At 71.6% G+C, this 57671-nt stretch carries 47 protein-coding genes, 1 tRNA gene and 1 pseudogene (2 of these 49 cut by a window edge); 22 read left to right on the top strand and 27 right to left on the bottom strand.

All coding sequences use genetic code 11. From position 1 onward, the window contains the following. Positions 1 to 511 carry the 3' portion of an AIM24 family protein gene (locus ACFZBU_RS31675; RefSeq protein WP_391587128.1) on the top strand. 137 nt of this gene lie to the left of the window's left edge, so only the last 511 of its 648 coding nucleotides appear in the window; its start codon lies beyond the left edge, outside the window; the stop codon is at positions 509 to 511. Continuing rightward, positions 508 to 1281, top strand: a complete 774-nt coding sequence (locus tag ACFZBU_RS31670) for an AIM24 family protein (protein WP_391587127.1) — start codon at positions 508 to 510, stop codon at positions 1279 to 1281. The genes ACFZBU_RS31675 and ACFZBU_RS31670 overlap by 4 nt, the downstream gene beginning before the upstream one ends. 229 nt (positions 1282 to 1510) lie before the next feature. On the opposite strand, the gene ACFZBU_RS31665 is transcribed toward ACFZBU_RS31670, so the two are convergent. Continuing rightward, complete coding sequence (locus ACFZBU_RS31665; RefSeq protein WP_391587126.1) at positions 1511 to 2419, bottom strand: LysR family transcriptional regulator; 909 nt, start codon at positions 2417 to 2419, stop codon at positions 1511 to 1513. Positions 2420 to 2600: 181 nt separating this feature from the next. On the opposite strand from ACFZBU_RS31665, the gene ACFZBU_RS31660 reads away from it, so the two are divergent. After that, entirely contained in the window at positions 2601 to 3815 is a 1215-nt protein-coding gene (locus ACFZBU_RS31660) for an amidohydrolase family protein (RefSeq protein WP_391587125.1), read from the top strand. 113 nt (positions 3816 to 3928) lie between these two features. Here the strand turns inward: ACFZBU_RS31660 and ACFZBU_RS31655 are convergent, their stop codons facing one another. Further along, complete coding sequence (locus ACFZBU_RS31655) at positions 3929 to 4864, bottom strand: EamA family transporter (RefSeq protein ID WP_391587124.1); 936 nt, start codon at positions 4862 to 4864, stop codon at positions 3929 to 3931. A gap of 74 nt (positions 4865 to 4938) precedes the next feature. On the opposite strand from ACFZBU_RS31655, the gene ACFZBU_RS31650 reads away from it, so the two are divergent. Further along, the gene (locus ACFZBU_RS31650; RefSeq protein ID WP_391587123.1) at positions 4939 to 5886 is read left to right on the top strand and encodes a LysR family transcriptional regulator; all 948 of its coding nucleotides are present in this window, start codon (positions 4939 to 4941) and stop codon (positions 5884 to 5886) included. Between the two features lie 63 nt (positions 5887 to 5949). Here ACFZBU_RS31650 and ACFZBU_RS31645 read toward each other — a convergent pair whose 3' ends face one another. Next, a complete protein-coding gene (locus ACFZBU_RS31645) occupies positions 5950 to 6924 on the bottom strand; it encodes a hypothetical protein (protein WP_391587122.1) in 975 nt (324 codons plus the stop codon). Between the two features lie 344 nt (positions 6925 to 7268). On the opposite strand from ACFZBU_RS31645, the gene ACFZBU_RS31640 reads away from it, so the two are divergent. The 3 genes and pseudogenes from ACFZBU_RS31640 to ACFZBU_RS31630 all read left to right on the top strand — a co-directional run. Next, positions 7269 to 8939, top strand: a complete 1671-nt coding sequence (locus ACFZBU_RS31640) for a choice-of-anchor A family protein (RefSeq protein WP_391587121.1) — start codon at positions 7269 to 7271, stop codon at positions 8937 to 8939. 328 nt (positions 8940 to 9267) lie between these two features. Beyond that, the gene (locus tag ACFZBU_RS31635) at positions 9268 to 10182 is read left to right on the top strand and encodes an SDR family oxidoreductase (RefSeq protein ID WP_391587120.1); all 915 of its coding nucleotides are present in this window, start codon (positions 9268 to 9270) and stop codon (positions 10180 to 10182) included. 62 nt (positions 10183 to 10244) lie between these two features. Beyond that, positions 10245 to 10523, top strand: a pseudogene (locus tag ACFZBU_RS31630) (PIN domain-containing protein); the annotation flags it as partial. Positions 10524 to 10644: 121 nt separating this feature from the next. Here the strand turns inward: ACFZBU_RS31630 and ACFZBU_RS31625 are convergent. The 6 genes from ACFZBU_RS31625 to ACFZBU_RS31600 all read right to left on the bottom strand — a co-directional run bounded on the left by ACFZBU_RS31625 (position 10645) and on the right by ACFZBU_RS31600 (position 17296). Continuing rightward, entirely contained in the window at positions 10645 to 11604 is a 960-nt protein-coding gene (locus ACFZBU_RS31625; protein ID WP_391587119.1) for an electron transfer flavoprotein subunit alpha/FixB family protein, read from the bottom strand. A 117-nt stretch (positions 11605 to 11721) separates the two neighbouring features. After that, complete coding sequence (locus ACFZBU_RS31620) at positions 11722 to 12483, bottom strand: electron transfer flavoprotein subunit beta/FixA family protein (RefSeq protein ID WP_391587118.1); 762 nt, start codon at positions 12481 to 12483, stop codon at positions 11722 to 11724. A 329-nt stretch (positions 12484 to 12812) separates the two neighbouring features. Then, on the bottom strand, positions 12813 to 14096 hold the full coding sequence (locus ACFZBU_RS31615; RefSeq protein WP_391587117.1) for an adenylosuccinate synthetase: 1284 nt from the start codon (positions 14094 to 14096) through the stop codon (positions 12813 to 12815). Next, positions 14093 to 15088 carry a hypothetical protein gene (locus ACFZBU_RS31610; RefSeq protein ID WP_391587116.1) on the bottom strand — a complete coding sequence of 332 codons (996 nt, stop codon included), beginning with the start codon at positions 15086 to 15088 and terminating at the stop codon, positions 14093 to 14095. Before ACFZBU_RS31610 ends, ACFZBU_RS31615 begins: the two co-directional genes overlap by 4 nt. Positions 15089 to 15212: 124 nt before the next feature. Further along, positions 15213 to 16445: a lipopolysaccharide kinase InaA family protein gene (locus ACFZBU_RS31605; RefSeq protein ID WP_391587115.1), complete on the bottom strand. Its 1233-nt coding sequence runs from the start codon at positions 16443 to 16445 to the stop codon at positions 15213 to 15215. Next, positions 16442 to 17296, bottom strand: coding sequence for an NUDIX domain-containing protein (locus ACFZBU_RS31600; protein ID WP_391587114.1), 855 nt, complete (start codon positions 17294 to 17296; stop codon positions 16442 to 16444). The genes ACFZBU_RS31605 and ACFZBU_RS31600 overlap by 4 nt, the downstream gene beginning before the upstream one ends. A gap of 288 nt (positions 17297 to 17584) precedes the next feature. Here ACFZBU_RS31600 and ACFZBU_RS31595 point away from each other — a divergent pair, with 288 nt between their 5' ends. Both ACFZBU_RS31595 and ACFZBU_RS31590 read left to right on the top strand, forming a co-directional pair. Continuing rightward, the gene (locus tag ACFZBU_RS31595) at positions 17585 to 18382 is read left to right on the top strand and encodes an STM4013/SEN3800 family hydrolase (RefSeq protein ID WP_391587158.1); all 798 of its coding nucleotides are present in this window, start codon (positions 17585 to 17587) and stop codon (positions 18380 to 18382) included. An 85-nt stretch (positions 18383 to 18467) separates the two neighbouring features. Then, positions 18468 to 18543: transfer RNA gene (locus ACFZBU_RS31590), tRNA-Thr, on the top strand. 135 nt (positions 18544 to 18678) lie between these two features. Here the strand turns inward: ACFZBU_RS31590 and ACFZBU_RS31585 are convergent. Continuing rightward, a complete protein-coding gene (locus ACFZBU_RS31585; protein ID WP_391587113.1) occupies positions 18679 to 19533 on the bottom strand; it encodes an ADP-ribosylglycohydrolase family protein in 855 nt (284 codons plus the stop codon). Between the two features lie 545 nt (positions 19534 to 20078). Here ACFZBU_RS31585 and ACFZBU_RS31580 point away from each other — a divergent pair. The 5 genes from ACFZBU_RS31580 (at position 20079) to ACFZBU_RS31560 (ending at position 26748) form a co-directional block, all read left to right on the top strand. Further along, a complete protein-coding gene (locus tag ACFZBU_RS31580) occupies positions 20079 to 22247 on the top strand; it encodes a putative bifunctional diguanylate cyclase/phosphodiesterase (RefSeq protein WP_391587112.1) in 2169 nt (722 codons plus the stop codon). A 391-nt stretch (positions 22248 to 22638) separates the two neighbouring features. After that, positions 22639 to 23895: a sensor histidine kinase gene (locus ACFZBU_RS31575; protein ID WP_391587157.1), complete on the top strand. Its 1257-nt coding sequence runs from the start codon at positions 22639 to 22641 to the stop codon at positions 23893 to 23895. Next, positions 23892 to 24560 carry a response regulator gene (locus tag ACFZBU_RS31570; protein WP_391587111.1) on the top strand — a complete coding sequence of 223 codons (669 nt, stop codon included), beginning with the start codon at positions 23892 to 23894 and terminating at the stop codon, positions 24558 to 24560. Before ACFZBU_RS31575 ends, ACFZBU_RS31570 begins: the two co-directional genes overlap by 4 nt. Positions 24561 to 24728: 168 nt before the next feature. Next, positions 24729 to 25055 (top strand): hypothetical protein, encoded by a 327-nt coding sequence (locus ACFZBU_RS31565; RefSeq protein WP_391587110.1) that lies wholly within the window; start codon positions 24729 to 24731, stop codon positions 25053 to 25055. A gap of 115 nt (positions 25056 to 25170) precedes the next feature. Continuing rightward, on the top strand, positions 25171 to 26748 hold the full coding sequence (locus ACFZBU_RS31560; protein ID WP_391587109.1) for a DUF6745 domain-containing protein: 1578 nt from the start codon (positions 25171 to 25173) through the stop codon (positions 26746 to 26748). 158 nt (positions 26749 to 26906) lie between these two features. Here ACFZBU_RS31560 and ACFZBU_RS31555 read toward each other — a convergent pair whose 3' ends face one another. The 7 genes from ACFZBU_RS31555 to ACFZBU_RS31525 all read right to left on the bottom strand — a co-directional run bounded on the left by ACFZBU_RS31555 (position 26907) and on the right by ACFZBU_RS31525 (position 38204). Then, entirely contained in the window at positions 26907 to 28469 is a 1563-nt protein-coding gene (locus ACFZBU_RS31555) for an AMP-binding protein (protein WP_391587108.1), read from the bottom strand. Positions 28470 to 28626: 157 nt separating this feature from the next. Next, on the bottom strand, positions 28627 to 29892 hold the full coding sequence (locus tag ACFZBU_RS31550; RefSeq protein ID WP_391587107.1) for an alpha/beta hydrolase: 1266 nt from the start codon (positions 29890 to 29892) through the stop codon (positions 28627 to 28629). A 248-nt stretch (positions 29893 to 30140) separates the two neighbouring features. Beyond that, positions 30141 to 31307, bottom strand: a complete 1167-nt coding sequence (locus ACFZBU_RS31545) for an acyl-CoA dehydrogenase family protein (protein ID WP_391587106.1) — start codon at positions 31305 to 31307, stop codon at positions 30141 to 30143. A gap of 3 nt (positions 31308 to 31310) precedes the next feature. Beyond that, positions 31311 to 33137 (bottom strand): acyclic terpene utilization AtuA family protein, encoded by a 1827-nt coding sequence (locus ACFZBU_RS31540; protein ID WP_391587105.1) that lies wholly within the window; start codon positions 33135 to 33137, stop codon positions 31311 to 31313. Next, on the bottom strand, positions 33134 to 35107 hold the full coding sequence (locus ACFZBU_RS31535) for an acetyl/propionyl/methylcrotonyl-CoA carboxylase subunit alpha (protein ID WP_391587104.1): 1974 nt from the start codon (positions 35105 to 35107) through the stop codon (positions 33134 to 33136). Before ACFZBU_RS31535 ends, ACFZBU_RS31540 begins: the two co-directional genes overlap by 4 nt. Before the next feature lie 217 nt (positions 35108 to 35324). Continuing rightward, the gene (locus tag ACFZBU_RS31530) at positions 35325 to 36923 is read right to left on the bottom strand and encodes an acyl-CoA carboxylase subunit beta (RefSeq protein WP_391587103.1); all 1599 of its coding nucleotides are present in this window, start codon (positions 36921 to 36923) and stop codon (positions 35325 to 35327) included. A 450-nt stretch (positions 36924 to 37373) separates the two neighbouring features. Beyond that, complete coding sequence (locus ACFZBU_RS31525; protein WP_391587102.1) at positions 37374 to 38204, bottom strand: hypothetical protein; 831 nt, start codon at positions 38202 to 38204, stop codon at positions 37374 to 37376. A gap of 425 nt (positions 38205 to 38629) precedes the next feature. On the opposite strand from ACFZBU_RS31525, the gene ACFZBU_RS31520 reads away from it, so the two are divergent. The 4 genes from ACFZBU_RS31520 (at position 38630) to ACFZBU_RS31505 (ending at position 42419) form a co-directional block, all read left to right on the top strand. Continuing rightward, on the top strand, positions 38630 to 39322 hold the full coding sequence (locus ACFZBU_RS31520; RefSeq protein ID WP_391587101.1) for a DNA polymerase beta superfamily protein: 693 nt from the start codon (positions 38630 to 38632) through the stop codon (positions 39320 to 39322). Positions 39323 to 39520: 198 nt separating this feature from the next. Then, on the top strand, positions 39521 to 40690 hold the full coding sequence (locus tag ACFZBU_RS31515; protein WP_391587100.1) for an NAD(P)/FAD-dependent oxidoreductase: 1170 nt from the start codon (positions 39521 to 39523) through the stop codon (positions 40688 to 40690). A gap of 9 nt (positions 40691 to 40699) precedes the next feature. Then, positions 40700 to 41605, top strand: a complete 906-nt coding sequence (locus tag ACFZBU_RS31510) for an RNA polymerase sigma-70 factor (RefSeq protein WP_391587099.1) — start codon at positions 40700 to 40702, stop codon at positions 41603 to 41605. Between the two features lie 214 nt (positions 41606 to 41819). Further along, positions 41820 to 42419, top strand: coding sequence for a hypothetical protein (locus ACFZBU_RS31505; RefSeq protein ID WP_391587098.1), 600 nt, complete (start codon positions 41820 to 41822; stop codon positions 42417 to 42419). Positions 42420 to 42495: 76 nt separating this feature from the next. Here ACFZBU_RS31505 and ACFZBU_RS31500 read toward each other — a convergent pair whose 3' ends face one another. Both ACFZBU_RS31500 and ACFZBU_RS31495 read right to left on the bottom strand, forming a co-directional pair. Continuing rightward, a complete protein-coding gene (locus ACFZBU_RS31500; protein ID WP_391587156.1) occupies positions 42496 to 44058 on the bottom strand; it encodes an APC family permease in 1563 nt (520 codons plus the stop codon). A gap of 61 nt (positions 44059 to 44119) precedes the next feature. After that, positions 44120 to 44812, bottom strand: a complete 693-nt coding sequence (locus ACFZBU_RS31495; protein ID WP_391587097.1) for a TetR/AcrR family transcriptional regulator — start codon at positions 44810 to 44812, stop codon at positions 44120 to 44122. Positions 44813 to 45055: 243 nt separating this feature from the next. On the opposite strand from ACFZBU_RS31495, the gene ACFZBU_RS31490 reads away from it, so the two are divergent. Further along, on the top strand, positions 45056 to 46234 hold the full coding sequence (locus ACFZBU_RS31490; protein WP_391587096.1) for an FAD-dependent monooxygenase: 1179 nt from the start codon (positions 45056 to 45058) through the stop codon (positions 46232 to 46234). A 197-nt stretch (positions 46235 to 46431) separates the two neighbouring features. Further along, entirely contained in the window at positions 46432 to 47352 is a 921-nt protein-coding gene (locus tag ACFZBU_RS31485; protein ID WP_391587095.1) for an alpha/beta hydrolase, read from the top strand. Here ACFZBU_RS31485 and ACFZBU_RS31480 read toward each other — a convergent pair. The 7 genes from ACFZBU_RS31480 to ACFZBU_RS31450 form a co-directional block, all read right to left on the bottom strand. Next, on the bottom strand, positions 47349 to 48191 hold the full coding sequence (locus ACFZBU_RS31480) for a heme ABC transporter ATP-binding protein (RefSeq protein ID WP_391587094.1): 843 nt from the start codon (positions 48189 to 48191) through the stop codon (positions 47349 to 47351). The two genes, ACFZBU_RS31485 and ACFZBU_RS31480, sit on opposite strands and share 4 nt — an antisense overlap. Further along, positions 48191 to 49309, bottom strand: a complete 1119-nt coding sequence (locus ACFZBU_RS31475) for a FecCD family ABC transporter permease (protein WP_391587093.1) — start codon at positions 49307 to 49309, stop codon at positions 48191 to 48193. The genes ACFZBU_RS31480 and ACFZBU_RS31475 overlap by 1 nt, the downstream gene beginning before the upstream one ends. 102 nt (positions 49310 to 49411) lie before the next feature. Next, the gene (locus tag ACFZBU_RS31470) at positions 49412 to 50341 is read right to left on the bottom strand and encodes a hemin ABC transporter substrate-binding protein (RefSeq protein ID WP_391587092.1); all 930 of its coding nucleotides are present in this window, start codon (positions 50339 to 50341) and stop codon (positions 49412 to 49414) included. 275 nt (positions 50342 to 50616) lie between these two features. Continuing rightward, positions 50617 to 51567: a hypothetical protein gene (locus ACFZBU_RS31465; RefSeq protein WP_391587091.1), complete on the bottom strand. Its 951-nt coding sequence runs from the start codon at positions 51565 to 51567 to the stop codon at positions 50617 to 50619. 104 nt (positions 51568 to 51671) lie between these two features. Next, positions 51672 to 54191, bottom strand: a complete 2520-nt coding sequence (gene valS / locus ACFZBU_RS31460; RefSeq protein ID WP_391587090.1) for a valine--tRNA ligase — start codon at positions 54189 to 54191, stop codon at positions 51672 to 51674. A gap of 248 nt (positions 54192 to 54439) precedes the next feature. Continuing rightward, positions 54440 to 54661 carry a DUF397 domain-containing protein gene (locus ACFZBU_RS31455; RefSeq protein ID WP_391587089.1) on the bottom strand — a complete coding sequence of 74 codons (222 nt, stop codon included), beginning with the start codon at positions 54659 to 54661 and terminating at the stop codon, positions 54440 to 54442. Between the two features lie 14 nt (positions 54662 to 54675). Then, a complete protein-coding gene (locus tag ACFZBU_RS31450) occupies positions 54676 to 55575 on the bottom strand; it encodes a helix-turn-helix domain-containing protein (protein ID WP_391587088.1) in 900 nt (299 codons plus the stop codon). Positions 55576 to 55934: 359 nt separating this feature from the next. Here ACFZBU_RS31450 and ACFZBU_RS31445 point away from each other — a divergent pair, with 359 nt between their 5' ends. Further along, the gene (locus ACFZBU_RS31445; RefSeq protein WP_391587087.1) at positions 55935 to 56426 is read left to right on the top strand and encodes a hypothetical protein; all 492 of its coding nucleotides are present in this window, start codon (positions 55935 to 55937) and stop codon (positions 56424 to 56426) included. 442 nt (positions 56427 to 56868) lie between these two features. Then, positions 56869 to 57588 carry a M50 family metallopeptidase gene (locus ACFZBU_RS31440; protein WP_391587086.1) on the top strand — a complete coding sequence of 240 codons (720 nt, stop codon included), beginning with the start codon at positions 56869 to 56871 and terminating at the stop codon, positions 57586 to 57588. 78 nt (positions 57589 to 57666) lie between these two features. Here the strand turns inward: ACFZBU_RS31440 and ACFZBU_RS31435 are convergent, their stop codons facing one another. Further along, on the bottom strand, positions 57667 to 57671 hold the final stretch of the coding sequence (locus ACFZBU_RS31435; protein WP_391587085.1) for an SRPBCC family protein. The gene runs 430 nt beyond the window's last position; the window shows 5 of its 435 coding nt (coding positions 431-435); its start codon lies off the right edge, out of view; it ends in the stop codon at positions 57667 to 57669.

Here is a 57671-nt window from a genome sequence, read left to right as displayed (position 1 = left end):
TGTCGGCGGGATGATCGGCCGGCGGCTGGCGGGCGAGTCGGTACCGCTGATGAAGGCCGAGGGCGACGGCACGGTGATGTTCGGTCACGCGGGCCGCCACGTGCACCTGATCCAGATCACCGGTGACACGCTGCACGTCGAGGCGGACCGGCTGCTCGTCTTCGAGGACTCGCTGCAGCAGGGCACCATGTTCATGGGCTCGCACGGCGGCGTCCGCGGCATGATCCGCGGCCAGGTGACCGGCCAGGGGCTGTTCACCACGACGCTGACCGGCCACGGCTGGTGCGGGGTGCTCGCGCACGGCGGCGTGATCGAGCTGCCGGTCCAGCCGGGTCGCTCGATCCACGTCGACCCGCAGGCGTACGTGGCGCATCGAGGGCAGATCGACAACCGGATCGGCGCCAACGTGGGTTGGCGCGACGTGATCGGGCGCGGTTCCGGCGAGGCGTTCCAGTTGGAGCTGTCCGGCACCGGAACCGTCTACGTCCAGGCGAGCGAGGAGAAGTTGTGACCGCCCCCGGTTCCGGCCCCGCGGTGTTCGACGCGCGAACGCTGCCGGAGGACGACAACGTCAATCCGTACACCTTCTGTGTGGCCCTCGACGGCGAGTGGTTCGTGCAGAAGGGCAAGATGATCGCCTACTACGGGCGGATCAAGTTCGAGGCCCTGGGCGTGGGCGCACTCGACCGGCTGGTCACCGCGAACTTCAACTCGCCGCTGTACATCCAGGACTGGATCGTCGCGCAGGGCAAGGGCCGACTGTTGCTCGCCGACCGCGGCTTCGACGTCAACTCGTTCGACCTGGAACAGGGCAACCTGACCATCCGGGCCGCCAACCTGCTCGCCTTCCAACCCGGCCTGGACCTCAAGCAGTCGATCGTGCCCGGGTTCGTCACGCTGATCGGCACCGGCAAGTTCGTCGCCGCCTCCAACGGCGCGGTGCACTTCGTCGAGCCGCCGATCCGGGTGGACCCCGAGGCGCTGCTCGGTTGGGCGGACTGCCCGACGCCGTGCCACCACTTCGACACCAAGTACATGCGCGGCGCGCTGGGCATGGCGCGCCGGCTGACCGGTCTCGGCGGCGCGTCCGGCGAGGAGCACCAGTACGACTTCGTCGGGGCCGGCACGGTGCTGATGCAGTCCTCGGAGATCTCGATCGACCCGAACCTGATCCCGACCCAGGCCGCGGCGGGCAATCAGCCGCCCGGTGGGCAGCAGGGCGTGCCGGGGATTCCCGGGCTGCCGAACATCCCGGGTCGGCTGGGGCGCCTGTTGCAATGAGGTCGGCCCGGCGGGAACCGGCGCCGGGGCCGCGCCGTTGACCTGGGGAGGCCCTTCACTGGGGACGGTGAGGGGCCTCGCCAATGCTTCGGGCGGGCGGGCGGCGCGCAGCGGCCGGGGTCGCTTCGCGCGCTCGGGTCGCCTCGCAGGCTCGGGCCGGTTCGGGCGTGAGGGTCGCGGGTCGCTTCCGGCGCCCGGACCGCGCGGGTCGCTTCGGTGGCCCGTGCGCTCACAGCTGGTCGGCGAGGTCGCTGGCCGCCGCCACCTCGCGCAGCAACTGGACCAGCACGCCGACCCCCTCGTGCTCCTGGTCGGCCCGCCAGAACGCGGTGACCGCGACGTCCGGCGCCCCCGTCAGCGGCACCTGGACGACCCCGCGCACCGGACGCTGCCGGGCCCACCCGCGCGGCGACAGGCCCACTCCCTGGCGGTCCACCACGCGCGCGATCACGTCGTCCACGCTGCCGTACGCCTCGACGATCTCGGTCGCGCCCGAGCGCCGCAGCGCCTCGGTGACGCGGGTGTACAGCCTGGGGTGCGGCTGGCGCGGCCACACCACGATCGGTTCACCGCATCCGACCAGTTCGGTCAGGTTCACCGACAACCGCCCGGCGAGCGCGTGTTCCTGCGGAAGCAGCGCGACGAAGGCGAACGTACCGACCCGGGCGGACTCGAAGCCCGGGCCCAGGTCCGGCAGCCAGCCCAGCCCCGCGTCCAGGACACCCTCGCGCACATCGGCCACCTGACGGGCCGTCGGCTCGCTCGTCCACTGCACGCGCAGCGCCGGGTGGCGGATGTGCAGCGCGGAGATCGCGGCCGACACGAGCGAGGGGCCCAGGCCGGAGGTATACCCCACGCGCACCTGTCCGGCGTCCCAGGTGGCCCGCCGACGCACCTCGGCGCACGCGTCGTCGAGCACCCGCAGCGACTCGTCGAGCCGACTGCGGAACACCTCGCCGAGCGGCGTGAGCGCCACCGGCAGCGAGGATCGGTCCACCAGCCGGGCGCCGAGCTGCTGTTCCAGGCGGCGCACCGCCTTGCTGACCATCGGTTGGGACAGATACAGCCGTGCCGCGGCGCGGCCGAAGTGCCGTTCCTCGGCGACGGCCAGGAAACATCTCAGGTCACGCAGTTCCATGGAAACCCACCTATGCCGTGTCGGCATAACGTTAGCAACAACAGGGGCTTGGCTGACGCCCCGTCAGCAGGTTTCCTGGGTAGCGCAGGGTCCACGCGTCGCAAGCGGGGCCACCGCCACCAGGCCCACGCAGTCGCGCCCAGTCGCGCCAGTCCCACCCGATCGCAATGAGGAGCAGGCCATGACGCTCGAGATCCCGCGCATCATCTCCGTGGACGACCACGTGGTGGAGCCCCCGGACCTGTGGACCTCGCGGCTGCCCGCCAAGTACAAGGACCGCGGCCCGCGCGTGGTGCGCGACAAGGCGAAGTTCAACTTCATCGGCGGCGTGTTCTCCTACGAGCGCGGCGTCGAGGACGGCGAGTGGTGCGACTGGTGGCTGTACGACGACCTGGTCTACCCGTTCCCCAAGCTCTCGGCCGCGGTCGGCTTCGACACGCTGGACGTGACGCCGGTCACCTTCGACGACATCCGGCCGGGTGCGTGGATCCAGTCCGAGCGGCTCAAGGACATGGACACCAACCACGTCGACGCGTCGCTGTGCTTCCCGAACATCCTGCCGCGATTCTGCGGCCAGGCGTTCTACGAGCGTGAGGACAAGGAACTCGCGCTGCTGTGCGTCCGGGCCTACAACGACTGGATGATCGACGAGTGGTGCGCGGGCGACGGCAAGGGCCGCCTGCTGCCGATGACGATCGTCCCGCTGTGGGACGCGAACCTGGCCGCCGCGGAGGTGCGCCGGTGCGCGGCGAAGGGTTCGTTCGCGGTCGCCTTCTCGGAGAACCCGGTCCCGCTGGGCCTGCCGTCGGTGCACGACAAGGACCGCTTCTGGGACCCGTTCTTCCGGGCGTGCGAGGAGACGAACACGATCGTCTGCATGCACATCGGGTCGTCCTCGAAGATGCCGTCCACGTCGCCGGACGCGCCGTTCATCGTCTCCTCGGTGCTGACCTTCCAGAACGCCATGGGTTCGATGGTCGACTACATCTTCTCCGGCGTCTTCGACCGCTTCCCGAAGATGAAGATCGCCTACGCCGAGGGCCAGGTCGGCTGGATGCCGTACGTGATGGAGCGCGCGGACAAGCTGTGGGAGGAGCGCGACGACAACGCGTTCGGCTCGTCGCTGACCCAAAAGCCCAGCTCGTACATCCAGGACCGGATCTACGGCTGCATCTTCGACGACGAGATCGGCCTGCGGAACCGCGACGTGATCGGCATCGACCAGATCTGCTTCGAGGTCGACTACCCGCACGCGGACTCGACGTTCCCGAACACCCACAAGGTCGCCCTCGACATCGCCACGAAGGCGGGCCTGACCCAGGCCGAGTGCGACAAGCTGTTCCGCACCAACGCCATCAAGGCTTTCGGCCTGGAACGCTTCGGGATCACGAAGTAACCCCCACCGACCCCCCGCCGGCCGCCCCCACTCCCCCGGGTGCGGCCGGCGGCGCCCGTTCCGGTGACGCTCACGTCAAATCGCCGGGGCCCGGGGCGTACCGGGCGCGTCGGTCAGGGCCGTGGGCCGGTCGTCGGGATCGGGAGGGGCGCGGCCGGGGCGGTGCGGGTGAGCGGTGCCGGTGCCGTGGGCGGTGTGCCGCGTTGCATGCCGGACAGGGCAATGCCGGTGAGGACGATGGCGGCGCCGAGCGTTTCGATCGGACTCGGGCGTTCGCCGAGCACGGCCCAGGCGGCGAGGATGCCGACGATCGGGACGAGCAGGCCGTACGGGGCGACCGCGGAGGCCGAGCGGCGCCCGAGCAGGGCGAACCACAGGCCGTAGCCCAGCCACGAGGACAGCACGACGGTGAAGGCCAGGCCGCCCACGCCGCTCCACGAGGCCGAGGTGAGTGCGTCCAGGTCCTGCCCCGGCCCCTCGACGGCCAGCGACAGTGCCAGCAGCGGCAGCGGCGCGACGAGGGCGGACCACACCACCAGGCCCGTGCCGCCCGGGATGCCCGCCTTCCGGGTGAGCATGTTGCCGAAGCCCCACGACGCGCCCGCGCCGATCATCAGGACGAACGGCCACAGCGACGCGCTCTGGCCCCGGCCGAACGCGATCACGCCCATTCCGAGCGCGGCCACCGCGAGCGAGATCAGCCGGGTGCGGCCCGGGATCTCGCGCAGCATCAGCACCGCGAACAGCACCGTGAACATCGCCTGGCACTGGATCACCACCGAGGACAGCCCGGCCGGCATCCCGGCGTGCATCGCGCTGAACAGGAACGCGAACTGGCCCACGTTCACCGTGAGCCCGACCCCGATGATCAGCCGCCAACTCGTCTGCGGCCGCTTGACGAACAGCACCGCCGGAAACGCGACGAGGGCGAACCGCAGCGCGGCCAGCAGCAGGGGCGGAAAGTCGTCGAGGCTCGCGTCGATCGCAACGAAGTTCACGCCCCAGATCACGCTGACGAGCGCGGCCCACAGGGAATCGGTACGGGTCATGAGGGAAAGTGTGTGGCTCGACCATCCATCGGGTCCATCTACATTTTCCGGACCTCAATCGGTAGTTTTCCTGCATGGAACTCAAGCGGCTGAACATCCTGCGCGCGCTCGACCAGCACGGCACCGTCGCCGCCGCCGCGCAGTCGCTGCACCTGACCCCGTCCGCGGTGTCCCAACAGCTCGCCGTGCTCGCCCGCGAGGCGGATGCGGCGCTGCTGGAGAAGCACGGCCGCGGGGTGCGGCTGACCGCCGCGGCGCACGTGCTGCTCGGCCATGCCGACGCGATCGCGACCCGCCTGGAGCAGGCGCGCGCCGACCTCGCCGCGCAGCGGGACGGGCGGATCGGCAGGGCTCGGATCTCCGCTTTCCCGTCCGGCATCTCGGGCCTGGTCGGGCCGGCACTGGCCCGGCTGAAGGTGAGCCACCCGGGGTGGCGGTTCGAGGTGGTCCAGTACGAGACGGAGGAGGCGCTCCCGTTGTTGCCCGCCCGGGAGTTGGACGTGGCGGTCGTGATGACGCACCCCGACATGCCCGCGCCGGACCATCCGCGGATCGAGTTGCACCCGCTGTTGGACGAGCCGTTCGAGATCGCGCTGCCGACCGGCCACCCGCTCGCCGAGCGGGCCGAGGTCTCGTTGGCCGCCGACCTCGCCGACGCCGACTGGATCATCACCGCACCGGGGACGGCGTGCCACGGACTGCTTCTGACGGCCTGTCATCAGGCCGGATTCCAGCCGCGTCTGGTGCACACGTCGACCGACTTCGGCGCGCAACTGGCCCTGGTGGCGGCCGGTCTGGGGGTGACGATCATCCCCCGACTGGCCCAGCCGGCGCTGCCGCCCGGGGTGCTGCTGCGTCCGATCGCCGCGCCCGCGCCGCGCCGGCACCTGATGGCGGCGGTCCGCCGAGGCTACGGCCCGTCCCCGCTGCTGACCACGCTGCGCGCGGTCGGTGCGCAATTGCGCGCCCGGGATGCGCGCGAGGCCGGCGCGAGCCGTGCGGTGGCCGGTCCGACCGGTTGATCCGATATCGATGCGGCCCACTACCTTTCGATGCCGACCGGCGACGCCCGATGCGGCGCCGGATCAGCCCCGGGCGGCGGCCCCGGTGCCGGTCGCCGGGTTCGCGTCCGTACCCGCGCCCGGCCCCGAGCCCGGTCCGGCGGAGGGTTCCTCCGGTTCGTGCTTGCCGAAGTAGGCGACGGCCACCGCGCCGGACACCGCGAGCACGAAGCCCATGACGGCCATCCAGGCCAGCCCGTCCCGCGAGGTGTCGCCGAGCCACAACACGCCCACCGCACCCGGCACCACCGTCTCGCCGACCACGAGCGCCGCCGTCGCGCCGTTCACCGAGCCGATCTGGAGCGCGATGGTGTGCAGGTACATGCCGCCGATGCCGCCGATCAGCACCGCGTACAGCGCCGGGTCCGCGGCCAGCTTGCCCAGGTCGAACGGGTCGACCCCGTCCAGGATCCGCACGCCGATGCCCAGCCCGCCGAAGCCGAGCCCGGAGAGCAGACCCGCGACGATCGCGCCGTTGGCGCCCAGGAAGCGGACCAGCAGTGTACCGCCGACGATCACCACGAACGTGATGATCAGCACCCACCAGTGGGTGGCCCGCGGACTGTGCCCGTCGCCCTCGGGACCGGCCGCGATGCCGAGCAGCACGAGTGCTCCGCAGACCACGCCGATCGAGGTCCAGTCGGCCCGATACAGCTTGATCCCGAGCAGCTTGATGCCGAGTACGGCGGTGATCACCAGGTTCGCGCTGATGATGGTCTGCGACAGGAACAGCGGCAGCAGCCGCGCCGCCAACGCGCCGAGCGCGAAGCCGACGAAGTCGAGCACGGTCCCGACGATGAACTCCCACGTGACCGCGGCCTTGGCCGTGGAGGACAGGCTCGGGCCGCCGTACCCGGTCACCTGAGCGCTGCCGCCGCCCCGCTCGGCCCGTTTGGCCGCCTCCTCGCGCGCGGATCGCCGCGACCCGACCGCTTGCAGCACCGACCCCACGCCGTAACACGCGGAGGCCGCGACAGCGGTGACCAGACCGACGATCACAGAAGACTCCCATTCACCCGGATTCGGATATGCCGCGAGGGCGGCTACGGACACCCTGCCGGCCTCGCGAGGGTCCGACCCGCGACCCTCGTGCCGGCCGGCCCGCGGTGGACCGGTTCGGGTCCGACCGCGGAGCCCTCCCCGCCTCGTCTCGCCACGCCAACGATCGTGTTCCGCAGCCGGTTTCCGATTCCGGCTCGTGGATCACATCCCATACCTGCGGCGTACTCGGGCCGTACGCATCTCGGTTGACGACGAGCGAAGCGCCCTGCCGGCAGGGGCATTCGGGGGAATCTCCTGCGCGCCTTGTGACGATTTGTAGACTTATGTCTGATTCTTCGTGAATGCACAGGAAACCGAACGCCCGGATCCGCGCGACGGGCCTCGCGCTGTCCGGAGTCGTCACCCTCGGCGGTGTGATCCTCGTCTGCGTGTTCGCTGTCATGGGTTTCGCCAAGCCGCTGCCCGGCGGACTCGGCCCCTGCGTTCCCGGCAGTTGCCCGACCGTGAATCTCGAACCCAACAACGGCCCGATCGCGGGTCGCGACAACGGCATCAACATGTTCGTCGGCGGCGACTGGTCCGTGAGCGGATCCGCCGCGGAGGCCGAGGGCAAGCTGGTCGCCCTCGGCAACTTCGACATGAACAAGACGTCGGGGTCCAGCATCTACAACGTGGGCATCGTGGGTGTCGGCACCCGGGTGCCCCCCGACAACGGCACCGACTTCCTCACCGTCGGCGGCAACCTCACGGTCGCGAGCGGCCAGAGCGTGATCGCCGAGGAGGGGACCGTCAGCGGCGTGGTGCGCTACGCCGGCACCCTGACCGGCACGGTGACGCCCACCGCCGTCAAGGACGGGTCCGCCGCGGCCCCGTACGCCGGCCTGCGTCCCCAGCTGACCGATTCGTCGAGCTGCTACGCCTTCCCGGACGGACGGCCGCGCGCGGCCACCGGCACCGCCACGAACGTGGGCTTCGAGACGCTGTTCACCGGTGACGGCACGTCCCCACTCCAGGTGTTCAACGTCGACTTCGACATGGTCAATCCCGTGGGAGGCGGGGACCAGGGGATCTCGTTCGTCGGGATCCCCGCGGGCGCCACGGTCCTGGTCAACCTGACCGGGCCGACCCGGGTGATCGGCACCTTCATCGGCAGCGCGGACATCCCCACCGGGCTGCGTGAGCACCTGCTGTGGAACTTCCCGGAGGCCACCTCGGTGACCATCAAGGGCAGTGCCCAGTTCCAGGGCAGCGTGCTGGTGGGCAACCCGGCGAGCACCACGACGGTGTCCGTGCCGGGGATGAACGGGCGGTTCTTCACGGCCGGTTCGCTGGTCCACCAGTCGACGTCCGGGTCCGAGTTCCATCGGTACCCGTTCGACGGCGACCTGCCGGACTGCGGTGGGTCCACGTCGGCCTCGCCGTCCGCGTCGCCTTCCGCTTCGCCGTCGGCTTCCCCGTCGGCCTCGCCTTCGGTCAGCCCGTCGGCGTCTCCGTCGGCGTCTCCGTCGGCGTCTCCGTCGGCCTCGCCGTCGGTTTCGCCCTCGGCAAGTCCGTCGGCGAGTCCCTCGGCGAGTCCGTCCGCTTCGCCGTCGATGAGCCCGAGCGCCAGCCCCTCGGCTTCACCGTCGGCGAGTCCTTCGGCCAGCCCGTCGGCTTCCCCATCGGTCAGCCCGTCGGTCAGCCCGTCCGCGTCGCCGTCGGCCTCGCCATCGGCATCCCCGTCCGGCTCCTCCTCGGCCTCGCCCTCCGCCAGCCACTCGGCGGTGTCCTCCGGTGCGCACACCAAGCCGCACGGCGGCGGCGCCGGTGGCGGGGGCGGCCACGGTGGCGGCCCGGGCGGCGGTAACGGCGGTGGCCACGGTGGTGGCATCGGCGGATCCGGCGGATCGCAGCTCGCCCACAGCGGCATGACCGGCAACGCCGCGATGTTGATCGCCGGCAGCGCGATCGCCATCGTCCTCGGCGTGATCCTGATGTTCGCCTACCGCGCGCGCAGCCGTAGCCGCGCGTAGTCCTCATCCGACCCGAATGGCCCCCGCTCTCCCCGGAGAGCGGGGGCCATTCCCACGTCCTCGCTCGCGGACGCCGGAGCCGTCGGCCAGGCGTCGGGGTCGGCCGCGGGCAGCTCGCACGCACCCGGCAGGCACGTCACGTGCGTGTCGTGTCGGCACGGCATGTTCCCCATGTTCCCCGTGTGGCACGTCCTTTCGCGCCCGCGCGGCGTGCGCGCGCCCGTCCCGCAGCATGGTCGGACAAAGGATGTACGCGGCAACGGTCTCACCATACTGTGACCCCCGTAGCGGTCGTCGGAAGCGATCGACAAGCATTCGGAGGGGCCATATGAGCGGGATCTGCGAGGGACGCGTGGTCGTCGTGACCGGTGCGGGCAACGGCATCGGCCGGGCACACGCACTGGCGTTCGCGGCCGAGGGCGCCAAGGTCGTGGTGAACGACCTCGGTGGTGCGCGCGACGGTACCGGCGCGTCGGCGGGTCCGGCGCAGGCCGTGGTGGCGGAGATCGTCGCGGCGGGCGGCGAGGCGGTGGCCAACACCTCCGACATCTCCGACTTCGCCGGCGCGGAGGCGCTGATCGGGCAGGCGATCGAGACGTTCGGCCGGCTCGACGTGCTGGTCAACAACGCGGGCATCCTGCGCGACCGGATGTTGACCAACATGTCCGAGGCGGAGTGGGACGCGGTGATCAAGGTCCATCTCAAGGGCACGTTCGCGCCCGCGCACCACGCGGCGGCGTACTGGCGCGGCCTGGCCAAGGCGGGCGAACAGGTCGACGCCCGGATCATCAACACCAGTTCGCCGTCCGGCATCTTCGGCAACGTGGGCCAGACCAACTACGGCGCGGCCAAGGCCGGCATCGCGGGCTTCACCATCATCGCGGCGCAGGAACTGGGCCGCTACGGCGTCACGGTCAACGCGATCGCCCCCACCGCCCTCACCCGGCTGACCGAGGACCTGGCCGGGTTCGCCGACGAGGCCGCCGCCGCGAAGCTCGCCGAACAGCTCGCCCCCGAGCACATCTCGCCGCTCGTGGTCTGGCTCGGCAGCCCCGCCTCCGCCGGCGTCACCGGCCGGGTCTTCTCCGTCACCGGCAGCTCGATCAGCGTCGCCGAAGGCTGGTCCAACGGCCCCACGGTCGACAAGGGCGCCCGCTGGTCCCCCGCCGAACTCACCGACGTCATCCCCGACCTGGTCGCCAAGGCGGCCGGCAACGCCGACATGAGCGGCACCCGCAAGTAGCCCCCTCACCGCCCCGATCCCGCCCCGGCCGCCGCCGACCCCCGTCAGGCGGCGGCCCTCACCACAGCGCGCGCACGGCTGCGGACCGCGCTCGGGGCATCGAGGACATGCGGCTGCTGTTCGGCCGGGTTCCGGTCGACGACCGTGCCTATGACCGCGCCTGGCAGGTGCAGGACGAACTCACCGATCGGGGACACCATCGCAGTGCCGGGGCCGTGGATCTGGTCGTCGCCGCCACGGCCGAGCTCCAGGGTCTGACGCTCCTGCACCGGGACCGGGACTGCATCGCGGCCGTCACCGGGCAGGCTCTCCAGTGGTACGGCCCCGCACTCGGCAAGTAGTCCCGGGTGGGGGTTCGTCCCGTGCCTTCTCGGTGTCGTGGCATGTGCGGCGACCCCGCGACCGGTCGTGCCGGTGCGGGGTCGTCGCGTGCGCGGGGAGGGGCCGTGGGGCCGCCCGCCGCTACTTGCGCTTGTTGATTTCCGCCTCGAGTTGCGGCATCACCTTGAACAGGTCGCCGACCACGCCGTAGTCGACCAGGTCGAAGATCGGCGCGTCCTCGTCCTTGTTGATCGCGACGATGGTCTTCGAGGTCTGCATGCCCGCGCGGTGCTGGATCGCGCCGGAGATGCCCACCGCGATGTACAGCTGCGGCGAGACCTGGGTGCCGGTCTGGCCGACCTGGTGGCTGTGCGGGTACCAACCGGCGTCGACCGCCGCGCGGGAGGCGCCCACGGCCGCGCCGAGCGCGTCCGCGACCGACTCGATCACGTGGAAGTTCTCCGCGCCGTTGACGCCGCGGCCACCCGAGACGACGATGTCGGCCTCGGTCAGCTCGGGGCGGTCGGACTTCTCGCGCGGGGCGCGCGAGACGACCCTGGTGCCGGTGGCGAGGGCGGTGAAGTCCACCGTCACGGCCTCCACGGCGGGGGTGGCCGGGGCCTCCTCCGGGGTGGCGGCGTTGGGCTTGACCGTGATGATCGGGGTGCCCTTGGTGACGTGCGCCTTGACCTGGTAGGTCGCGGCGAACACCGACTGCTCGGTGACCGGGCCGTCGGCGCCGGCCTCGATGTCCACCGCGTCGGTGATCAGGCCCGACTCCAGGCGCACCGCGACGCGCGCCGCGATCTCGCGGCCGTCGGCGGAGGAGGCGACCAGGATCGCGCCCGGCTCGCCGTTCCCGGCGATCTGGGTCAGCGCGTCGACGGCCGGGGCGACGAGGAAGTCGTCCACCTCGGGGGCGTCCACGACGTAGACCTTCTGCGCGCCGTACTTGCCCAGCGTCTCGGTGGCGCCCTCGGCGCCCTTGCCCAGGAAGACCGCGGACGGCTCACCGAGGCGGCGGGCCAGGGTCAGCAGCTCCAGGGTCGGCTTGCGGACCGCGCCGTCGGCGTGGTCGACGAGAACGAGAATCTCGGCCATGTGGGGTTCTCTCCTTGTCCGGTACAGCCCGGATTTCTCCGGCCGGGTTGCGATGCTCGGTCGCCCCGGGGGCGACCTCCACAAACGTGTCGAAACAGTCCGGTGCTGCTGACCGACTCAGATGAACTTCTTGGCGGCGAGGAACCCGGCCAGCTGCACGCCGCCCTCGCCCTCGTCCTCGACGACCTCGCCCTTGGCGCGCGGCGGGCGCTTGGTCGCGGTGTCCACGATCGACCACGCTGCGGACAGGCCGACCTGGTCCGACTCGATGCCCAGGTCGTCCAGGTCCAGCGACTCCACGTTCTTCTTCTTGGCCGCCATGATGCCCTTGAAGGACGGGTAGCGGGCTTCGCCGGTGCGGTCGGTGACCGACACGACGGCGGGCAGCGCGGCCTCGATCCGCTCGGTGGCCACGTCGCCCTCGCGACGACCCTTGACAGTGCCGTTCTCGACCGTGACCTCGTCCAGGTAGGTGACCTGCGGGACACCCAGACGCTCGGCCAGCATGGCCGGCACGACGCCCATCGAGGCGTCGGTGGAGGCCATGCCGCAGACGACCAGGTCGAAGCCGGCCCGCTCGATGGCCTTGGCCAGGATCAGCGAGGTGCCCAGTGCGTCGGTGCCCGCGATGTCGTCGTCGTTGACGTGGATGGCGTTGTCGCCGCCCATCGCCAGCGCCTTGCGCAGCGCGTCCTTGGCGTCGTCCGGACCGACCGTCAGGAACGTGATCTCGGCCTCGACGCCGGACTCCACGATCTTGAGCGCCTGCTCGATCGCGTACTCGTCCAGCTCCGACAGCAGGGAGTCGACCGACTCGCGATCGGTGGTGCCATCGTCGTTGAAGCCCCGGTCCCCGGTCGCGTCGGGTACGTACTTCACGCAGACAACGATTTTCACAACAGTTCTCCTGTGGTCGTCCGGTCACCCAGGTGCCGGTCCGAGGGTGTCATGCCCGTCGACGGGGGCGGCGACAGGCCCACGGTTCCGGCCCCAAGATCCATCAATCTCCGCGCCACGATGCCACGCCCGCGCGAAGGCGCACGCGTGACACAGGGCACATTCAGTTCTGACGGTCCGTCAACTTCTGCTTCGAGAGTACGCGGTCTTGGTAAAGCCGCTGACCACCGACCCGGCCCCGATTCCTCGACGCCTCGCGAAGCACTCCTCGGAGCGCTCCTCGAATCGCTCTTCGAGTCACCCTCGGACCGCTATGTTACCGGAGAGTAATAGGAGCCTAGTACGGGCTGCTCGCACTTGTCACCGGTGCGCGGACCGAACGAGAGCAAGGTCACCGGGGCACCCAGCTCGGCGGCGACGAATTCCGGCCACCGTGTGGGCTCCGGCGCCGGCCGCAACACCGGCCGCGCGGCGAACATGTGCCCGGTCAGCCGCTCGGCATGCGCCAGGTCGGGCGCCGGGCCCACCGAGGGCTCGACGCCCTCGTACGACCCCGCCACCGCCGCACCCGCCCGCCCGAGTACGTCCGCGTGGGTGAGCGCGAGCCCGTGCACTCCCCCGCACACCGCGACCGCGTACCGATGCGCCGGCACGTCGAAGTGTCCGACCCGGAACGCGCCCTGCCAGCGCCCGGTCCCGTTGTGCGGGTCCGGCAGCGCGGCGGTCAGCGCCGCGTCCTCGGTGGGCAGCGGCCCGGCACCGTGCCGGGTCGTGTAGGTGCGCAGCACGCCGAGCCGGTACAGCTCCTCGCCCGCCTCGGCGGCCAGCGTCTCGGCGTTCGCGAAGGTCGTGGTCGACCACGTCGTGTACGGATGGAATCCGTGCCACTCGTCCAGCAGCACGCCCTGCGCACCCTCGAAGACCACCGGTCCACCGCGCAGCAGCTCGCGCGCGTACGCGCGATCCACCATCCGCACGGCCCGTCCGAAGCCCAGGAACGCCTCCACGCAGGCCGATACGTCCGGACCCAGGGGTGTCCCGAATTCGACGCTCAGCGCGTCCCGTACGGCCGTCAACCGGCGGCGCAGCAGCCCCGGCGAGGCGCAGTCCCCCACCCGCGGCGCGTCCTGCGGGTGGGCCAGCGCGAACGCCGCCGTCTCGCCCACCCCCATCCCGCACGACCCGTGCCGCGCCGCGCCGCGCGCCAGCTCCCGGGCCCGGTTGGCCGCCGCGTGGTACGGCGTGGTCAACAGCGCCTCCCGGTCCACGGTGAGCAGCGCGAGCGGCTCGGGCACGCCGAGCGCGCGCAGGTGCTCGGCCTCGGCGGCCAGCGCGAGCGGGTCCACCAGCATGAACCTGGACAGATGGGTGCGGGTGCCCGGGGTGAAGGTGCCCGAGCCGAACTGGGCGAACGTGTGGTGCCGCCCGTCGTCGGTGACCACGTTGTGCGCGGCCTGCGCGCCACCGTTGAAGCGCACCACGGCGTGCACCGGCCGCCCCTCCTCGCGCGCTCGCGCGCACAGCCGGTCCACCGTGGTGCCCTTGCCCGCGTCGCCGAACCCCAGGTCGACGACCGCGATATGACGTGCCGTCACAGACGCGTGGTGCCCGCGTCGCCGGCGCCGTCCAGTCCGGGCAGCGAGCCGGAGACGGCCACCGCGCCGCCGGTGCGGGCGTAGGAGGCGAGCGCCTTGGACACGTTGGCGACCTGCGCCGTGGCGCCGACCTCGCGCAGGTGCTCCAGGCCCTCGTCCAGGTCGATCGCGTCCTCGGCGAGGCCGATGGTCAGCGCGATCGTCTCGCAGACGCCGTCCGGGTCGTCGAGTTCGATCACGTTCTGCCGCAGCAGGCCCTTCCACTCGCCGAGCACCTCCGTGTCGCCCACGTACGACGAGCCCGCCGGGAGGATGTAGTAGACCTCGTACATGCGCTGGAGTTCGGCCAAAATCCGCTCGATCGGGATGTCCTCGGCGAGGTCGTCGCCGATGAACTCCTTCACCTCGGCCCGGCGCACCCTGCGGTAGGGCATCTCGTCGCCGATCACGAACAGGTAGCCGCGCTTGCCGCGTTTCTCGTGACAGTCGATCGAGGTGTGCCGGGCCATGAAGTACAGGGCCAGTTCGTACGATTCGCGCTTCTGCCCGCCGCCGCCACCCTCCAGGAGGATGTTGCCGAGCTGGTCGTCCATCCGGTTGTCCGACTCGAACTGGCCTATCTGCAACGGGACTCGGTCGCAGGTGGCGTCGCCGATCGCGCCGAACATGATCTGCGGGTCCTGCACGTAGCCCTTGCGCAGCAGCAGGCCGAACAGCTCGGGCAGCTTGGTCTGCAGGGTCTGCGGGACCTGCAACATCGAACCGGTCACGTCGAACAGCACCGAGATGGCCAGCGACGTGGGGTGCTCGTCGCTGTCCCGGCTCTCCCGCACACCCGCCAGGCGCGGGTCCAGGTCGTCGTGCGCCTTCCAGGCGCTGCGCGGCGTGCTGCGCTTGGTGACGTGGTCGTAGTGGAACGCGCTGCGGCCCGAGGCCGCGTTGTAGCTCTGTGCCGCGTCGTAGACGTTGGTGGACCAGTTGCCACTGCCCATGGTGCTCACTCCCCGATCGATCAAGGCGTTGGGATCTGTGCGCGCGAGGTCGGCCGGAGGGCCGGCCGCGCGCCGTGCGGAATCGACCGGACTCCGCGCGGTGCGAAGTCGGGTCGAGTCTGCGTCATACCGAATCGACCGGCCGGTTCCGGTCGCGGCGCTGGTCGCCGGTGCGGACGGGGCCGGTGCCGGCCGCCGGGTCCTTGCTCTCGCGGCGCGTGGGCATCGCGAACGGCCGGAAGCGGCGCGGGCCGTAGAGCTTGCCGAGCAGTTCGTCCAGCTCGCCGAGCAGCTTCCAGGCGTCGTGCGGACGCCGGGCGGGAGCGGGCAGCGAGCAGCCCCGGGCGAAGCGCAGCAGCGGCTTGGGCGCGTCCGCGGCGAGCAGGTCGGTGATGCACCGGGTCGCCATGTACACGTCGGCGGCGGTCTCCGGCGGCTGCTTGCCGGGGATCTCCGGCGGATACAGGTCCGCATGCCGGTCGATCATCGCCGGCACGTGCTCGACCGCCTTGGCGCGCAGGACCGCCTCCGGCCGGTCGGCGTCGCCCGGTCCGTCGAGCAGCACCGAGTAGCACCAGTCGACCAGGACCAGGCCGTGGTCGCGCGGGTGGATCAGCACGTGGTCGGGGGTGATCGCGCCGTGCACGACGCCGGCCCGGTGCGCGTACCCGATCGCGACCAGCAGGCGACGCCACATCCAGGCCACGTCGCGCGCGTCCAGGCCGTCCGGATACGCCTCGCGCACCTCGGTCAACGAGCGGAAACCGCGCACCCGTTCGATGACGTTGGCACGCCGTTCGACGCCGCTCTCGGCGTCCCGGTGCCGAAACGTCTCGATCAGCCGGGGCACGTAGTTCGCGTACTCGGGATCGCCCTCACGGGCGATCCGCTCCAGCGCGGTGGCCTCGCGCTCCATCAGGTCGTTGTCGCTCACCGACCGCGGCAGCTTGAGCAACGCCCGCGCCTCGCCGTCGTCCTCGGCCCGGTAGCCGACCTTGTACAGCGTGGCTATGTCGCCCCGAGCGCGCTCCTCGCCGACCGAGTAGACCCGGCGCTTGGTGGTGATCACCACCTGACGGCCGGTCACGCCGGTGATGTCCTGCTGATAGCGGTTCCACAGCTCGCCCAGGTCGGTGAACGCGCGGGCGGCCTCGGCCCGGCGGTCGGCGGGCGCGGTGTCCGGGTGGAGCAGCCGGGCGAGTTGTCGATAGGTGCGGTTGCCGGCCCGCAGACAGGCCTCCGGGGTGCCGTCGTAGGGCCCGAAGACGCCTTGCGGGTCCGGCGCCTCGCTCAGCAGGTCGAGCGCGGCCGTGAAGGTCGTGGGGGTGGTCGAGGTGGTGCCGGGCGTCCTTGTCATCGGGAGTCCTCCTCCGGGGACGGGCGCAGCAGCGCCGGGTGCAGCAGACGTGCGGGGCCCGCGCGGTACAGCCGGGCGCGGCGACCGCCGCGAGCCCCGCCGCGCGCGGTGGTGGCGCCGGTGTCCTCGACGAAGCCGGGCACCGACAGCACCTTGCGGTGGAAATTGCCGGCGTGCATGGGCTGTCCCCACACCGCCTGGTAGACCTCGCGCAGTTCGGTGACGGTGAACTCCTCACCCGCGAACGCGGTGGCCAGTGGCGAGTATTCGAGTTTGGCGCGGGCGCGCTCCAGGCCGTCGGCGAGGATGCGCGCGTGGTCGAAGGCCAGCGTGTCCGGATCGACCTCGGCGACCGGCACCCACAGCGCGTGGGCGGCGTCGCCGCCGGCGGTCGGATCGGGCAGGTCCGGCGCGAAGGCCAGGTGGGCGACCGAGACGATCCGCATCCGCGGATCGCGCCCGGGCGCACCGTAGGTGCCCAGTTGTTCGAGGTGCACCCGGGCCGGCCGGGCGCCGGCGGCGAGCCCGGTCTCCTCGGCCAGTTCGCGCTCGGCGGCCTCGCCCAGGTCTTCCTCCCGTCGGGTGCCGTCCGCGCCGACCACCGGCCGCACGAAGCCGCCGGGCAGCGCGAGCCGCCCGGCGAAGGGCATCTCGCCGCGCCGCACGAGCAGCACGTGCAGCGCCTTGGCCGGATCCTCGCCGGTACCGTCCGGCTCGGCGCCCGCCCGACGGGCGCCGCCGAGCGGGCGGATCGTCAGCGCGACGATGTCGACGGTCACCGCGATCGGATCCCAGGCCCTGGGGTCGTAGGACGCGAGCCAGTCGCGTTCGGTGGTGGCGGTGTCGGCCATGTCGCACTTCCCTCCGATGTGCCCGCTGCGATGCAGGTCCGACGCAGCCCCGGCGGTTCACGTTCCCGACACCGACTCGACGGTTGTTCTCCGGTTGAGATGTTCTTACGTTGAGAACAACATACACCGCGACCCGAACACCGGCGAGGGGGTTATCCCTCGAAGAGTCGCCTCCCTCTGGTAGGCATGGGCGATCCATTCGCCGCCCGCGTGCGGGCCACCGGCGGCGGCCCCGAACACCCGAGCAGATGCGGAGAAGGTGGCATGTCCGATATGACCGGTCCCGACATGAACGCCGTCGTGGGCGAGCAGGACCTACTGCTCGTCACGCTCGACGCGCTGCGCTACGACGTGGCCGTCGAACTCGCCGCCGCCGGCCGGCTGCCCAACCTCTCCCGGGTCCTGCCCGAGGGCGGCTGGCAGCGCCGCTACACCCCGGCCAACCTCGCCTTCGCCGCGCACACCGCGTTCCTGGCGGGCTATCTGCCCACCCCGGAGGGCCCCGGCCCGCACCCGCGCCTGTTCGCCGCCCGGCTCGGCGACACCGAGTCCACGAACGCGCACACATGGCTGTTCGACACCCCGGACCTGCCCAGCGCGCTGACCAAGGCGGGTTACCACACCGCCTGCATCGGCGGGGTCGGCTGCTTCGACAAGCAGGGCGCGCTCGACTCGGTGCTGCCGGGGATGTTCGCCGAGAGCCACTGGGACCCCGAACTCGGCGTCACCTCACCGATCTCGTTCGAGGCCCAGGTCGCCCGCGCCGAACTGGTGGTCGGCGGCCTGGACCCGGACCGCCGGCTCTTCCTGCTCGTCGACGTCGCCGCCATCGGCCGGCCGAACTGGTTCCACACCCCGGGCGCCACCGCCGCCGACGGCGACAACCGCGACACCCACGCCGCCGCACTGGAGTACGTGGACCGGCACATCGGCCGGCTGTTTCGCGCGATGAGCTGCCGCAGGCCCTGCTTCGCGATCGTCACCGGCGACCACGGCACCGCCTACGACGAACGCGCGCAGGCCGCCCGCGAGGTGGAGTGGACCGTCCCGTACGCACACTTCACGATGAACCCCGGCGAGTGGTGAGCGCCGCCCGGTGAGGGCGCCCCGGAGCCGCTCGTGGATCAAGTTGGCGAACCGAACGCGGATCCGGTAAGTTTTCGCCGCGCAGGCCCCAATAGCTCAGTCGGTAGAGCGTCTCCATGGTAAGGAGAAGGTCTACGGTTCGATTCCGTATTGGGGCTCCAGGCAAAGCGAGAGGCCCCCCGGTTCGCCGGGGGGCCTCTCGTGTTTCGCCGGTCCACCCCTCGGGGCGTCCGGGCCGGATCTTTCGCCGACCTTTCACCGGCGCGCGACCGCGAAGCGGCCGCCGAACGGCGGGCTCAGCCGAACCGGGCCGTCAATCGCGCGTCCAGGCCCGCGAGATGGTCCCGCCCGTACGGGCCGTTCTCCAGGCCCGCCAGCAGGGCGGGCGGCAGGTCCTGGGTGTACTGCGCCGAGCAACTCGCCGCCGCGAGCGCGATGGTGGCCACCGTGTCCACGTCGCCGGTGTACGCCACGCATGCCTTCAGCAACGCGGCCGTGCCGGTGTGCGCGGCCAGTGCGGTGATCGCCGCGCGGGTGCTGTCCATGCCCGGCGAGCCGACCTTGCCGCGCCACGGCTGCGCCCACACGGCCGGGCCCGTCGAGGCCGGCAGCGTCGCCACCAGCCACATCGGCAGCTCGGCGACCGGGCCCAGGTCGTACCGGCAGTAGTGCACCGCGAGCGCCGCCGCGGTCGCCGAGGTCATCCCGCCGAGCGTGCGGTGGGTGATCCGGGCCTGGAGCGCGGCCGTGCGGCGCACGTCGGCGAGATCCGGCAGCAGGCCCAGCACACCCGCACGCATCGCCGCGCCGCTCTTGTCGCTCTCCGGCCGCAACACCTCCAGCAGCTCCGTGCCGTCGGCGACTTCCTCCAATACGCCCCGAAATCCCCGCGCGTATCCGGCGCGCGCGTCGCGCTTGTACGCCCGCACGAACAGGTCCGCGAGCGCCGGTATCCCGTGATCGTCACCGAGCAACCATTCGGCGACCGCGATACTCATCTGCGTGTCGTCGGTGTATCGGCCGGGCAGCACGTCACGATGACGAGGATGCTGCACATAACCGGCGAGTGTGTTGCCTCGCACGACGAACGCTCGATCCGCGTACTCGAACCCGGCTCCGTACGCGTCCGCGACCGCGAGTTCGACCAACATCGAGACCACACCCTCCCCTCGGGCGGTCCGCCGTTCACCCGCGGCGACGACGCCCCACCTCGCCGACTCAAGCCGGTAGAGCGTACCGTTGCCCGGGGGCGGCAACCTGATGGTCCGTCAGTCGTCGCGTGGGGAGCCCTGCGTGCGCCGGAGCGCGAGGGCGTACGCCACAATTCGGTACGGACCCGCGCGCACCACCTGTCCCTCTCCGGAGTGATGCTCCTCGCGCCGTGTCCAACTACAAGACGTTTCCGCGCCGCGGCGGATACCGTCAACGATGATCACGCGATCGTCGGGACACACCGGAGGTACCAACCGGCTCGTCCGAACGGGTGATAACGGGTGATGTGGCTCGTTCACACGGCCGCTGGGGATTGCGGCCGGCTCGTCCGAGCGGCGACCGCACCGACATTGCGCGGTGGCGGATCGCCCCCGAGGAGGAAAGGTGGGGCGGTGGATCGACCATCGTGGGCGCCGGGCACAGCGTGGGTCCAGGCGTGCCGGGGGGACGGCATGTGCGCCCGGACCACCGTGGGGAGCGCAGGGTGAACGGCGGTACGGACGACGCGCGGGCCGACGGGGCCGGGGCGTCGCTGAGCCGATTCGCCCGCGACTGGGCCCGCACCATCGAGGGCACCAGTTTCGTCCCGTTGAGCGGTGCCGAGATCGAGCAATACCTGCGCGAGCAGGCCTTGCGCCTGGCGCAGGCGCTGCGCACCGAGCCGTTCGACCCGGCCATCGCGCGCGAGGTCGGCGCGTCCCTCGTCGGCGAACACTTCACCGGCAGCGGCACGCTGGAGCGCACGCTGGGACTGGTCGGCCCGTGGTGGCCCATCCTGTGTCGCGAAGCGGTCGGCCGCGGCGAGGACCCCGACGCATACCTGGAGCGGATCGCCGCGCTGATGGGCGCCCTCGCCGCGGGCTACGCGGAGGCGCTGCGCCGGCGCACTCTGGACGAGCAGGAGGCCATCCACGCCGCCGTCCTGGTCGCCCGGGACAGCGCCGAGCACGCACTGCACACGAGTGAAGCGCGCTTTCGGGCGGTTTTCGATCAGGCCGCTATCGGCATCGGGATCGGCGACGTCGACGGCAACGTGATCGACGTCAACCAGGCGATGACCACGATGTTCGCGGCCAGCGTCGAGGAGATGTGCAAGCGGCAGGTCCGCGACTTCATGCACGACGGCGACACCGACCACATGTGGAAGCTCTACGACGAGTTGATCACCGGCGAACGCGACCACTTCGCCCTGGAGAAGCAGTTCGAGAAGGCCGACGGCGAGACGCTGTGGACACACCTGTCGTTGTCCCTGGTCCGCGACTCCAAGGGCAACCCCGAGTACCAGGTCTGCATGCTGGAGGACGTCACCGACCGGCATCGCCTGCACACCCGCCTGCGCCATCAGGCGATGCACGACCAGCTCACCGGGCTGCCCAACCGGGCGCTGTTCGTCGAGCGGCTGACCGCGGCGTTCGAACACCCGGGCCCCGGTGACCGGGTCGGCCTGTGCTACCTGGACCTGGACGGGTTCAAGGTGGTCAACGACAGCCTCGGGCACGACGTGGGCGACCAGTTGCTGGTCGCGGTCGCCCGACGGCTGAGCCGCTACGCGGGCCAGGCCGGGCACCTGATGGCCCGGATGGGCGGCGACGAGTTCGTCATCCTGGTCGAGCACTCCACCGGCACCGGACAGGTCGTGGCGCTGGCGGACGGCGTGTTCGCCGCACTGCGCGAGCCGTTCCGGATCCGCGGCCACGACCTGACGGTGACCGCCAGCATCGGCATCGTCGAGCGGCCGGTGGCCGGCACCAGCCCGGCGGACACGCTGCGTGCGGCCGACATAACGCTCTACTGGGCCAAATCCGACGGACGCGGGCGCTGGACGGTGTTCGACACCGACCGCAACGACCGCGAGGTGGCCCGCTACACGCTGTCCGCGGAGATGCCCGCCGCACTGCACCACGGCGAGTTCTACGTCGACTACCAGCCACTCGTCTCGCTCGCCGACGGCGGTGTGCTCGGCGTCGAGGCGCTGGTGCGCTGGCGCCATCCGCGCAACGGCCTGGTCGGCCCGGACCGCTTCATCGGCCTGGCCGAGGAGACCGGGCTGATCGTGCCGCTGGGCATGCACGTGCTGGAGCAGGCCTGCCGCGAGGCGCGCCGCTGGCAGGACCTGGAGCCGGACGGCGCGCCGTTCATCAGCGTCAACCTGGCCGAACGCCAGTGCCGCGAACCGGGCCTGGTCCGCCAGGTGGAGCGGGTGCTGGCGGAGACGGGTCTGGACCCGGGCCGGCTGCAATTCGAGCTGACCGAGAGTCAGATCATGTCCACCGACGGTGGCCCGCTGGAGCGACTGCGCGAACTGGCCGCGATGGGTATCCGGATCGCGATCGACGACTTCGGCACCGGCTACTCGAACCTGGCCTATCTGCGCCGACTGCCGGTCTGCGAGCTGAAGATCGCCGGCTCCTTCGTCGAGGGCCTGCGCCAACCCGGCGACTCCGACCCGGTGGACGGCCGGATCGTGGCCTCGCTGGTCGAACTGGCGCACGCAATCGGGCTGACGGTGACCGCCGAGGGCATCGAGACGGCGGTGCAGGCGGAGCGGCTGCGGGCGATCGGCTGCGACGCCGGGCAGGGCTGGTACTTCTCCCGGCCCGGGCCGCCGGATCGCATCGAGGGCATGTTGGCGGGGGTCAAGGAACGCAGTTGACGGTGGGGGGCACGCCGGCCGGCTCGACCGGCGGCCCCTGTCGGCGGTGCGGTGTGGGCCGGCGGGCGGGCGGTTGCCGGGCGCGGGTCGGGCTGCCCCGGGTGACGGGTGCGGGTCGGGCCGCTCCGGTGGGGCGCGCGAGTCGGGCCGCGCGGGTGAAGTGCGCCCGGTCGGGCCGCTCGGACGGGGCGGGTGCGGGTGGCGCGCGCGGGTCGGCGGCCTGATACCCGTAGTACTTCGGAGCCACGCGGCGGGTGAGCCCCCGGGCGGGACGTCGGCGGGTGGGGGCGGCGCCTAGCGTCGGTGCCGGGGGCGCGCTCGGGGCCCGCCCGGACGGCGGAGGTGCGGCGTGCCTAGGGTTGATCTTGTGCGGGGGGAGAGTGGGGGCCGGATCGGGGGCGTGGCGGGCGCGGTGGCGCGCACGCTGCGTACGGACCTGTGGACGGCCACGCCCGACCCGCTTCCGCGCGGCTGGCGGGACTGGCAGCCCGCGTCCGCGGTGTTGTTGGTCGTCCTCGCCGTCCCGGTCGGGGTGATCAACATCAACCAGTTGATCTGGCAGTACGGCCTGGGCCTCTGGGCCGGCGTACTGCTCGGCGCGATCGCGCCGGTGGCGGTCGTGGCCGCGATGTTCCGGCCGGTGCAGGCCTGGTGGGCGGTGACCGCGGCGATGGCCGTGGTCGCGTTGGTGGCGAACCCGCACAGCCCGCAGATGTTCCCGTGGACCGGAGCGGGGATCGTGCTGCACGCCGCCGCGGTGTTCCTGGTCGCGCTGCGGGCGCGGCCGCGCGTCACGGTCGAGGTGCTGGCGCTCAGCGTGCTGGTCGGGCTGCTGGTCCACGTCGCGTTCCTCTCCCCCATGCACAACCTCGACCTGTATTCGGCCGGGCTGACCCTGACCGTGGCCGCGGTGGTCGGCGCCTCGCTGCGCGGGCGGCGGCAGGCCCGGACCGAGTTGGTGGTCCAGGCCGAAATCACCGCCGAGGAACGGGCCCGGCGCACGCTGCTGGAGGAACGCACCCGGATCGCCCGCGAGTTGCACGACGTCGTCGCACACCACATGTCGGTGATCTCGATCCAGGCCCAGGTCGCGCCGCATCTGGTGGACAACCCGTCCGACGCGCTCAAGGAGAACCTGACCGGCATCCGGGCGAACGCGATCGACGCGCTCGTCGAACTGCGCCGGGTGCTGGGCGTGCTGCGCTCCGAGGACGAGCTGTCCGATGCCACGCGACACACGCCGCAGCCCACCCTGGACCGGCTGGACGAGTTGGTCGACAACGTGCGCGGCGCGGGTCTGCGGGTCGACACCCGGATCATTGGCGAGCGACGGGCACTGCCGCCCGGGGTCGAGTTGTCCGCGTTCCGGATCGTGCAGGAGGCGCTCAGCAACGTGTTGCGGCACGCGCCGGGAGCGGCGACTCGGGTGGAGCTGGGATATCAGGCGACCGGCCTGGCCATCCGGATCGCCAACACCGCGACCGAACCGGCCGGCCGGCCCGATCGGCCGACCCCGCCGGGCGGCGGACACGGGGTGCTCGGGATGCGCGAGCGAGTCGCCATGCTGGGCGGCGAGTTCGCCGACGGGCCGATTCCCGGCGGCGGTTACGAGGTAGTGGCAAGACTTCCGTTGGAGGACGATTCGTGACCATCCGGGTGTTGATCGCCGACGACCAGGTGATGGTCCGGCAGGGCTTCACCGTACTGCTCAACGCGGAGCCCGACATCGAGGTGGTCGGTCAGGCCGTGGACGGCCTCGACGCGGTCGAACAGGTGGCCGAACTGGCGCCCGACGTGGTGCTGATGGACGTCCGGATGCCTCGGCTCGGCGGCATCGAGGCCACCGGGCGGATCACCGGCTCCGCCGACGCGGTGGCCAAGGTGCTCGTGCTGACCACGTTCGACCTGGACGAATACGTGTACGAGGCGCTGCGCGCGGGCGCGTCCGGCTTCCTGCTCAAGGACGCCTCGGCCGAGGAACTCGCCCACGCGGTACGGGTGGTGGCGGCCGGCGACGCGCTGCTCGCGCCGAACCTGACCAAGCGGCTGATCGGCGAGTTCTCCCGCCTGGCCGGCGCCCCGCGGGCCCCGCTCAAGGACCGCGTCGGCGACCTCACCGAACGCGAGACCGAGGTCCTGTCCCTGATCGCCCAGGGCCTGTCCAACGCCGAGATCGCCGCCCGCCTGGTGGTGGCCGAGCAGACGGTGAAGACCCACGTCGGCCGCATCCTGGTCAAACTCGGCCTCCGCGACCGAACCCAGGCCGCGGTCTACGCCTATGAAACCGGCCTGGTGCGACCGGCGGGCTACTGAGCGTGCGACTGGAGAGGGGGCGGTGCTCGGGCCCTTCGGGGTTGCGGTGCCGACGTCGGGGGCTTGTTGGGCTTCGTGGGCGGGCGTGGGTTGTCGGTCGAGGTGGTTAGCGTGTGCGGCGGTGGAGTTGAGCCACCGTCAATTCGACTATCCCGATGGAGGTTCGCCGTGTTCCGTCAAGGCGACATCCTGTTGCAGCCGATCGGCGAGCGGGCCGTGCCGACCGGCGTCGAGGCGCTGCCGACCAAGCCCCGGGACGCGCGCGGCCGGCTGGTGCTGGCGCTCGGTGAGGCCACCGGGCACGCCCACGCGGTCGTCGGCGAGGGCACCCTCTACCTGGCCCCGGAACCGATGCTGATCGGCCACCTGCACCTGGACGAGGCCACCCGGATCGTGCACGAGGAACATGCCACGATCGACCTCCCCAAGGGCTGGTACCGCGTGGTCCGCCAACGCGAATACATCCCGGGCGCGGTCCGGATGGTCGCCGATTAGGCCGTGTTCGGCGGAACTCGGCGCGATCGTGCCGCCCGCCCGGCCGGCCGGCCCGAGCACCGGGCGTACGCATCCCGACCCGACCCGGACGCAACCGCAAGTCATGGGAGACACGATGGCCACGCCGCCCCGCAAGTTGCCCGGGATCGCGCTGCCCCGCAAGGCGCCCGCGCCGCGACCGCCGGCCCCGCCCGCCGCGCCCGCCAACCCGGCGGCCGCCGCCTGGGCGGCGCTGCGGGCCCGCGAGGCCGAGGCCGCCCGCGCGGCCGCACCGGCGCCCGCTCCCCCGCGCCCACGCGTCGCCGCCCCGACACCGGCCTCCGCTCCCGCCGGGACGGCCGCCGACTCGGCGCGGCCGGCCGCCCGAGGAGCGGCACCGATCGCCGACCGGGCGCATCGAACCCCGCTGCACGCCCCGGGCCGCGCGACCGACGAGCCCGCCCGGACGGCCTCCGAGGGCGCGCGGTCGGCCCCGGCCGGCGAGCGCAGGAGGCCCACCCCGCATCACGCCCCGGCTCCGCGGCACGCTTCCGTGCTCGGCCTGGCCGACCGGTTGGCGCTGGCCGAGGCCACCACGGACTGGGCGCACGTCGCCGCCGCCACCGGCCCCGCCGATCGACCCGCCGCCGAGGAGGCCATCCGGGCCGTGTACCGGGCCGCGGGATTGCCCGAACCGGAGCGGGTGGTCTGGTACGACTCGCCGCTCGCGGCGGCGGTGGCCGCGGCCGTGGCGGCGGGCAGTTGCAAGCCCGCCGATCTGGCCGCCACCCGGCTGTCGGTGAAGGTGCCCGGCCGCCCGGGCCGTCCCGTGCAGGAACGGCTCTGGAGCGGCCCCTGGACGGCCGCCAAGGCCGAGGCCACCGCGTTGCTGGGCCCGGCCGGCTGGGATCTGGCCTGGGCCGAGGGCGCCGATCGGCTGTGGGAGCCCACCCGGCAGCTGACCGAGCGGATCCGCGAGGCCGTGCATTCCGGCGTGGGCGCGTGGGATCCCTCCGTGCGCACCCCCGCCTCGCGCGGTCGGTGGGACGTCGCGGACAAGGTCCGCGCGACCACACACAGCGCCCTGGGCGGCCAGCACGACGCGGCCTGGCTCGCGGTCTTCGACGGGCTCAAGGAGCGCTTCCCGCAGTTCGACTTCCCGGTCCTGGCCGAACTCGGCGAGGTGGCCCGGCACATCGGCTGGTGGTGGCCGTACGAGCGGGTCGTGCTGGTCAGCGAGCGGCCCACCACGATGCACCGGGACGACCAGTCGCGGCTGCACAACGGCGACGGCCCGGCACTGACCTACGCCGACGGCTTCGCGTTGCACGCGTGGCGCGGCATGCCCGTCCCGGCCGACTTCGTCGGCGGCCTGGGCCCCGGCGGCAGCCGGCTGACCGTGCGCGCGATCCACAACGAGGACAACGCCGAACTGCGCCGGGTGATGCTGGAGATCTACGGCTACGACCGCTACCTGCGCGAGGTCGGCGCCCAGCCGCTGGACCGGGACGAGACCGGCGTGTTGTGGGAGATCGAACTCGACGACGACGAGCCGATCGTGATGGTCGAGGTGCTCAACTCCACCCCCGAACCCGACGGCAGCACCCGCACGTACTGGCTGCGCGTGCCCCCGGACACCCGAACCGCCCGCGAGGGCGTCGCCTGGACCTTCGGCCTGAGCCCGGAGAACTACCGCCCACTGCACGAGACCTGACGCCCGATCACCGCGACCGCGCCCAGCCACCGCCACCGACCCGGCACACCCGACACCACCCCCACCGGCCGCCCCTCAGTGCGGAATCGCCTGCGCGGTGAACACGCGCGGACCGTACCAAGGCGGTCACGTCGTGCGTCAAGGCGGTTTCGGGGGGCTCAGGCCGAACCCCGCGCCGCCGCCCGGTACTCGTCGACGAGCAGGCGTTTGTACAGCTTTCCGGTCGGGTGCCGCGGCAACTCGGTGCGGAAGTCCACCGAGCGGGGGCATTTGTAGTGCGCGATCCGCGCCCGGCAGTAGGCGATCAGCTCGTGTGCCAACTCCGGCCCCGCCGCGGTGCCTTCGGCCGGCTGTACGACCGCCTTGACCTGTTCGCCCAGTTCCGCGTCCGGGACACCGAACACCGCGACGTCGGCGATCGCGGGATGCAGCGCGAGCAGGTTCTCCACTTCCTGCGGATAGACGTTCACCCCGCCGCTGATGATCGTGTGTGATTGGCGGTCCGTCAGATACAGGTAGCCGTCCGCGTCCAGGTGGCCGATGTCGCCCAGGGTGGTCCACCCCCGGCCGGCCGGGTCGCGGCCGGCCTCGGTCCTGGCCGGGTCGCGGTGATACGAGAACTGCGGCCCGTCGGCGAAGTAGACGATGCCGTCCCGACCCACCGGCAGTTCGCGGCCCGCGTCGTCGCAGATGTGCGGCGTGCCCAGGATCGGCCGCCCCACCGTGCCCCGATGCGCGAGCCATTCCTCGGGGGTGCAGCCGATGTAGCCGTTGCCCTCGGTGCCGGCGTAGTACTCGTACAGCACCGGTCCCCACCAGTCCAGCATGCGTTCCTTGACCTCGGGCGGACACGGCGCGGCGGCGTGCACCGCGTAGCGCAGCGACGACAGGTCGTAGCGTTCGCGCACCTCGGCGGGCAGCTTGAGCATCCGGACGAACATCGTCGGCACCCACTGGCTGTGCGTCACCCGATGGCGTTCGATCGCGGCCAGCGCGGCCTCCGGGTCGAAGCGGTCCAGGACGACCACGGTGTGCCCGCCGCGCAGGAACTGCATGCAGTAGCGCAGCGGCGCCGCGTGGTAGAGCGGCGCGGGACACAGGTAGACGTCACCGCCCTCGCCCGAGGTGTTCATCCCGTACAGCGCACCGATCAGGTGATACAGCGTCAGGGCCGGGCCGGTGCCCAGCGGGTGGCGCGCTCGGTCGGGCAGTACGCCCTTGGGCCGGCCGGTGGTGCCGGAGGAGTAGAGCATGTCCGCGCCCTCGACCTCGGTGGCGATCGGCGTGCTCGGACAGGTGCGGACCGCCACCTCGTACGGTTCGAAACCGGGTGCCGCGCCGTCCAGCATCAGCCACCGTTCCACCCGGGGCGCCCGGTCGCGGATGGCGCTCGCCAGGGCGGCCAGCGCGGCGGAGGAGACGAACACGCGGGCTCCGCAGTTGTCCACGACGTAGGCCAGTTCGTCGGGGTGCAGCCGTACGCCCACCGGCGTGTAGATCAGCCCGGAGCGCTGCGCGGCCCACGTGAGCGCGAGGTAGAGCGGATGGTTCTCCAGCGCGATGGCGAGGTGGTCCCCCGGGCGCAGCCCGGCGTCGTACAGCAGGTGGGCGAAGCGGTTGGATTCCGCGTCCAGTTCGGCATAGCGGACGACCCGGCCGGTGCCGGCCATGATCACGGCGGGGCGGTGGGGGTGCGCGGCGGCGATGACACCGGGATGCATGGCGATCCTCGTCTCGGTGCGACGGTGTCCCGCCCCCCGAGCCGGGCGCGGGCTCCTGAGCTTCCGTTCGGATGGCGCCGCAGAAGTCTCGCACCGTACCTGCCCGTATTGAAGAGATCGACCGGGTCGGACCGGCCGCGCCGGGCGCGGCACGCCCTCAGTGCAGCGGTCGGCCGCCCGTGAAGGCCGGCCCGCGCACCTCGCCGCCCGGTGCCGTGGCCAACTCGCGCCCCAGCCACTCGAACGCGGCCGGCAGGCCCCTGGCCCAGGTGCCGAAGTTGTGCCCGCCGGACGGCTCTATCCGCACCTTCACGGTGTCCGTCGGCCGCATCTTGCGGGCGAACTCGCGCGCCTCCCGGGCCGTCTTGCCCTCACCCTTGGCCGCGAACAGGTACATCCGTACCGGCGGCCTGCGCGCGTCGTCGATGGTGTGCAGCGGGCTGTTGGCCCGGCGCAGCGCCTCGTCGCCCCGGTACAGGTCGCCGGTGGTCATGTCGGTGATCGCCTTGAAGTAGCCGGACAGGCTGGCCGCGGCGATGTAGCGGTCGGGGTGGCGCAGGGCCAGGTTCACCGAGCAGAAGCCGCCGGTGGAGTAGCCCATCAGGCCCCACCCGGCCGGCGCGGGCGCGGTGCGGAAGTTGGCCGCTATCGCGTCCGGCACGTCCTGGCCGAGATAGGTGTCGGCCCGGGCACCGCCGGGGGCGTCCACACACTCGCTGTCCCGGCCCGCGATCGGGTTCTGCGCGGCGATCACCACGATCGTCGGCGGCATCCGGCCCGATTCCATCAGCCCGGAGAGCATCTGGTGCACCTTCATCCGGCGCAGCCACGTGTCGGGGGTGCCGGGGAAGCCGGAGGTGAGCTGGATCACCGGGAAGCGGGCGCGGGCGTTCTCCTGGGTGAAGTAGGCGGCGGGCAGGTAGACGAAGGTGTCCAGCTTGTAGCCGGTGCGGGTGCCCTGGATGGTGGTGTTGACCAGCACCCCGTGTTTGGGGTCCGCGCCGCGCCGCCGCGGGTGCGGGGTCCTGGGCTGGTCGGTCAGCGGGGGCTTGGTGACCATGAACGGCAGGCCCTTGCCGTTGTCGTCGGAGAACGGGACGGCCGGCCTGGGGTCGAGGTGCTTGACCTTGACGGTGGACACCGGCACGTCCGGCACCGGCGGCCCGTCCGCGATGTGCATCAGGTCGGACAGGGTCGAGTAGAAGTACATCTGCGCGTTGACCGCGGCCAGGATGGTGAAGGTGACCATGAGCTGGGTGAACAGCAGCGTGCAGATCCGGCGGGTGCGTTGGAGCGTGGGGCGGTTCCAGAACCAGATGGTGGCGAAGGCGGTACCGGCGGTGGCCACAGCCATGCCTATGACGAACCACACGCTCGTGATGTCCACGTCCCAGAAGGGGCGCCCCGCCAATACTTGATCCACGCTCCCACTGCCTTCTTCGCCGGGCCGACCGATGGCGCCGGTCCCGGCGAGCACCCGCACAGTCGCGCCGGGAGCGGAGCAGCCTGCCTGTCTATTTTGTGCCCGGCCACATCCTGCCGCGTCGATCCCGAGTCCCGAACCGGGTCATTCACAAGTCGCACGCGAGCGGGCCGAGTCCTCCGTGGTCACAGGGGTGAGGGGTACGCGCGTAGGGGGTGACCACCGCGAACCCCCCTCATACGGGGCGATCAGTACGAACGCGGCAATCCGAGGGTGTGCTGCGCCACGTGATTGAGGATCATCTCCCGGCTCACCGGCGCGATCCGCAGTGTCCGGGCCATGCCCCACAGCGGGACCAGGCCGTAGTCGCGGCTCATGCCGTTGCCGCCGTGGGTCTGGATGGCGGCGTCCACCGCGTGGATGGCGGCCTCGGCGGCGGCGTACTTGGCCATGTTGGCGGCCTCCCCGGCGGCCTTGGCCATCGCCGCGCCCGCGTCGTGCAGCCGGGCGGCCCGGGCCGTCATCAACGCGGCCAGTTCGACCTCGATGGCGGCCTCGGCGAGCGGGTGGGCGATCGCCTGGTGGGTGCCGATCGGGCGGCCCCACACCTCGCGGGTGCGGGCGTAGTCGACGGCGCGGGCGAGCGCGTACCGGGCGATGCCCACTCCCAGTGCCGCGCCGGTCACCCGCTCCGGGTTGAGGCCGTGGAAGACCTGGCGCAGCCCGTCGCCCTCGGTGCCGATCAACCGGTCGGCGGGCACCGGTACGTCGTCGAAGAAGAGCGTGAACTGCCGCTCGGGTGCCGAGCCTTCGATCGCCAGCGGGGTTGCGCTCAGCCGCGGGTCGGCGGCGTCGACCAGGAACAGCGAGAGCCGGCCGCGACCGGAGCCGGGGTCGGTGCCGGTGCGGGCGACCACCAGGATGGCGTCGGCCTCGTCGACTCCGGAGATGAACTGCTTGGTGCCGCGCAACAACCAGCGGTCGCCGTCCCGGGTGGCCGTGGTGGCCAGGCGGTGGGTGTTGGAGCCGGCGTCCGGTTCGGTGATCGCGAACACGATCTTGCCCAGGCCCGCCGCCAGGCGCGGCAGCCAGGTGCTCTTCTGCTCGGCGGTGCCGAACCGGGTGAGCACCTCGCCGGCGATCGCGCCGGAGACCAGGAGCAGCAGCAACGGGCAGCCGTGCGCGGCCACCTCTTCGCACACGATCGCCAGTTCCACCAGGCCGCCACCGCCACCGCCGTACTCCTCGGGCAGATTGACGCCGATGTAGCCGTGTCTGCCGAGCGCCTGCCACAACTCGGTGGTGGGTGTGCGGTCGCGGCTGTGCTCGGCGAAGTAGCCGGGGCCGAATCCGTCGGTGATCGCGCCCACCGCCGCGCGCAGGGCTCGGTGTTCGTCGCTCTCCTCGAAGTGCATGGCTCACCCGTCCAACAGCGTCGTGGGGATGTCGGTGTGCCGGGACCGGATGTACTCGGCCAGGCCCTTGGCCTGCGGGTCCGGGCGGGTGGAGGCCGCGACACCCTCGCCGAGCAGGCCCACGATCACGAAGTTGAGCGCGCGCAGGTTCGCCAGCACGTACCGCTCGATCGGCAGGGCGGCCGCCTCCGGGAGCAGCTCGCGCAGCCGATCCACCGTCAGATGTCCGCGCAGCCAACGGAATCCGGCATCGTCACGGGCCCACAGGCCCAGGTTGGCGTCGCCGCCCTTGTCGCCGGAGCGGGCGCCGCAGACCAGCCCGAGCGGGACCCGGCGGGTCGGTTCCGCGGTGTGCACGGGTGGTTCGGGCGGCGGGATCGCATCGGGCAGCGGCGCGGTGTGCTCGGGCGGCGCGATCGGGCGGGAGGTGCCGTCGGGCAGCACCACGGCGTGCTCGACCTCGGTCGCCGGGATCCACGCGGCGCGAAAAACGCCGTAGGCGGTCTCGGCGGTGGGCGGGGTGGTGGTGTGAAAACCCGGGTAGCCGGCCAGCGCGAGTTCGACCACCGCGCCGGAGAAGGCCCGACCGACCTTGCCGGGATCGGGATCCTTGACGGTGACCCGCAGATGCGCGGTGGCCTGCTCGTTGGTCGGCGCGTCGGGTCGGTCGTAGCGCAGCAGCCGCACGTCGACCTCGGCGAACCGGTCCCGGCCCCCGAGCGTGTCGAAGAGCATGCGTTCGGCGTGTGCGGCCTTGGCCTCGATGTCCAGGCCGGTGAGCACCATGGTCATGGTGTTGCGGTAGCCGCCGAGTTCGTTGACGGCGACCTTGAGCGTGGGCGGCGGCGGCAGCCCGCGCACCCCGCGGATCCGCACCCGGTCGGGGCCGGCCCGGTCGAGCGTGATGGTGTCGAAGCGGGCCACCGCGTCGGGGTTGGCGTAGGCGGGTCCGGCGATCTCGTACAGGAGTTGCGCGGTGACCGTGCCGATCGACACCAGGCCGCCGGTGCCGTGGTGCTTGGTGATCACCGACGAACCGTCGGCGGCCACCTCCGCGATCGGGAAGCCGGGACGGCGGGTGTCCAGCGCGAAATCGGTGGTCCGGCCGGGGCGTTGCCGCTGCGGGGGCTCGCCGAATGGGTAGTTGCCGCCGGTGGCCTGGGGGCCGCACTCGATCACGTGGCCCGCGACGATCGCGCCGGCGAGCCGGTCGTAGTCGGTGCGCCGCCAGCCGTGCCACCATGCTGCCGGGCCGACCACCAGGGAGGCGTCGGTCACGCGCGGGCAGACCACGATGTCGGCGCCCTCGGCGAGCGCCTCGGCGATGCCCCAGCCGCCGAGGTAGGCGTTGGCGGTCACCGCCCGCGGCCCGGCGTCGATCCGGTCCAGCACGTCGTCGCCGGTCACGTGGGCGATCCGCGGGGCCAGGCCCAGGCGTTGCGCACTCGCCCGCAATCGCTCGGCCAGGCCCGCCGGGTTCAGTCCGCCGGCGTTGGAGACGATCCGGATGCCCCGGTCCAGGCAGGTACCCATGACCTCTTCCAGTTGGGCCACGAAGGTGCGCGCGTAGCCGGCGGTCGGGTCCTTGGCGCGGGCTTTCCACAGGATGGACATGGTCAGTTCGGCCAGGTAGTCGCCGGTGAGTACGTCGATCGGGCCGCCCTCGACCATCTCGCGCGCGGCGGCCCGGCGATCGCCGTAGAAGCCGGAGCAGTTCGCGATCCGGACCGGGCGGCGGGGAGTGGGCGCGTCGGGTGGGGTGTCGTTCGTCGGCTCGTGCGTCGGCCCGTCGGTGGGCTCGTTCGTCGGCTCGGCCGTCCTCTCGTTCATCCGGCCTCCTCCGCGTCGGCGGTCACGATGGCCAACACCGCTCCGGCGTCCACCGGTTCGCCGGGGCCGACCGGCAGTCGGCGAACGATGCCCGAGTGCGGTGCGGTCACCTCGTGTTCCATCTTCATCGCCTCCACGGCCAGCACGAGTTGTCCGGCCGTCACGTGTTCGCCCTCGGCCACCGCCACCCGGACCACCGTGCCGGGCATCGCGGCCAACAGCGAACCGGCGGGTTCGGCGGCGGGTTCGGCCGGTTCCGGCAGCCGTGGCAGCTCGGTGAGTTCGCTCGCGCCCAGCGGGCTGTCCAGGTGGATCGTGTCGCCGACCCGATGTACCTCGATCGTGCGCCGCACACCGTCCGCCGTCAGGTCCACCCGATCCGCGTGGGCGGCGTGAACGACCAGCCCGGGCAGCGGCTTTCCGTCGATCGCGACATGGTCGGGGAGGCGGTAGCACACGACCGTGCGGCCGCCGCCTGCGTCTGCGTAGGTCACCTCCTGGTCGGCGCTGCGGACGTTGCGCCAGCCGCTCGGGATACCGCCCAGGACCGGGGCCGCCGCGCGTCGTTCGGCCTGCCCCGCGAGCGCCGCGGCGGCGGCGTGGATCGCCGGCGCCGCCGGGTCAGCGGCGCACAGTTCGGCGGCGGGATGCCGGTCCAGGAAGCCGGTGTCCGCGTCACCGGCGACGAATTCGGGCGAGCGCAGGATGCCCACGAGCAGGTCGCGGTTGGTGCGGACGCCGTGCAGCCGGGCCCGGGAGAGCGCGTGGGCGAGCCTGCGACACGCCTCGTCACGGGTCGGCGCGTACGCGATCACCTTGGCCAGCAGTGCGTCGTAGTGCGATCCGACCAGACTGCCGTCGGCCACCCCGGCGTCCACCCGGATGCCGTCCCGCTCGGCGATGTGGAAGCGGTGCAACGTGCCGACCGAAGGCGCGTAGTCGCGGATCGGGTCCTCCGCGTACAGCCGGGCCTCGATCGCGTGGCCCGTGGCGACCGGTTCGGTGGGCAGCGGATGGCCCTGGGCGACCAGGAGTTGCAGCCGCACCAGGTCCAGGCCGGTGGTCAGTTCGGTGACCGGGTGCTCGACCTGGAGTCGGGTGTTGACCTCCAAAAGGTGGAACGCGCCGGCCGGGTCGAGCACGAACTCCACGGTGCCCGCCCCGACATAGCCGATCGCCCGACCGGCGGCCACCGCAGCCGCGCACAACCGCTCGCGCAGCGCCGGGTCGACGGCCGGCGACGGGCTCTCCTCGATCAGCTTCTGGTGCCGGCGCTGGATCGAGCAGTCCCGTTCGAAGAGCGCGAGCACCTTCCCGTGGGTGTCCCCGAAGATCTGCACCTCGACGTGCCGGGGGCGCTCCACCAGGCGCTCCAGGAAGACGGTGTCGTCGCCGAACGCGGCGCCCGCCTCGCGCCGCGCGGCGGCCACCGCCTCGGCCAGTGCGGCCGGTTCGTGTACCGCGCGCATGCCTCGGCCTCCACCGCCGAAGGCGGCCTTGACCAGGAGCGGGAAGCCTATCCGGGCGGCCAGTTCGGGTGCGTCGCCGTCCTCGCGGACGATCCCGCCGGGCAGCACCGGCACGCCGGCCGCGCCGAGCAGTTCCTTCGCGGCGAGCTTGTCGCCCATCGCGGCGACGGTCTCCGCCGCGGGTCCCACGAAGACGAGCCCGGCGGCCTCCACCCGCCGTACGAAGTCGGCGTTCTCGGAGAGGAATCCGTAGCCCGGGTGCACCCCGTCGGCGCCGGTCGTGCGGGCCGCCTCGATCAGCAGATCGCCGCGCAGGTAGGTGTCCACGGCGGCGGCGCCGGGCAGCCGGACCGCCTGATCGGCAGCCGCGACGTGTGGCGAGTCGGTGTCCGGATCGGCGTACACGGCCACGGTGTCGATGCCCATGGCGTGCGCGGTGCGGGCGATCCGGACCGCGATCTCGCCGCGGTTGGCGATCAACAGCCTGCGGATGAGCGGCATACGATCCCCTCGGGGTGCGGGTTCCGGGTCGGTGCGGGGGGCGCTTGCGCGCCGGGTCGGGTCGGGTCGGGTCGGGTCGGGTCGGGAACGGAATCGGTTTCCCGGTGGGCGGGTTGCGTGCGCTGCTGTTCGGTCGGGTCCCGAGCGGCGGGTTGCGTGCGGTGCTCTTCGGCCGGGTTCCGGGTCCTCGGGCTGCGTGCGGTGTCTTCGGGCGGCGTCACATGCGGAAGACCCCGTATCCGGTGGTGCCCGCGACCGGTGCCGAGTGGGCCGCGGACAGTGCGATGCCGAGCACGGTGCGGGTGTCGCGTGGATCGATCACACCGTCGTCGTACAGCCGCGCGGTGACGAAGAACGCGTGCGACTCGCGCTCGATCTGCGCCTCGATCGCACTCCGGCGCAGTTCGTCCACCTCCTCGTCGAAGGCGATCCCGCGCGCCGCGGCGGCCTGTCGGCCGACGATGGACAACACGCCGGCCAGTTGCGCGGCGCCCATCACCGCGAGCTTCGCGGTCGGCCAGGCGAACAGCAGCCGAGGGTCGAAGGCGCGGCCCGACATGCCGTAGTTGCCCGCGCCGAAGGACGCACCGATGTTCAGGGTCAGGTGCGGCACGGTCGAGTTGGTCACCGCGTTGATCATCTTGGCGCCGTCCTTGACGATGCCGCCCTGCTCGTACGCGGTGCCGACCATGTAGCCGGTGGTGTTCTGCAGGAACAGCAGCGGGGTGTCCGAGCGGTTGGCCAACTGGATGAACTCGGCGGCCTTCCTGGACTCCTCGCCGAACAGCACACCGCGCGCGTTGGCCAACACCCCGACCGGGAAGCCGTGCACCGACGCCCACCCGGTGACCAGGCTGGTCCCGTAGCCGGGCTTGTACTCGCCGAACCGCGAACCGTCCACCACCCGGGCCAACACCTCGCGCGGATCGAACGGGACGCGCAGGTCCGCCGAGACCAGGCCGAGCACCTCGTCGATGTCGTACAGCGGATCGTCCGCCGGCCGGCTCGGCCCTGGGCCGTGCTTGCGCCAGTTCAGCTCGGACACGATCCGCCGGCCGATCCGCAGGCAGTCGTACTCGTCCACGGCGTAGTGGTCGGCCAGACCGGACACCCGCGCGTGCATCGCGGCGCCGCCCAGTTCCTCGTCGTCGGCCTCCTCGCCCGTGGCCATCCGCACCAGCGGCGGGCCGCCCAGGAACACCTTGGCCTGCCCCGCCACGAGCACCGAGTGGTCGCACAGGCCCGGGATGTACGCACCGCCCGCCGTCGAGTTGCCGAACACCAGCGCAATGGTGGGGATGCCCAGCGCGGACAGCTCGGTCAGGTCGTGGAAGACCCGCCCGCCGGGCACGAACAGCTCGGCCTGGGTGGGCAGATCGGCCCCGCCGGACTCGACCAGGCTGATCACCGGCAGCCGGTTGCGGCGGGCGATCTCCAGCGCGCGCAGGTTCTTGCGGAGCGCGTACGGGTTGAGCGAACCGCCGCGCACCGTCGGGTCGTTGGCGATCAGCACGCACTCCGCGCCGGCAACCGGACCGATTCCGGTGACCAGGCCCGCGCCGACGGTGAACTCGGTGCCCCACGCGGCGAGCGAGGACAGTTCGAGGAAGGGCGCGTCCTGGTCGAGCAGCAGCTCGATCCGCTGACGCGCGGTCAGCCGACCCCGCGCCAGGTGCCGTTCGACGTAGCGCTCGCCGCCGCCGGCGCGGGCCAGGTCGAGCTGTTCGTGCAGCGCCGCGAGCGCGGCGAGCTGTGCCGTGCGGTTGTCCCGGTAGGTGTCCGACCGGGGATCGAGCCGGGAACGAAGAACGGGCACGAACTCGCCTCCTCGCCTGACGAAGCATGTCGACGGATCACGACGGATCGCGACGGTTCTCATGCCACTCGTGCATCTCCACGCGTGTCGACGCATCTCGACGCGTGTCCAAGGCAACTTCCGGATGTTAACGGCCGGTCACTTGGCTACGGAAGGGTCGGGCGATATGCCGCGCGCCGGGCGTCCGCGGTCCCCGGGGCGTGCCGAATGGGCGAGCCGGGCCGGGCGAACCACATGGACCGAGCGGCCCGGACGAGCCGGATGGGCCGTTCGGGTGGCGGCTCGGGCCGCTTGCGGCCGGTCGTCGGCCATGTGGGTCCTCCGGGCGGGGCGGGTCGGGCGGTGGGCATCGCTCCGGTACCCCCTGTCCGGAAAAACACGACACCGACGCGGCCCGGGAATGCCGCGGGCCGCGTCGGTGCGGAGGTCGGTATCGGTGTCGGGTCCGGATCACCCGTGGTGGTGGCCGTGGTGCCCGTGCCGGCCCGCGTGCGGGTCCGCGGCCGCGGGCTGCCCGTGTCCGGACTCGCCGGCCGTCGCGGCGGGCTTGCCGGCCTCGACGGTGAACTCGGCGGTCCGCACCACCCCGCCGTGCTTGAAGTCGAGGAAGAACCGGTACGTGCCGACGCTGGGCAGCTCGGTGTGGAAGGCGATCTCCGGGCCGGCCGGGGTCACCCCGTCGCCTGGCGCGCCGCCCGGGTGTACGTGCAGGTAGGCGAGGTCGCCCTCACGCAGCACCACGAGGTGGCCGAACGCGGCGAGGTAGGGCTCCAGGTCGGTGACGGGCCGGCCGTCCCGGGCGACCGAGAGGGTGATGTGCGCACCCTGCCCGGCGGCCGGCTCGCCGGCCAGGGTCACCGTGTAGCCGTCCACCTCGGCGGTCGGGGCGGGCGCGGGCAGCGGCACCGGACGGAAGTCGCCGGCCACGTGCACGTCCACGCCGAGGGTGAGCGGGGTCCCGGTCGCGGCCGGGGCGAAGTCGGTGAAGACCCGGTACGTGCCGGCTCGGTCGAGGGTCAGCTCCTGCGTCCAGACGCCGTCCTCGCCCAGCACCGGGTGCACGTGGCGGAAGCCGCTCAGGTCGCGGCGGACCACGATCAGATGCAGGTCCTTGTCGTGCTGCGGTAGGTATTCGCGCACCGGGGCTCCGTCGGGACCGTCGATGCGGAACGCGAAGGTCCCGGTGGGGGCGGCGACCGGGACCAGCGTGTAGCCGTCACGGGAGACCCGGAGGCCCTCGGGGGTGGTGGGGGCGGCGGCGTGGTGGGCGTGGACGGTCATGGCGATCTCCCGGGCATCGAGCGGTGCGTCCGAGCGGGTCCCGGGTCGGGCCGCTCGGTGGCCTTGGTGGCGGCCACAACCGAAATCTATACCCCCCTGGGGTATGTCGCAAGTGGTGGGAGCATGGTCGGGACCACTTGGCTGCCAACGCCGTTGGCATCATTCGGGCACCGGGGCACCGGGGCACCGGGGCACCGGGGCACCGGGGCACCGGCACCGGCCGCCTGCCCCCCGAGCACCGCACTCGCGCGGTTCGCTCTGCTCTCCCCGCCGCTGCCGCCGATCCGGGTCGCCGCCCCGGGCCGGGCACCGTCCCGGCGGTCCCGACGCGGCGACCGGGCGGGAAAACGGGATTCGCATCGCACCCGCGATGTCGGATACTGCGGACTCGGCGCCAGGACCACGGGGAAACGAGGATCGGCGAGATGCACACACTGCTGATGGGGGTGGTCGGCTCGACCGCCTACGGGCTGGCCACGGCAGAGTCGGACGAGGACCTGCTCGGCCTGTACATCGCCGACACGCGCAAGGTCCTCGGGCTGGACGGCGCCAACGTGACCAGCGGCTCGCGGGTGACCACGAAGCCCGACGTGACGATGCACGAGCTGGGCAAGTACTGCGGGCTGGCCCTCAAGTGCAACCCGACGGTGACCGAGCTGCTCTGGCTTCCCGAGTACCGGGTCGAGACCGAGGCCGGCCGCCGACTCCGGGCGCTGCGTGGTGCGTTCCTGTCCACGGAGTACGTACGGTCCGCCTACGGCGGCTACGCCGTCCAGCAGGCCAGGCGGCTGCTCGGCCGGCACGAGGCGGGCAAGGAGGGCTTCTCCGCCGACACGGCCAAGCGCACCGCCAAACACGGCCGACACTGCCTGCGGCTGCTGTTCCAGGGGCAACAGCTGCTGCGCACAGGCGAATTGCTTCTCGACGTGAGCGCCCACCGCGAAGACCTGTTCGCCGTGGGCCGCTTGGCCGCCGAGGATCCCGCGGCCTTCACGCTGCGCTTCGAACAGGAGAAGGCCGCCCTCGACGCCATCGACTCGGTCCTCCCCGACCGCCCGGACCGCGAGGCGATCGAAACCCTGGTCGTCGACCTCCGCCTGGCCGCGCTCGCGGACTGAACCCGGAAAGCCTGCTCGCGCTGCGCCCCGCGATCGCGACGTCGCGGTGTCGGCATCCTTCCCACCGGTACGCACCCGTCGACCGTCCCGACGGTGACCACCCGCCGCGTGACCCGGATCACTCTCGCTCGCATGTCACGTTCTCGTTTCCCCTCCCGTCGACGGGGGCGAAGGTTCACGACGATCGAGGGGACTGTGATGAGCGAGCGGATTTTGGTGATCGGGGCCGGCTATACCGGGATGCAGGCGGCCATCGGTACGGCGCGGGCGACCCGCGGGCGGGATGTCGAGGTGACTCTGGTCAACCCCGTCGCGCGGTTCACCGAGCGGCTGCGGCTGCACCAGACGGCTTCGGGGCAGGAGCCGGCGGACCTGCGGATCCCCGAGATGTTGGACGGCAGCGGCGTGCGGTTCGTGCTCGGCCGGGTGACCGGCATCGACCCCGACGCCCGCGAGGTCCGCGTGGACGGGACCCGGGTGCTCGGCTACGACAAGCTGGTCTATGCGCTGGGCGGCATCACCGACACCGGGACGGTGCCGGGTGTGGCCGAGCACGCGTACACCCTCGATACCGCGGCCGAGGCCCGGCGCCTGGCCGCAAGGCTCGCCGAACTCGATGCGACCGGCGGAACCGTGGTCGTCGTCGGCGGCGGTCTGACCGGTGTCGAAGCGGCCGCCGAGATCGCCGAGCGCCACCCGGAGTCGCGGGTGGTCCTGCTGAGCCGGAACGTACCCGGTTCGATGATGGGAGAGAAGGCACGCGCCTACCTGCTCGCCGCGCTGGCCCGTCTCGGCGTCGAAGTGCGGACCGGCGTGTCGATCGGCAAGGTGCTGCCGGACACGGTCGAATTGGAGGGCGGCGAGAGCGTGTTCGCCGACGCCTGCCTGTGGACGGCCGGGGTGCGGGTGTCGCCACTTGCCGAGAACGCCGGATTCACGGTGGACGACCGGGGCCGCATCGTCGTCGACGCGACCCTGCGGTCGGTGTCGCATCCGGACGTGTACGCGATCGGCGACGCCGCCGCCGTCCGGCAGACCTACGGCGTCATCCACGGCACCTGCCAGAGCGGCATCCCGACCGCGCAGCACGCCGCCGACTCGATCGCCCGGCAGGTGCGCGGCAAGGAGCCCGAGCCGTTCCGGTTCGGCTACATCCACCAGCCGGTGAGCCTGGGCCGCAACGACGCGGTGATCCAGTTCACTCGGCCGGACGACACCCCGCGCGGCTTCGTCCTGACCGGCAGGCCGGCGGTCGCCTACAAGGAGTTCGTCAGCAGCAGCCCGTGGAAGGGTCTGCGACTGAACAAGAAGTACGGTGTCCGGGCCGTGTGGTCGCACGGCGGCAAGATCACCCGCAACGCGGAATGATCCCGGCGCATGGGAAGTCACGTGGAAGCGACGAGCATTTTCGAGGAGCACCGGAGCCTGCTGTTCTCGGTGGCCTATCGGATGCTGGGCAGCGCGGCCGATGCGGAGGACGTCGTCCAGGACGCGTGGCTGCGCTGGTCCTCCGCGGACCGTGCACAGATCACCCAGCCGAAGGCGTACCTGGTACGGATCGTCACCAATCTGGCGGTCGACACGCTGCGCTCGGCACGGGTGCAGCGGGAGAGCTATGTCGGCCCCTGGCTCCCGGAGCCGATCCTGACCGGCCCGGACATCGCGGAGGATGCGGCCCGGGCCGAGTCCGTCTCGTTGGCCATGCTCGTCGTGCTCGAATCGCTGACCGAGTTGGAACGGGCGGTGTTCATCCTCAAGGAGGTCTTCGGCTTTCCCTACGGCGAGATCGCCGAGGCGATCGACCGGTCCGAGGCGACCGTCCGGCAGTTGGGACATCGGGCCCGTTCACACGTCCAGGCCAGGCGGCCCCGGTTCTCCGCCGACCGCGAATCCCGCAGAGTCGTCACCGAGAGATTCTTCGCCGCCTCGATGGGCGGCGACCTGAACGAGCTGATGCAGGTGCTCGCCCCCGATGTGACGATCTGGACCGACGGCGGCGGCAAGGTACGCGCCGCGCTCCGCCCCATCCACGGCGCCGAGAAGGTGGCGGCCTGGCTGATCGGCATCGGCAAGCGCCCCTACCAGGGGGTGGCCCTGGAGGACATGCGCGCCGAGGTGGTGCAGATCAACGGCGAGCCGGCCGTCCTGGCCCTGGGCAACGGACGGCCCATCACGGTGGTCACGGTCGAGCCGGACGCGTCGGGCCGGATCGTGGGGATCCGGGTGATCGCCAACCCCGACAAGCTCGTTCCCGTCGCCGGAGGCATCCGGCACACACTCTGACTCTGCGTCACCCCCGGAAGCGGCGTGGTGAACCCCGAAGTCTCCGCCGCGACTTCCGGTCGGCGAGTTCGCGCGGGCGCGCCGAACACGAATGCGCAACGAGGAGCGAGCGCTCGAAATCTCGGCTGCCCATGTCGTTCGAACACCTGTAGGTTGTGCGCTTCCGGCGGACAGATTCGCCAACGCTCCGTTTTCCTGGGGGATCCCGCACGTCATGACCATGCCGTTCCAGAACGAAACACAGCTGATCATCCGCCAGAACTTCCGCCCGATCGTGAACCAGTACGTGGTGCACCTGGTCGGACCGGACGGGAAGCACGGACCGGTGATCGCGTTCGCGCAGCAAAAGCGCGGCAAGCTCAAGGAAGAGGTCATCCTCTACACGGATGACACCAAGACCACCGAACTCGCCCGGTTCAAGGCGCGCCAGATGCTCGACGTCCGTGCCCAGCACGACGTGATCGGCGTCGAGGGCAGCAACCTCGGCATGTTCTCGAAGGACTTCAAGAAGTCCCTCCTGCGCTCCACCTGGAACCTGGAACGCCCGGACGCGGCCAAGGCGGTGGGCCAGGAGCGCAGCCTGTTCGGCGCGATACTGCGCCGCGTGTGGGGCTTCATACCCGTGGTCGGCGCGTGGCTGCCGGCGCCGACCTACCACTTCGACTTCGTCGACGAGGGCGGCAACGCGGTGCTGACCGTCGAGCGGCAGATGAAGCTGCGCGACCAGTACCTGGTGAAGCTGCCCGACCCGACCATGGACCGCCGCCTGGCGATCTGCGTCGCGGTCGCGATGGACGCCATCCAGAATCGCTAGTAGCCCCTGTCCGGGACCGGGCGAGGGCCGCACGGTCGCGCTACACCCCGTGGCGCGCGCGACCGACGACGATGTCTCAGCCCTCGTCCGGCACCAGTACGGGTGTGTCCCGCTTGAGGATCTCGCCCCGGAAGAACGCCGGGCTCACGATTCGACGGACCTCCATCAGTACCGCGCCGAGCAGCAACAGGCCGACGCCGATGATGAACACGCTGCCCACCCCGGCCACCCGGTTGCCGTCGCCGTAGTTCGGGTCGGCCACGTCCACCAGCGTCTTCATGAAGATCGCGCCCAGCATCAGCCCGCCGAGCGCCGGCATGACGCCCTTGACCATCAGGTCCTCGAAGCTGCGCGAGAGGTCCTTGCGGAAGTACCACACGCAGGAGAACGCGGTCAGCGAGTAGTAGAAGCAGATCATCAGGCCGAGCGCGTAGATGGTGTCGGTGAGCACGTTCTCCGACAGGATCGTCATGATCGTGTAGAACGCGCCCGTCGCGACCCCGGCCGAGATGGTCGCGAAGCCCGGTGTCTTGAAGGTGGGATGCACCCGGGAGAACACCTTGGGCACCGCCTCGTACGCGCTCATCGACAACAGCGTGCGGGCGACCGGGATGAAGGTGGTCTGCAGGCTGGCGACCGAACTGGCGAGCACCGCGACGAACATCAGGATGCCCAGACCCGAACCCATCACCGGGTCGGCCAGCTTCGCGAAGATGTTGTCGTCCTCGTCGTTGTTCAGGCCCAGCCCGGTGGTTCCGGTACCCGCGTACATCAGCGTGGCGACGCCGGTCATCAGGTAGGCCACCACGATGAACAGCACCGAGATGATCGCGGCCCGACCCGGGACCTTGGGGCCGCCGGCGGTTTCCTCGTTGATGCTCAGGGCCGTGTCCCAGCCCCAGTACATGAAGATCGACAACGACAGGCCCGCCGTCAGCGCGGTGAAGCCGCCGTCGATCCCGAACGGGTTGAACCAGTCCCACGAGAACGGGATCGAGGTGGGTACGTCGCCGGCCGTGGCCTTGCCGATCGCCATCACGACGAACAGGGCGAGCACCGCGAGTTGCAGTGCGACGAGCACGTACTGGACCCGCTTGGTCACCGTCATGCCGCGATAGCTGATCGCGGTGGCGATCGCGATGAAGACCAGACACGTGGGCACGTGCACCAGCTTGTTGTCGTCCAGCTCCTTGACCCAGTCGCTGTCGACCGCCTCGCCGAGCGCGAGATAAAAAAACGACGTGCCGATGCCGGCCAGGTTGGACAACACGATGACGGTGGCCATCACCAGGCCCCAGCCGCACATCCAGCCCACCCGCGGGCCGAACGCCTTGACCGTCCAGGTGAACGAGGTACCCGCGTCCGGCACCGCCTTGCTGAGCTCGCGGTAGGCGAAGGCGACGAGCAACATCGGGACGAAGCCGACCAGGAAGATCGCCGGGGCGTGGGTGCCGACCTTGTTGACCGTGGGCCCGAGGGCGCCGGTGAGGGTGTACACCGGCGCCACCGTGGAGATGGCGACGACCACGCTCCCCAACAGCCCGATGGAATTTCGGTTCAGCCCCTTGTCCTTGAGATCGGACTCCGGGAGGTAGTGCGACTCGCCTACCCGGTGGTGCCTATCGCCCTTTTGGCGCACGTGCTCATTACTCACAAGCGAACAGACTAAGTCAGGATGAAACGACTTTTGACCAAGGGGGTCACGAACGATCCGGTGAGTCGTTCATGTCACTCATTGGGGCTTTTCCGTCGAGCGGACCGGGAGCCGAAGGGGCCGCACCGACGAGCATCCCGGCCAGGAGTTCGGTGACTCCGACCCGGATGTCGGCCCGGGACGGCGGCGTCGCCCACCCCGCGCCGGCGATCGCGTCGAACATCACCCCTTCGCACCACGCGACCAGAAAACGGCCGTGCCGCTCGGGCGCGGGCGAGCCGAGGGCGGCGAGCATGGCCGCCGCCGCACCTCGGAACACCGCACCCGCCTCGTCGTACACCGTGCGCAGCTCGGGCCGGCGAGTCGCCTCCAGAGCCAGCTCGTAGCGGGCGATCTTCTGGTCCCGCCCGTCCCGGATCGCGGCGTCCACGATCTCCGCGACCAGGTCCGCGACGCCCGCCGGGTCGCCCGGCAGCGCGGGGGGCGACTCGCCGTCGGCCAACGCCGGGGCGAACTCGCCCGCCTCCAGGACGGTCATCCGGGCAAGCGCCACCTCCAGGAGCGCGGCGCGCGTGCGCGCGTAGTACGAGGTGGATCCGGGCGGCAGGCCCGCGCTCTCGTCGACGGCGCGATGGGTCAGACCGCGCATGCCGCGCTCGACGAGCAGGCGGATCGCGGTGTCGCCGATCAGCACGAGACGGTCCGGACGGTACGGGCTGGTGCGCTTCGCGGTGGTCACCGCGCCAGCCTGCCATGCCCGCTACGCCTGTAGAGATCCGAGCGCTACATCCGTAGAGGCAATCGCCACTACAGGTGTAGAGTCAATGTCACGACCTCTACACCTGTAGTGGGCATCGAGGCGCCGCCGTCGAAACACCGACGTCGACCTCACCACGAGGCATCGACGTCGAAACACCGCCATCGAGGCATCGGCATCGACGCCGAGACCGGTACCAACACCGGCACCGACACTGGGGGAAGCATGTCCGTCACCAAGCCCGAAGCGATCGTCGTCGGCGCCGGCCCCGGCGGGCTCACCGCCGCGACCGCCCTGCATCGCAAGGGATGGTCGGTGGTGGTCCTGGAACGCGCCGCCACCCTGGAGCCGATCGGCGCAGCCATCGCCCTCGCGCCGAACGGGCTGCGCGCGCTGGACGCCGTCGGCGCGGGCGAGCCGCTCCGCGGGTTGGCCGCGATCCGGGGCGCCGCGACGCTGCGACGACCGGACGGGCGGGTGCTCGCGCCCACCAGCGGCGAGGCATTCGTCGAGCGTTTCGGCGAACCGATGGTCCTGGCGCCGCGGGCCGAGCTGATGCGAGTGCTGCTCGCGGGCCTGCCGGCGGACGCGCTGCGCACCGGGACGGCCGTGCTGACCGCCCGGCCGGGCGGCCCCGATGAGCGGGCGTCGGTGACCACCACGACCGGCGAGACGCTGACCGCCGATCTCGTGGTCGGCGCCGACGGAATCCGCTCGCCGATCCGACACGCGCTCTTCCCGGAGCACCCCGGCCCGCGCTACGCCGGATTCACCACGTGGCGCGCGATCGTGCCGGGAATCGAGATCGTGCCGGGCGAGACGTGGGGTCGCGGCCTGGTCTTCGGCGCGATGCCGCTGGCCGACGGCCGGGTGTACTGGTACGCGACCGCAAACCGCCCGGCCGGTGTCACGCACGGCGACGAGCGGGCCGAACTGCTGCGCCTGTACCGGGACTTCCACGCGCCGATCGGCCGGTTGATCGAGGCCGCGACGCCGGAGCGGATCCTGCACCTGGACGTACACGAGATGGCCGATCCGCTGCCCGCGCACCACCGGGGACGGGTCGTGCTGATCGGCGACGCGGCACACGCGATGACACCCAACCTGGGTCAGGGCGGCAACCAGGCCTTGGAGGACGCCATCGAACTCGCCGACGTACTCACACGAGTGCCCGCCGACGGGGTGGTTCGGGCGCTCCCGGAGTACACCGAGCGCAGGTTGGCCCGGACCTCGGAGGTCGTGCGGAAGTCGCGCCGGCTGGGGGCCATGGCGCAATGGGAGGGCCGGGGCGCCGTGGCGATCCGGGACGGGCTCCTGCGGATGGCCGGGCGATTGGCGCCGGACGCGGCCCTGCGGCCGTTGGACTCGATCCTGAGTTGGCGCCCGCCGGTGGACTTCGCCTGACATGCCCCGGCCTCGAACCCGGCCGGGCCCATCGCGACTCGCCGTCGGAATCGATCCGCCCCACCCGCGCCTGCCCGCACCGGCGTCGGTGGCGTCGGGCCCTCGACGGCAATGGGTGGGCTCTGCCGGTTCCCCCGGGAAGGGATGCGTCGTACATTCCGTACCGGCCGGTATGTGGATGACGGAGAGGGAACACGGTGTCGATCGATCCGCAGCTCGTGGAGTTGTTGAGTGTCATGCCGGAGGATCTGTTCGTGGGCGACGCGGCCACCGCGCGGGCGACCATCGACGCCGGGATCGGTCTGCTTCCGGTGATGACCGAGCTGGCCCGGGTGCACGATCGCACCATCCCGGGCGCCGTCGACGCGCTGCCCGTTCGGGTGTACCGGCCCTCGACGGACCCCGATCTGCCGGTGACCGTGTTCTTCCACGGCGGCGGGTTCGTGATCGGCGGCCTGGACAGTCACGATGCGCTGGCTCGGCGGATCGCCCGGCACGCCGAGTGTGTGGTGCTCTCGGTGGACTATCGACTCGCCCCGGAACACCCGTTCCCGGCCGCGATCGAGGACGCGCTCGCCGCGTACCGATGGGTGCTCGACAACGCCGCGGAACTCGGTGTCGACCCCGACCGGATCGCGCTGGCCGGCGACAGCGCGGGCGCCACGCTGTCCGCGACCACATGCCTGCTGGCCCGCGAACACGGGCTTCGGCAACCGGCGTTGCAGATGTTGTGGTACCCGGCGACCGGCGTCGAGGGCACCGCGTCGCGGATCGAGAACGCGAACGCGCCGCTGCTCACCGCCGAGTCGATCGCGTGGTTCATGGCGCACTACCTCGGCGGGCGCGGGCTCGACGAACTGGGCCCGTACGCCTCGATCGGCACCATCGCGGACCTGTCCGGCCTGGCGCCGGCGCACGTGGTCCTGGCCGGCCACGATCCACTGCGCGACGAGGGGGCGGACTTCGCCGAGCGGCTGCGCGAGGCGGGCGGCACGGTCGAGTGCGAACTGTTCGACGACATGGTGCACGGCTTCATGAGCTTCGTGGACCTGGTGCCGCGCTGCGCGGAGTGCGCCTCGGGCTCCTTCGCCGCACTGCGCAAGGCGCTGCATCCCTAAGCCGTGGGGCCGCCTCGGCGCGACGGCAGGATCAGCAACTCGTCCGTGCCGGGTCGGCGCAGCACCTCCACCGGATGGCCGTACAACTCGGACAACACCGGTGCGGTGCAGACCTGTTCGGGCGGGCCGCAGGCGACCAGTCGGCCCTGGGCGAGCAGGGCGATGCGATCCGCGTAGGCGGCGGCCAGGTTGAGGTCGTGCAGCACGATCACCACCGCGTCGCCCCGCCGGGCCCGGTCCCGGGCCAACCGCAGCACGTCCTCGGTGTGCTTGAGGTCCAGGGCGGCGGTGGGTTCGTCGAGGAAGAGTACGGGCGCGCCCTGCGCGAGCACTCGGGCCAGCGAGACCCGGGCCCGCTCGCCGCCGGACAGCGACGGGTACGCGCGGTCGGCCAGGTGCGCCACGTCGGTCTCGGCCAGGGCCCGGGCCACGATCGTGTCCTCGGACTCCTCACTCGGCAGCCCCGCGTGCGGCGCGCGGCCCATCCGCACCACCTCGTCCACGGTGAACGGGAAGGACAGCGTGACGCTCTGCGGCAATACCCCGCGGCGCAGCGCCAGTTCGCGCTGCGAGTAGTCGGACAACGCCCGATCGGCGATCCGCACGCTGCCGTGATGCGGCGTCAGGTCGCCGGTGAGCAGGCCGAGCAGGGTGGACTTGCCCGCGCCGTTGGGGCCGAGCACCGCGACGATCTCGCCGTGGCGCACGGTCAACGAGACACCGTCGACCAGGTTGCGGCCGGCGATGGCGTAGCCGACGTCCTCGGCCCGGACGCCGATCGCGCCGACTTCGGGCGCCGGCGCGAGTGCCGCGGTCCGGTTCCGGGCGAGCAGCCTCATCAGGCCCAACCTCCTTGCCGGGAACGGGTCCTGCGCAGCAGCCACAGGAAGAACGGGGCCCCGATCAGCGCGGTGAGCACGCCGAGCGGGACCTCCTTGGGCATCGCGACGGTGCGCGCCGCGAGGTCGGCGCCGACGGTGACCAGCGCACCGAGCACGGCGCTCGCGGGCAACAGCAGCCGGTGTCGCGGGCCGGCGATCAGCCGGATGATGTGCGGGACGACCAGGCCGACGAAGGTGATCACGCCGGCCGCGGCTACGGCCGCGCCGACCAGGGTGGCGCTGAGCACGACCACCACGATGCGTACCCGTTCGGTGTCCACGCCCAGGTGCCGGGCGCCGCGTTCGCCGAGTGCCATGATGTCCAGCGCCCGGGCGTACCGGGGCAGGATCAGCAGGCCGACGATCGCGAACGGTGCGAGCGCGCCGATGATCTTCCAGCTCGCCCCGCCGACGCTGCCCAGGTTCCAGAAGGTGATGCTGCGCAGTTCGGCATCGTCGGCGACGAAGGTGAACAGCCCGATCGCGGCGCCGGCCAGCGCGTTGATCGCGATGCCGGTCAGGACCAGGGTGACCACTTCGGTGCGACCGTCGGAGCGGGAGAGCAGGTAGACGAAGAGCGTGGTGAGCAGGCCGCCGGCGAAGGCGAACGCGGTCACCGTCCAGGAGCCGAAGGTGGACACACCCAGCACGATCGCGCCGACCGCGCCGAGCGCCGCGCCGGAGGACACCCCGATCACGCCGGGCTCGGCGAGCGGGTTGCCGAACACGCCCTGCATGGCGGCCCCGGCGCAGCCCAAACACGCGCCGACCATGATGCCGAGCACGATGCGCGGGAAGCGGATGTTCCACAACACGGCCTCGTTGGCCTGCGACACGTGACCGACGTCCAGGCCGAGATGGTGCAGCACCGAGGAGAGCACCTGGTCGGAGGGGATGTCGAAGGCGCCCATGCCGGCCGAGACGACACTCGTGGCCAGGAGCAGCACCACCAGGGTCGGGATCAGCCAACGACCGTGTCGACGCGGCGCCGCCGACACCACGACCGTCGTCTCGGCGAGTTCGACCGCCGGTGCCGGTGAACCCGGTTCGTCCGCGGGTTCCTGACGCTCCGTCACCGTGGCCACGGTCTCCCCCGCATCTTCCCGTCGGGTGTCCTGGCGGTCCGGACGAGCCGAGTCGGCCCGTCCGGCGCTTGCGGACGGCCGACCCGGGTGACCCTAGCCATGCAGCAGATCGACGAGCTTGTTCAGCGCGACACCGGCCGTCGGCCCGCCGCCGCCCAGCTCCAGGTCGTCCATCGCAACGACCTTGCGGTTCCGGCCGGCAGGCGTCTGGGCGACGCCGGGCAGTTTGAGCACGCCGTCGACGCCGCCGACCGACTCCAGGCCCTTCTGGAAGACGAGGATGACGTCGGGCTTGGCCGAGACCATCGCCTCGGGGGTCAGCGCGGCGGACATCTGCACGCCGAGCTCGGTGCCGGTGTCGATGCCGCCGGCAGCGGTGATCATGCTGTCCGGGCCCAGGCCTTTGCCGCCGATCTGGTACAGGTTGGCCTGCCCGCGGATGTAGAGGAACGCCACGCGCGGCTTGGTGGCGGCCCGGGCGCCCTTGGCCTTGGCCGTGGCGATCTCGCCGGCGGTCCGGTCGGCGAGTGTCCTGCCCTTGTCCGGCACGCCCAGCGCGGTGGCGATGGTGGTGATCCGGGTGACCGCGTCCTCGGGCTTGCTGCTGTCCGGGATCAGCACGATCGGCACGCCGGCCGCCTTGAGCTGGTCGATCGCGGTGCGCGGGCCGACCGAGGCGCTGCCGATGGCGACCGTGGGCCGCTGGGCGAGGATGCCCTCGGGGTTGAGGCCGCGCGAGTTGCCGAAGGTCGGCTTGCCCTTGCTCTCCGGCAGGACCGCACCCGAGGTGTCCACGCCGACGACGTTCGAGGCCAGGCCCAGTGCGTATACGGTCTGCGCGACGTCGCCGCCGAGCGGAACGATCCGGCTCGCGTCCTCGACGGTGACCTTGCCCATCGTGGTGTCCACGGTGGCGGGCAGTACCGAACCCGCCGGGGCCTTGTCGGACTTGCCGTCGGACTTCTTGTCGTCGTCGCCGCACGCCGTGGCGAACGCGGTGACGGCGAGGACGGCCGCGGCCACCTTCAAGCTTGTTCGACGCAGACGCATCAGGCGGCCTTTCGAGCTGTGGAGTGAGCGGACGAGGAGGTTCCGTTCTTAGGCAAGCCTTGCCTTGTCCCACTCCGCAACCTAAAGGTGAGGCTTGCCTAACTTCAAGCCCGGGCCGGGTGGACAACGTCACACGCGGGCGGCGGCGCGCTCCCCCGGCGGCGGGCGGGACCGAGCACCCCGTGCGCAGGAGGCTCGGCCCTTCGCCCCGCGTCCGTCCCGCGTCCGTCCCGCGTCGGTCGATCCGGTCAGCGCTCGCGCCAGGCGCGGCTGTGCCGGCGGATCTCGGCCGCGGAGAAGTTCTCGTGGTCCTCGCCCCATGCGGTGACGCCGTCGAAGGTCCACTCGGTGAGGCCGTTGACGGTGAACAGGTTCGGGTTCAGGAAGAAGCCGAGCCGGTTGTGCATGCGCCCTTCGGCGTGCAGTTCGCGGCCGAGTTCGTCGACCCCCTCCAGCACGATCCGGGTGGCCCAGCCGGTGGCGTTCTCGCGTTCGACCACTTCGCGGCGCCCCTTGGCGAGCTTGGCCCAGGTGCCGTCGCGGAGCAGATAGCCGTGGATGGACACGCACCCCGAACCGAAGTCCATGGTGATGCTGTGGAAGGCGTCCCGCTCCGAGGCGGTCGCGTAGCTGTAGCCGCCCCGCTTGGCGGGCGACTGCATCAGGCCCGGACCGAACTGCGAGCGCGGCCCCCACGAACGGTCCCGGAAGCCGTACGAGTCGACCCGGATCTCCTCGCCGCGCAGCACCACCGTGCCGGTGTACCGGCCGGGCTGGTCCACGTGCTTGTCGCCGAGGTAGTGCGGCGGCAGCACTGCGGTGAAGGTCAGGTCGACGTGGATCTCGTCGCCGCCGTCCGGGTCGTCGTAGCCGACCTCGTACACCGCCTGCGGCCGCACACAGCGCACCCGGAACCCGTTCGGCAGCCGCAGGTCGGTCAGGTCCTGGTCGGGGATCGGCAGATGCCAGAAGTTCTTGGCGTAGACCGCCTCGTGCGGGTGCTGCCCGCTGTCGTCCCAGAAGTACGCGCCGCCCGCCGCAACCACCTGGTTCGCCCGGAAGAACGGATACAGCTGCCCGGACAGCCGCTTTTCCGGAACCGTGAAGGTGAACCAGGAGGTCTCCGACCAGTACGGGTCGTCGCTGGTCGGCGGGTGGAAACGATCGTCGGGGTGGTGCTCGACATGCTCAGGGGTCATGGCCAACGGGTACTACGGGTACTTGGCCGAGTCAATGATTATTGCCGTCGATCCACGGCGAGCGCTCCCGACGATCGATGCGGCCGGGCGATCCCGGCCGACGATCATTGTGCGAGGTCGACCTCCACGGTGAGCGGCCCGTCCGCCGGCACCAGGTCGATGCGGGCGATGTGTCCGGCCGCGCGCAGGTCCGTCTCGACCAGGGCCACCCGGGCCAGTTCGGCCGGGTCGCCGGTGATGGTGACGCCCGCGACGGCGGCACGCATCGACAGCCGCGCGGCGGACTTGGCCTTGCGCACCGCGGCGATCAGCTCGGACGCGACGCCCGGCAGGGCCCGGTCCGCCGCCGGCGGCTGCGGGGCCGGCCAAACCGCCCGGTGCACCGATCCGTCCTGCCACCACGACCACACCTCTTCGGTCGCGAACGGCAACACCGGCGCGAGCAGTCGCAGCAGTACGGACAGCGCACTCGCGAGCGCCGCCCGGGCCGACTCGGCACCCGCCGCGGTGCCCGCCTCGCCGTAGGCGCGGGCCTTGACCAACTCGACGTAGTCGTCGCAGAAGTACCAGAAGAACCGCTCGGTCCGCTCCAGCGCCCGGGCGTAGTCGTAGTCCTCGAATGCCTCCGTCGCCGCGCGGGCCACCTCCGCGACCTCGGCGAGCAGGGCCAGGTCGAGCGGTTCGCGCACCGCGTCGGGCGCCTCGGCCGCGCCGATCGAGAGCACGAACCGGCCGACATTGAGCAGCTTGATCGCCAACCGGCGGCCGACCTTCATCTGCCCGACGTCGAACGCGGTGTCCACACCCGGCCGGCCGCTCGCCGCCCAGTAGCGCACCGCATCCGAACCGTGCTGCGCGAGCAGGTCCACCGGAGTGACCACGTTGCCCTTGGACTTGGACATCTTCTTGCGGTCCGGGTCCAGGATCCAGCCGGAGATCGCCGCGTGTGCGAACGGCAGGCTGTGGTTCTCCGCGTCCGCACGCACCACGGCGGAGAACAACCAGGTACGGATGATCTCGTGCGCCTGCGGACGCAGGTCCATCGGGAAGACCCGGGCGAACAGGTCGTCGTCGCGACACCAGCCGCCCGCGATCTGCGGCGTGAGCGAGGAGGTCGCCCATGTGTCCATCACGTCCGCGTCGCCGACGAACCCGCCCGGCTCGCCGCGCTGTTCGGCCCGGTAGCCGGGCGGCACGTCGGTGTACGGGTCGATCGGCAGATCCGCCTCGGCCGGGCGCAACGGCGCGTCGTGGCGCGGCTGTCCGGCCTCGTCCAGCGGATACCACAGCGGCACCGGGACCCCGAAGAAGCGCTGCCGGCTGATCAACCAGTCACCGTTGAGGCCCTCGACCCAGTTGTCGTAACGGACCTTCATGTGCGCGGGGTGCCAGGCCAACTCCGCGCCCCGGGCCAGCAGTCGGGCCCGCAGCTCGGCATCGCGCCCGCCGTTGCGCAGGTACCACTGTCGGGTGGTGACGATTTCGAGCGGCTTGTCGCCCTTCTCGTAGAACTTGACCGCGTGCGTGATCGGCTTGGGCTCGCCGACGAGTTCGCCGCTCTCGCGCAACATCGCCACGATCCGCTCGCGCGCGGTGAACACCGTCGCACCGGCCAGGCGGGCGTACGCCTCGACCGCCTCGGGCGTGTCGAGCCCGGCCGGCGGATCGCTCAGGAAGCGGCCGTCCCGGCCGAGCACGGCCCGGGTGTCCAGGCGCAGTTCACGCCACCAGGTGACGTCGGTGGTGTCGCCGAAGGTGCACACCATGGCGATCCCGGAGCCCTTCTCCGGGTCGGCCAGCGGGTGTGCGTACACCGGCACCGGCACGCGGAACAGCGGCGTGCGCACGCTGCTTCCGAACAGGTGCGTGTAGCGCGTGTCGTCGGGATGCGCCACCAGGGCGACGCACGCGGGCAACAACTCCGGCCGGGTGGTCGCGATTTCCAGCGCGTCGCCGGCCGGCCCGCGAAAGACCAGTCGGTGGAAGGCGCCGGGACGCTCCCGGTCCTCCAACTCGGCCTGCGCGACCGCGGTGCGAAAGCTGACGTCCCACAGCGTGGGCGCCTCGGCCGGGTAGGCCTCGCCGCGCTCCAGGTTGCGCAGGAAGGCCCGTTGCGAGGCGGTACGCGAGACCGCGTCGATGGTCTGGTAGGTCATCGTCCAGTCGACGGACAGGCCCAGCAGTCGCCACAGTTCCTCGAACGCCTTCTCGTCCTCGTGCGTCAGTTTTTCGCACAGTTCGATGAAGTTCCGCCGGGAGACCGGGATCTGCTGTTTGCCCGGCTGCTCGGGCGGCACGAAGTCGGCGTCGTACGGCAGCGCCGGGTCGCAGCGCACGCCGAAGTGGTTCTGCACCCGCCGCTCGGTGGGCAGACCGTTGTCGTCCCATCCCATCGGATAGAAGACCTCGCGTCCGCACATCCGGCGGTAGCGGGCGACGGCGTCGGTGTGGGTGTACGAGAACACGTGTCCCACGTGCAGCGATCCGCTGACCGTGGGCGGTGGGGTGTCGATGGAGTAGACCTCGTCGCGGGTCCGGCTCCGGTCGAAGCGGTATACGCCCGTCTCTTCCCAGACGCGCGACCATTTCGCTTCCAGCCCGTCGAGGGTGGGCTTGTCGGGCATGCGGGGGGAACCGGAGGGGGCGACCATGCCCCCGGAGCGTACCGGGAGCCGCGGCCCGACTCGACCCGATTCCCGCGCGGCGGCGTGGCGGCGTGGCGTGGCGGCGTGCACGTGGGCCCGGTCGGCGGTGGCGGCGCGGCGAGTCGGTGGGGCCTGCGGGCGGGTCGGCGGGCCGCCCTTCGGGGGGTGGGGCGGCCCGCGGACCTCGGTCGGGTGATCGGCTGGAGCGGTCGATCGGCGGTGGTCGGTCAGGCGTTCGTGCGCAGGGTGCCGACGAACGTGGTCCAGGGGGTACGGGCGATCGTCAACCGGCCCACGGCCGGGTCCTTGCTGTCCCGGACGTCGACGGTGCCGTCCGGGTGCGGACGGATCTCGGTGCAGTCGCCGTTCTGCATGCTGTAGGAGCTCTTGACCCAACGGGACGAGGTGTTCCGTGGCGAGGAGTTCGCGGGCAAGGTGTTCTGGGGCATGGCGTTCTTCCTACTCAGTCGGCGAGTCGCTCCGGTCGAGTGACTCGGTCTGCGAGTTGCTGGGCACTGGCCGCGATGAAGGCCTCGGACTCGACGGGACTGAGTGCGATGCCCCGCAAGTCGGCGAAGACCTTGCCGTAGTGAGCGGTGTCCTGGGCTCTTTCCAGGTACGCGTGGCTGGTGATGTTCTCCAGCGAGACCACTTCCATCCCCGACGGGGGAGGGAATCCGTAGATCGAGAACGGCGTGGGGCCGCCCGGATAGGCGCCTGCCGAAAAGGGTAGTACTTGCACGGTCACGTTCGATAGTTGTGCAATTTCGATCAAGCGCACGAGTTGCTCGCGCAGCACCCGTCGGCCGCCTATTTCCTGGCGCAGCGCGGCCTCGCCGATCACCATCAACACCTCCAGCGGCGCGGGTTCCTCGCGGGTGAGCACGCGCTGTCGATCCAGGCGTACCCGGACCCGGGTACGGCACTGTTCGTCGACCGGCCCCACCGTGCCGCCGCGGATCACCGCCGTGGCGTACTCCTCGGTCTGGAACAACCCCGGGATGATGCTGGGCTGGAATCCCAGACAGGAGGCCACCTCGGCCTCCAGTCCGATCAAGTCCAGGAAGTCCTGCGGCAGTCGGTCGGCCAGATCGCGCCACCAGCGCTGCCGACGCCCCTCGCGGGCGAGCGCCAGCCAGCCCTCGCGCGCGGTCGGATCGTGCACCTCGTACAGGTCGAGCAACGCCTTCAGGTCGAGCGCACGGATCCCGCTGCGGCCGGACTCGATCCGGCTCACCTTCGCGGGATGGCAGGAGAGGGCATCGGCGGCGTCTTCGAGCAGCAGCGACGCATCCTCGCGCAGGCGACGCAGGTTGGCGCCCAGAACGCGCCTGCGCACCGTCGGATATTGCTCGGCGCCCATGTTTCCTCCCGATCCCGCACCGCCCGTGCCGCGGTTCTCCAGGTCGTTCGAGCTTTCGTTCGAGCCTTCTTTCGAGCTGCGTTCGAACTGCGCCGTGCTTCTCCGGAGCCGCGTTCGAGCTTTTCGTGAGCCCGCTTGGAACCTTTTCGAGCTTCCGTATTTGCGATTCTTCGGGGATTGCACCCCGCGAGTCGCCGTCATGGTACTCATATCCGATACGTTGCAAGTCGAGTGAGTTGTTTGACTTGCACTTATTACGCCCACCGGGGACGCTACTTACAGCGACCCCTCGACCACCTGCCGGGGCGCTCGCGAGCGACCGGTCGCGCCTTTTCCCGACCGTTGGGAGGCGAGGGAACATGCTGCAGGAGCAAGACGCCGGCGTGAACCGGGAAGGCATCGCATGGATCAGCGCCGCCACCCGCGATCCGCGCGACACGCGGTACACCTGGCTGACCAACCCGGGAGCACGCCGCGCGGCGGACACGGGCCGGTTGTTCGACGCCGTCGTGATGCGGGCCGAGCTGGGTGCCGCCGTGCTCGACCTGCTCACCGCCGCGGCCGAACCCACCGGCGCGGTGATCGCCGAGGAGCACGCGGGCAAGTGGGCCTACCTGGTCGGCCCGGGCAGCGCCGAGGTGTGGCTTGCCGCGGTGGGCCCCTCCGACGGGACGCGGTACCACTACGTCGGGCACGGCGGCTGCCTCACCCTGCCCGGCCCGCACCCCCATCCCGGCTCGTCAATGACCTGGATCGTCCGCCCGGGCCTGGGCACCAACCTGACCTGCGTCACCACGTTGGCCGCCGCCTACCTGCACGCCGAATCCGCCCACCCCGCCCCCGCCGCCTGACACCCCTCCGGGGACCACGGGCGCATCCGGGTCCGCCGCTGCCCCATCCGCTCACCCGACCCCGGACCACGCGCGGGTGTCGGCGAATCGCGGTCCGCCCGTAGCAGGCCGCGAATCCGGCCGGGTCCGGACGCGGGCCGGCGAGCACCGCGACCGACATCCCGCGGGTGGTGGCGGCACGGCCAACAGGTCGGCGGTTGTGGTGGGTTGCCGGAACCCGGACGGCGATTCGACCCCGACGGCCTCCCACGCCTCACCGACGACGACGGCGGGCAGGCGACGGTGCCGGGGCGTGGAGGGGGAGCCGAGGCGCGGGGTCGGGGCGCGGCGGGGGAATCGAGTCGGCGACAGTCGCGTCACGGGGAGGTCCGGGCGCGGTGGGCGGGGTGGCGTGGGCGGTAGCGTTTCGGGTCGGGGACGGACGTAGGACGAGAGGGGCGGCGTGAGCAGCGTCGACACGGTGTCGTTGCAGGATCTGTGGGACCGGGTGGTCGGGACCCAACCGGATCCGCCGAGTTGGCTCGCGCTCGTGACCGGGGCGGTCGCGGTCGTGGTGGTGCTGTATCGCCCGACGTGGCGGCCGTTGCGGTCGGTGGTGACGATCGCGCACGAGGGCGGTCACGCGATGGTCGCGCTGCTCAGCGGGCGCCGATTGTCCGGCATCCGGCTGCACTCGGACACCTCGGGCGTGACCGTGTCCGTGGGCAGGCCGACCGGCCCGGGAATGGTGCTCACCGCGATGGCCGGCTACATCACGCCGTCCATCCTGGGTGCGGGCGGCGCGGCACTGCTGGCGGGCGCGCACATAACCATGGTGTTGTGGGTGGCGCTGGTGCTGCTCGGGCTGATGTTCATCGCGATACGCAACTGGTTCGGCGCGCTGGTGTTGCTGGTGACCGGCGGGGTGATCTTCGCGATCTCCTGGTTGGCCAGTGCGCGGATCCAGGCGGCGTTCGCCTACCTGCTGGTGTGGTTCCTGTTGGTGTCCGGGGTGCGGCCGGTGTTCGAACTCCAGCAGATGCGCAGTCGCGGCCGGGCGCCGTGGTCGGACGCGGATCAGCTCGCCGACCTGACCCGGATCCCCGGGGCGGTGTGGGTCGGCTTCTTCGGGTTGGTCTCGGCCGCGGCCCTGGGCATCGGCGCGGGGTCGCTGCTCACCTGACCCGATCGGCCCGACGCCGGCCGGCTCCACCCGGTGGTGGGGTCGGCCGGCGTCGTCCTTCGTGCGGTCGAGGTCTGCTCAGA

Source organism: Embleya sp. NPDC008237, assembly GCF_042956465.1.
GTDB lineage: Bacteria > Actinomycetota > Actinomycetes > Streptomycetales > Streptomycetaceae > Embleya.
Note: the sequence above shows the minus strand (reverse complement) of the source record. Positions and strands in the feature narration are given on the sequence as shown.

What these genes read in the sequence shown, in the direction of transcription:
- ACFZBU_RS31665 (WP_391587126.1), bottom strand. Translation starts at nt 2,419, where the DNA reads ATGGAACTGCGTGACCTGAGATGTTTCCTGGCCGTCGCCGAGGAACGG.
- ACFZBU_RS31660 (WP_391587125.1), top strand. Translation starts at nt 2,601, where the DNA reads ATGACGCTCGAGATCCCGCGCATCATCTCCGTGGACGACCACGTGGTG.
- ACFZBU_RS31655 (WP_391587124.1), bottom strand. Translation starts at nt 4,864, where the DNA reads ATGACCCGTACCGATTCCCTGTGGGCCGCGCTCGTCAGCGTGATCTGG.
- ACFZBU_RS31650 (WP_391587123.1), top strand. Translation starts at nt 4,939, where the DNA reads ATGGAACTCAAGCGGCTGAACATCCTGCGCGCGCTCGACCAGCACGGC.
- ACFZBU_RS31640 (WP_391587121.1), top strand. Translation starts at nt 7,269, where the DNA reads ATGCACAGGAAACCGAACGCCCGGATCCGCGCGACGGGCCTCGCGCTG.
- ACFZBU_RS31635 (WP_391587120.1), top strand. Translation starts at nt 9,268, where the DNA reads ATGAGCGGGATCTGCGAGGGACGCGTGGTCGTCGTGACCGGTGCGGGC.
- ACFZBU_RS31625 (WP_391587119.1), bottom strand. Translation starts at nt 11,604, where the DNA reads ATGGCCGAGATTCTCGTTCTCGTCGACCACGCCGACGGCGCGGTCCGC.
- ACFZBU_RS31610 (WP_391587116.1), bottom strand. Translation starts at nt 15,088, where the DNA reads ATGGGCAGTGGCAACTGGTCCACCAACGTCTACGACGCGGCACAGAGC.
- ACFZBU_RS31605 (WP_391587115.1), bottom strand. Translation starts at nt 16,445, where the DNA reads ATGACAAGGACGCCCGGCACCACCTCGACCACCCCCACGACCTTCACG.
- ACFZBU_RS31600 (WP_391587114.1), bottom strand. Translation starts at nt 17,296, where the DNA reads ATGGCCGACACCGCCACCACCGAACGCGACTGGCTCGCGTCCTACGAC.
- ACFZBU_RS31595 (WP_391587158.1), top strand. Translation starts at nt 17,585, where the DNA reads ATGAACGCCGTCGTGGGCGAGCAGGACCTACTGCTCGTCACGCTCGAC.
- ACFZBU_RS31585 (WP_391587113.1), bottom strand. Translation starts at nt 19,533, where the DNA reads ATGTTGGTCGAACTCGCGGTCGCGGACGCGTACGGAGCCGGGTTCGAG.
- ACFZBU_RS31560 (WP_391587109.1), top strand. Translation starts at nt 25,171, where the DNA reads ATGGCCACGCCGCCCCGCAAGTTGCCCGGGATCGCGCTGCCCCGCAAG.
- ACFZBU_RS31555 (WP_391587108.1), bottom strand. Translation starts at nt 28,469, where the DNA reads ATGCATCCCGGTGTCATCGCCGCCGCGCACCCCCACCGCCCCGCCGTG.
- ACFZBU_RS31545 (WP_391587106.1), bottom strand. Translation starts at nt 31,307, where the DNA reads ATGCACTTCGAGGAGAGCGACGAACACCGAGCCCTGCGCGCGGCGGTG.
- ACFZBU_RS31540 (WP_391587105.1), bottom strand. Translation starts at nt 33,137, where the DNA reads ATGAACGAGAGGACGGCCGAGCCGACGAACGAGCCCACCGACGGGCCG.
- ACFZBU_RS31535 (WP_391587104.1), bottom strand. Translation starts at nt 35,107, where the DNA reads ATGCCGCTCATCCGCAGGCTGTTGATCGCCAACCGCGGCGAGATCGCG.
- ACFZBU_RS31525 (WP_391587102.1), bottom strand. Translation starts at nt 38,204, where the DNA reads ATGACCGTCCACGCCCACCACGCCGCCGCCCCCACCACCCCCGAGGGC.
- ACFZBU_RS31520 (WP_391587101.1), top strand. Translation starts at nt 38,630, where the DNA reads ATGCACACACTGCTGATGGGGGTGGTCGGCTCGACCGCCTACGGGCTG.
- ACFZBU_RS31515 (WP_391587100.1), top strand. Translation starts at nt 39,521, where the DNA reads ATGAGCGAGCGGATTTTGGTGATCGGGGCCGGCTATACCGGGATGCAG.
- ACFZBU_RS31510 (WP_391587099.1), top strand. Translation starts at nt 40,700, where the DNA reads ATGGGAAGTCACGTGGAAGCGACGAGCATTTTCGAGGAGCACCGGAGC.
- ACFZBU_RS31505 (WP_391587098.1), top strand. Translation starts at nt 41,820, where the DNA reads ATGACCATGCCGTTCCAGAACGAAACACAGCTGATCATCCGCCAGAAC.
- ACFZBU_RS31490 (WP_391587096.1), top strand. Translation starts at nt 45,056, where the DNA reads ATGTCCGTCACCAAGCCCGAAGCGATCGTCGTCGGCGCCGGCCCCGGC.
- ACFZBU_RS31480 (WP_391587094.1), bottom strand. Translation starts at nt 48,191, where the DNA reads ATGAGGCTGCTCGCCCGGAACCGGACCGCGGCACTCGCGCCGGCGCCC.
- ACFZBU_RS31465 (WP_391587091.1), bottom strand. Translation starts at nt 51,567, where the DNA reads ATGACCCCTGAGCATGTCGAGCACCACCCCGACGATCGTTTCCACCCG.
- valS (WP_391587090.1), bottom strand. Translation starts at nt 54,191, where the DNA reads ATGCCCGACAAGCCCACCCTCGACGGGCTGGAAGCGAAATGGTCGCGC.
- ACFZBU_RS31455 (WP_391587089.1), bottom strand. Translation starts at nt 54,661, where the DNA reads ATGCCCCAGAACACCTTGCCCGCGAACTCCTCGCCACGGAACACCTCG.
- ACFZBU_RS31450 (WP_391587088.1), bottom strand. Translation starts at nt 55,575, where the DNA reads ATGGGCGCCGAGCAATATCCGACGGTGCGCAGGCGCGTTCTGGGCGCC.
- ACFZBU_RS31445 (WP_391587087.1), top strand. Translation starts at nt 55,935, where the DNA reads ATGCTGCAGGAGCAAGACGCCGGCGTGAACCGGGAAGGCATCGCATGG.